Source organism: Pleomorphovibrio marinus, assembly GCF_003347495.1.
In the GTDB taxonomy this organism is placed as follows: domain Bacteria; phylum Bacteroidota; class Bacteroidia; order Cytophagales; family Cyclobacteriaceae; genus Pleomorphovibrio; species Pleomorphovibrio marinus.
On sequence record NZ_QCXY01000001.1, the window covers coordinates 519,045 to 576,715 of the forward strand.

The following is a 57,671-nucleotide window of genomic DNA, read 5'->3' on the forward strand; positions in this document are numbered from 1 at the left end:
AAGCATAACACCTGCTAACTATGGGGTTTTCCTTCTGTACCTCTGCGGGTATTTGTCCCCTATGTTCAAACTCCCAGGGGTATTTATTCGTGGTAGGGTAATCCTTGATGTGCTTTACTTCCCGGCCTCTTTCCAATATCAGGGTCTTAAGCCCTTTTTCGGTGAGTTCCTTGGCTGCCCAACCCCCACTCATGCCCGACCCAATGACGATGGCATCATACGTGTTATTTTGTCTATGCTTAGTATTAAGATTAGCCATTGGTTTTGATTATTTCAGTTTCCTCTATGTTTACCTTTCCCTTGAAGCCACCAGGAACCAACTCATAGGGACTTATTTCTGTAAGGAAATATTCGGAAGTCATATACCCTTGTATAGCAAACTTCTTGGTGGTTCCCAAAAAATGCCTGATGTTTTCGGTAGTTTTTTCCGTTGCAGTGTCCGCTGCTAATATTGCCCGAAAGGCATCCGCTCCTGTTGGTGCATCCATATCCGTGAAGACCTTCCCAAACTGCTTTTTGGTATAGTTGTCCAATTCCTTTAGCCCTTTTACAAAGCTTTTCTGTTCCTTTTCTTCCATACAGTCATTGGCCATTACCAGTACAAAGTCCTGCAGGGAGATTTCTTCCGCACCTTTTAGGTTTTTGCCGGGAAGGATCACATTGACCACTGAAGTAAGCACTTGCTTGTCTGCCTCGGTGATACCCAGGTTTTGGTAGGCCTTCAAGGCTTCTTCCTTACTGAAATCACAGGATGGTATCAATACCAATCCCCCAGTTACCATCGCCAACTGCTGAAGGGCTCGTCTTCTATTCATAACATATCAGTTTGGGCACAAGATATTGATTTTTTGATTAAGCGACGAACCTTTTTTTTATCGGCGGATTATATAAGTGTAAATGGATTACCTTTGTCGATAGCCTTTTGTTTTAAGAATTCCTGACTGCTACAATGAAAAACACCATACTTGCCTTATTTATTGCCTTGCCTCTGATGGGCATAGGACAAACTACCCTAACAGTTGTGGATAGCAAAACTGAGGAAGTTATTCCTTATGTTTCTATTAAGATCAACAATCAACCAGCCTATGTCACCGGTGAAAACGGCAAGGTTTCCCTTTCACTCGAAGGGCCAATGGAAGGGGTATTCTCTCATGTGGCTTTTGAAAAAAAGGCTATCACAATCCCTTCCTCTGGAGAGCATACCATTCGTTTAGAAAGGGCAGACAATCCCTTATCGGAAGTAGTGGTCTCCTCTTTTGAAACAGAAAGGCCGCTTTTGGTACAGGCTGCCGGAATCGCCAGAATCTCTGAAAGTGAACTTTACAGATTTAATGAAACCTCCATTGTAAACGCCTTTAACACCAAACCAGGCATAAGAATAGAAGAAAGGGCCCCGGCATCGTATCGGATATCCATAAGGGGAAGTTCACTGCGCTCCCCTTTCGGAGTAAGAAACGTGAAAGTTTATTGGAATGATATGCCTTTTACTGCCGCAGACGGCACTACCCCACTTAACATCCTGGACCTGTCTAACATCGAAAATACGGAAATTATTAAGGGTCCAGCAGGCAGTATTTATGGAGCCGGAAATGGGGGAGTAATCAGTTTTACCAGCAAGCAGGATGTGCAAGAAAACCGAATCAGCACGGATTTGAATGTGGGGGATTTTGGCTTAATGCGATACCGGCTTGGTGTGGACCAAAAGCTTGAGAATGGCAGCATCAGTGCCTCCTATGTGAGGCAAAAATCAGATGGGTTCAGGGAACATACGGCAATGGATCGGGAAGTTTTCCAAATTGCAGGGCACTTTCATCCTTCCGAAAAGCAAAGCATCACCACCCAGTTGTTGTATTCAGACTTATTCTATGAACTTCCCGGTGCACTTACAGCCGAGCAACTTGCCACCGACCCCACTATGGCAAGACCGGGCTCAGCGGATCAAAATGCCAGCATAGGCCTGAAATCCATGTATGGGACCCTGGCCCATTCCTACCAGTTCAGCCCCAAAACCTTTAACAAGACTTCTCTCTATCTCAACACGGTGGATTTTGAAAACCCTTTCAATTTGGATTATAAAAAAGAAACTCAATTCAGTTACGGGGGCAGGACCAGTTTTACACATAATAACACTTTGGGAGGCATTCCGATAAGACTGATCGGAGGAGGTGAGTACCAACTCGCCAAAGCAGCAGCTCAAAATTACGGGAATCGCGGGGGGCAGGCAGACACCATCCGATTTAGCGATGACCTGATCACAACCACTGCTTTCCTTTTTCAGCAAGTGGAAGCGGAACTAACTCAGAAAATGCTGTTTACCGTTGGACTGAGTCAAAATTTTGCCCAATACGATATCGCCAGAAATATAGATGCCGTGACTGGCAACCCGTCTTCAGCCGTTAAGAGATTTGACCCAGTCATCGTGCCAAGGGTAGCCTTATCCTACACCTTGACCGAAAACTCCGCTGTGCATGGAAGTATCAGCTCGGGATTTTCCCCTCCTACTATTGATGAAGTAAGGACCAACGAGGGCACCATCAACTTGGACCTGGAGGCGGAGCGTGGGATAAATTACGAAGTGGGTTACCGGGCAAGCTACAAACAAGGGTTGGTGAACTTTGATATAAGCGCCTTTTACTTCAATCTGGACGAAACCATCACTACTTTTACGGACCCACAAGGTGTGGTCCTCTTTAGAAATGCGGGAGCTACCGATCAAAAGGGCGTTGAAATGCTAGTGGATTATGCCTTAATAAGGAATCAGCTTGCATTTTTTCAGGAAGTGAAGCTTACCCATACATACACTGGCCATTTCTTCACCTTTAGCGACTACAGTCGGGGCGAAAATGATTTTACAGGCAATGACCTCACGGGGGTTGCCCCCAATACACTGGTTAACCAATTGGACATCAGGACAAGGCCTGGCGTATATCTCAATTTTACGCATCAGTTTGTGGATGAAATCCCCCTCAATGATGCGAATACCGTTTATCAGGATGCTTATCACCTCATAAATCTCCGCGCAGGGTGGAGAAGGAATCTAGGTGCCAAATGGGATTTTGAGGCCTTCATGGGCGTAGAGAATCTCCTTGATGAGTTGTATAGTTTAGGGAATGACTTAAACGCATTTGGGGGCAGGTTTTGGCAACCTGCGGCACCAAGAAACTATTATGGCGGAGTTAAGCTAGGAATGAGGTACTGATACATCCTTGGCTGTTGGCTTAATTTTTGAATTTTCCTACGTTGATTTAAGTTAACTTAACCAAAAAACACTTTACTAATTATGATGAACAGGCCTGTATTCAATATTGAGGAAGTAAACAAGATCATCCGTAACCGAAGGTCACTCTTCGTGGCCCAGTTTAAGGAAAATGATCCAGTGGAGGACCATATCATCCAGGAATTACTGGAAAACGCCAACTGGGCTCCCACCCACAAATTGACAGAGCCCTGGAGATTCACGGTTTTCACCGGGGAAGGTCTTCATAAATTGGCGGATTTCCAATCGCAACTATACAAGGAAAGAAGCCAAAAAAACGGGAATTTCATTGAGGCCACTTACCAAAAACTAAAAGAAAACCCCTTAAAGACCTCTCATATCATCGCCATTGGTATGAAAAGGGATTTAAAAGCCAACCTTCCCGAAATGGAGGAAGTAGCCGCTGTGGCCATGGCGGTGCAAAATATGTACCTCACAGCAAGTGCCCGAGGATTGGCCGCTTATTGGGGCACCGGAGGCCCTACGTTCTGGCCCGAGGCCAAACCCTTCTTTGGACTGGAGGAAGAGGACAAACTGATGGGCTTTTTCTATGTGGCCAAGCCCAATATGGACCGATGGCCACAAGGCAGGAGAGGCCCCATCTCAGAAAAGGTGCAATGGGTGAGGGAGTAAGAAAGACTATGGGTCTGTTTCCTTGAAATTATTCTTCTGTAGTAAACTTAACCACTTGATACCTAAAATGGTCCTCGTCGAAATCGGGGTGGTTTTCGTTATTTAGGGAAATATATAGGCCTTTGGTTCCCACCAGAAAATTCCCAGAGGGATATATCTCATTTTCTTCAAAAAGGTACTCCCCAAGAAGGTTCAGGTTGCTGTCCAATACCATTATTCCGGCAATTGGCCTGGATCTTCCTTGGGGCCTAAGTTCATCTTCTGTGGCTTCTTCATCTATTTCGATATTCGGAAGAGTTATTCTGTAAAATAGATCCCTGTATCCATCATAGATAAATGTTCCATAAAGATCATGTGCAAGTCTGGTCTTAATAGCCTCTTTTCTATCCCAGATCAGTTCATTCGCATACTGAAAACGATCAATGAACTTTGATTTATTTTGTTTCCGACCTAGAATCTCCCTATCTACCACATCATAAATAATAATCTCATGATCGTGCAGAGGGGCAATATATATCTTACCCTCCCTCATGGTCCAGGAAAAATCGGAGATTTTTTTACCTGCATCCCAAAAATCCTCCGCATAAAAAACTTCATGCCAAGTAACCTCCCTACTGTCCAAATCCATGCTAAATAGAAGATGGTGGTTGAAAATTTCTTCCTTACCCATATTTTGAAAATCCATAAAGTAAGGCTGTGGTCCGAATAGCTCTTTACCATACTTAAAAATGGGTCTGGATTCCGGTGTGTAAATGCCCATTACCTCTACCTTATGGTTTGGAATTTTCTCTCTAAATACCACTTCCCCATTGAAATTGATCAATGCTAAGGCAGGCGGAATGAAAGTTGCCCAAATGGAATCCAAACCCGTAATGGTAAACCCCATGGCCCTTGCCAAACTATTGGGGCCATCCTGCGCCAAAGGGACTTTATGAACGACCCTGCCATCTGAGAAATCGATAAAATGCAGCTTTTTCTCGACATGATTATAGGCAAAGAGAAAAGTGCCAGAATCCGTTTCCAAAAGTCGGGCGCTAGCAGGATTCATGTAAGTACAATCCCGAATGGGTATGGTAACTTCCTCCACCCTCTCCAGCACAAGTACGGGTTCGGACTGTTTTGACCCAGAATGGCAGGCCCAGCAAAGCAGGAAAAGCAGGCAGGAAGATAAGAGATAACCATGATTCATTTCATTAAAACTAAAAAATAAATATTTAATTTCATGACCGAAAATTAAAATTAAATAACCTTGGTGAATGTAAATTCATGATTTTGATAAATTATCCCTGCAATTTTAAATTTTATTTTTAAATTTGCAGGGATGATTAAGAGAATAATAGCCTCAGAGTTTTCATTTTCGGTCAAAAATTTTCCTGTCACAGGCCTAATAGGACCTCGGCAGGTAGGTAAAACCACGTTGGTAAAAAGTTTTTCGTACGAAAAACCATATATTTATTTGGATTTGGAAAGGTTTTCTGACCTAAATAAATTGAATGACCCCGAGCTCTATTTTGGATCCCTCCCTGACCATACCATCATTTTAGATGAAATTCAGCATAAACCAGAATTATTCGCCTTAATAAGGTCTTTGGTAGACGAACACCGATCTCCAGGAAGATTCGTAATTTTGGGGTCGGCCTCGCCAGAACTGTTGAAACAATCATCGGAAAGTTTGGCAGGTAGAATCAATTACCTAGAGATATACCCTTTAAACCTTTTGGAAGTAGGGGGGGATATCACTTTGGAAACCTTATGGCTAAATGGAGGTTTTCCAGAACCCGCCTTGCAACAGAATCGAAGGTTTAGGCAAACTTGGTATAGAAACTTTGTGAACAGTTATCTTCAAAGGGACCTACCCGCACTTGGGTTACCGGCAGATCCAAGCGTAAGTAGGCAACTCCTAATGATGTTGGCATCAATAAATGGAGCTACCGTAAACCATAGTATGTTGGCAAAATCCCTAGGGCTAAGCATGCCCACTGTAAAAACCTATGTGAAGTTCTTTGTCAATGCCTTTTTGATCACAGAGCTTCCCCCTTATTATTCGAATGTTAAAAAGCGCCTGGTAAAATCCCCGAAACTGTATTTCAGAGACAATGGCATGCTCCATTACCTACTCGGAATTTCTGACCGAGATGGGCTGTTTGGGAATATCGCAGTTGGAACTTCATGGGAGTCTTTTGTGCTGCATCAGGTTAAGTCCGTGCTAAGGTCTGATGATGAAATTTATTTTTACCGTACCCAGGATGGGGCAGAAATTGACCTTTTGGTAAAAAGGGAAAATCGGTGGTTGGCAGCGGTGGAAATAAAATTGAGCTTATCGCCAAAGCTGAAAAAGGGTACCTATATAGCCATGAAAGACCTGGGAATAAAAAAACTCTATGTGCTCACTCCTGGTCAGGACAGGTATATGTATGAACAAGATATTGAAGTCATTGGGCTTATGGACTTAATGAGGATGTTGCATGCGTAAGCAAAAGAAAATTTACCCTATCTCCATCAGGTCATAAAAGTTATCGGGATGGATCACCCTAAAGCTAGAAGCAGGATAGGTTTCCTGGAATACCTTAGGAAACTTGGCCTTAGACTTGAGATTAAATTTAAACTCAAAACAGGTTAATTCCCTATCCACTTCTTCAATAAAATCAATTTCCTGCTGATCATAAGTTCTCCAAAAATAGGTATTCACAAATCTCCTCCTATCTTCATTGAATTTAATCCGTTCGGCAATACAGAAGTTTTCCCAATAAAACCAATGTTTGGGATATGCTGAAGCTCACAATTAAAATAGCCTGATCGAACAGTAACTTGGGAAAGCAGCCTTTTTACTAAGGTGGTTTTGCCAGTTCTTCTTGCTCCATATAAAAGAATTACCTTCCCTTTAAAAAGCTGTTTTTCTATGCGATCCAATAAGTGTCTATGAATATGCATTCTTTGAAAGCTACTTCATAAATTTAGCTAAATTTATGAAGTTGATCAATATTGCCTTAATACTTTCGGGTGATTATCATTGTTGCTTTATGGCAATTTAACTGAAAAAAGGCATGCTATAAATAAAAAAAAGCGGTCAAATTTGACCGCTTTACAATTTGTATCTTAATCCAATCCGAGAAAGTCCACTTCAAACACTAAAACAGAATTTTCTGGTATTCCCGGAATATTTGGATTGTCCTGATAACCCAATGGAGAAGGAATGATCAGAACTGCTTTGGAACCACTTCTCAGCCTCCTGAAGCCATAACTGAAGCCTTCAATGGCACCGCCCTGATTGGTGGGCATTCCTACAAAAAAGTCAAAGATACGGTAATCCCTGTCTTCATTGTAAATATCGTGCTCAATGGCTACATCTTCAAGGTTGGTATCGAATACGACTCCATCATCCATTAAACTGCCGATATAGTTGGCATAGACTACGTTACCCGTATTGGGTCTACTTCCTTCCCCTTCTTCCTGAACGATTACAACTACTCCAGATCGGTCATGGATGCGATAGAGGCTGTCGTATTCAGCCGTCTCCAAGTATTCTGCAATTCTCAACCTATCTGTAGCCAGATTGCCTTCCCTGTCATAAACCGGGCCTCCGAAGCCAAATGGTTGCTGGTCACAGGAAGAGAAAATTGTTACCAAAAGAAGCGATATGGAAGCCAATTTATTTTTCATACTTACTCGTCAACTTCAGGTTTAGCCACTCTCACCAAATCCATTTCAAACTTCAGAATAGTATTTGGAGGAATAAGAGGACTGGGAGACTGGTTGCCATAGGCATAAATGGAAGGGATTACTGCCAATACCTTGTCTCCTTCTTTCATTTCGGATAGCGCCGCATACCAGCCTTGAATCACCCCTTGTTCTGGTGACACCCTAAATGGGCCATATTCCCTATTGGGGTTATGGATATCGTTTTCTTCAGCCACTGACTCAATGGAGGTATCGAATACTGTCCCATCAAGTAGGGAGCCTATATAATCTACGTAAAGGGTGTCAGTATTAAAATTATCCGGTCTAAGCCCTTCTTCGCTTTCCTCCAGAAACAGCAGTACCACACCTGTCTCTCCTACGTCCACCCTTCTGATGTATTCTTCATCGTAACTCTGGACAAACTCTTGGATGGTTTGCCTCTCCCTTTCAAAGTTTGCCTCTACATTTTCATCATCTGAAATACAAGATGCAAGAGCCGCCACCAATCCAAATAAGACAAACAGTTGCCATACGTGCTTTTTCATAGTTGGTTTTCTTTACTAATTAATTTTTCTTTACGTCCTTAATTTCAACGTCAAATATAAGAATAGAGTTTGGTGCAATCACCTCTCCTCGCTGAGAGGGGCCATATGCCAATGGAGAAGGAATTAACAATTTTGCCTTGGATCCTTTCCTGAGGTATTGCAACCCTTCGTCCCATCCAGGGATTACCGAACCTTGGCCCACCTGAAATTCAAATGGTTCGTAAGTTCGACCCTCTGTAAAGGTATTGTGCTCTTTGGCCTTGGACTCCACACTGGTATCAAAAACTCTCCCGTCCATCACATATCCGGTGTAGTTAACCGAGATGGTATTTCCTTGTTCCACCTCTTCCCCTGAACCCTCTTCTTCTATGACGTAAAAAAGACCTGATTCCGTCTTGGTGGCATTCAAATTATTTTCAGAAATATAGTTTTCTATGGTTTGAATATCCTCTTCCAGTTGAACACCAGCCTGGGCTTCTTCTTTACGCTGTCTTTCGGCCATTAAGTCATTAAAATAATCTTCGAAGATTTCCTCCTCAAGAACATTGACTACTCCAATATTAATGATTACATCATCCTCTGGCTGCAAGAACGGAGGAAGGTTTTCTCCAAAGATTTTTTCAGCCTTCGAATTGACCTCAATAGAGTCGCCCCGGTTTAAGCCAAGGAATATCTCATCGATGCCAGATTGAGCCTCTATGCTATCACTGTGTTGCAAATAGGGTGGTACTGGTTGGTCAAAACTGGAGATGAAAACGGAATCACTGCCAGTCTTGGCAGTAAAGTGGTAAACCACAAATTCCCCATCTTTAGTTTGGTCTTTTCCCTTGTTGATATATCGGTATTCAATACCATCAGAGGTGGTTTCTTTGCTTTCACAAGCTGCCATAAATAGGCCTGCTAGACCTATGGAAGTGGCCAACAATAAATTATTGATTCTTTTCATTGATTAATTCAAGTTGATTAAATAGAATATGTTTGTTTTCTCTTATTAAGTATTCGAATTTTTGAATAGTTTCTTTCATGTTTAAGTCCGAAACCCCTCCTGCGGCATTTTTATGTCCGCCACCCTTAAAATGGGTCGCCGCGAATTTATTGACTTCCACCTCCTCTGCCGAACGGAAGGAGATTTTCACCCCATCCTTTTTCTCTGTAAAAAGGGCGGCTATTTTTACACCATCCAAGGATAATGCGTAGTTTACCAGTCCTTCAGTATCTCCAGTCCTGGAGTCGTACTTTCTCAGGTCTTTTTTACTGATTGCAAAGTAGGCCGTTTGGCAATCTTCCAATATTTCAAGCCTTCGGGTAAGTGCAAAGCCCAGAAATTTCAGCCTGTTCAACGAGTTGGTGTCGTAGATAAGCCTAGCGATCTTAGCATTATCTGCTCCTAAGCCAATAAGCTCAGCGGTTACCAAATGAATATTCTTTGTGGTATTGGGGTGCTTAAAACCGCCTGTATCGGTCATGATTCCCGCATACAAACATTCTGCGATATCCTGATCCAAAAGGTCCTTGTCCCCCACCATGGTGATCAACTCGAAAACGAGTTCACAGGTCGCCGCCGCTTTGGTACTCCAGTAGGTAAATTCGGCAAAGTCCTCCGGGTCCTGGTGGTGGTCTATGTTCACCTTAAAAGCTTTGGAAGACTTTACGAGATCTCCCATTTCCTGGAGTCTGCTCAAGCAGGAAAAATCCAAGCAGAATATGATATCTGCATCCTGAATCTTCTCCCCTACCCATTTCTTTTTGTCCTTATCCTCAAAATTAACCACTTCATCATTTCCCTCCATCCAATTTAAAAAAGAAGGATAGTCAGATGGGGTTACCACCAAAACTTCATGTCCTTTCTTTTTCAAATAGTTTGCCATCCCTAGGGAAGACCCCAAGGCATCGGCATCAGGTTTATAATGTGTTGTAATAATGATCTTTTTGGGAGAACTGGACGAAATTTGTTCTTTAAATAGATCTAAATTATGCATGGATATCATTTAACCATTGTGCTTTCAAAAACACGCAAGCTGCAAAGTTCTGTATAATTTTCGGAAATTCCCAATATGCTACATGGACTAACAAAACGTTGAAAATTATACATTTAGCATAAAAACTTCGGACTTTGTCCTAAAACCACTAATTTTGCAACCAATTAAACCAAAATAAATTCTAATAAATGGCTACAAACCGAACATTTACCATGATCAAGCCTGATGCCTTTGGCGAAGGCAACGCGGGGGCAATTTTAAAGATGATTGAAGAGGCGGGTTTCAATATCCTTGCACTTAAACTTACGAAGCTGGATAAAGCGACGGCTGGTAAGTTTTATGCGGTGCACAAAGAGAGGCCTTTCTATATGGATCTTTGTGATTATATGTCCTCAGGCCCCATTATAGCAGCCATTTTGGAGAAAGACAATGCCGTGGCAGACTTCAGGAAATTAATTGGCGCAACCAATCCCAAGGAGGCCGAGGAAGGTACCATCCGCAAGCTTTTCGCTAAATCCATAGAAGCCAATGCGGTTCACGGATCCGATTCTGATGAGAATGCCAAAATTGAAGGCTCCTTCTTCTTCAGCGAATTAGAAATAATCAACGATTAACCCTTACCTTCAAAATACACAAACCGTGTCAGCATCCAATGCTGCACGGTTTTTTTATGAACGATTTATTTCATTAACTTTAACAAGATTTAACCCAAACCCATATTGACCTAATGAAATCGAACCTGCCTGGACGGCAGTCAGGCATGACGCAAGCGACGCACGGAGGGATGATTAAAAATGCGAGATTCCCCCGAAACAAGTTCCCCGAAGCAAGTTCGGGGCAGGCAGGGGCAGGCTATGTGGCAAATAAAAATCAATTATAAACACATGAAATGCCCATGAGAAAGTATTCTCACACAGGGGGATGATTAATCTGGGCATTCCATCTGACCGCTGAAAAACAAATTATAAACAGATGAAAAATCTTACGCTTCTTTTTACTTTAGCACCTTTTTGCATCTTTACTTTTTTCCCTGTTTTTTGCGTAAATGCCCAACTTCCCAGATTGAAGGTTTCTGATAACCAACGCTTCCTCATACAGGAAAATGAGGACCCCTTTTTCTGGTTGGCAGACACGGCGTGGGAATTAATTCACCGATGTGACAGGGAGGAGGTGATTTACTACTTAGACAAAAGGGCCGAGCAGGGCTTCAACGTGGTACAAGCAGTTGCCCTTGCGGAAATAGACGGATTAAACACCCCTAGCTCCATGGGAGAGCGCCCATTGGTAAATAATGACCCCAGCCACCCCAACGAAGCCTATTTCCAACATGTGGATTTTGTCTTGGAAGAGGCAGCGAAGAGAAATATTTACGTTGCGCTTCTGCCTACCTGGGGCGATAAGGTATTTACCAGCACTTGGGGAAAGGGTCCTGAAGTGTTTGATGAAAAGAATGCAAAAAGTTTCGGGGAGTATTTAGGCAATAGGTACAAGGATCAAACCAACCTTATTTGGGTGATTGGTGGGGACAGGAACCCTAGGGAAGAAGATATACCCATCTGGAGCAGCATGGCTGAGGGAGTACTCCTGGGAGTAGGGGCGGAGGAGAATGCCTTGATGACCTTTCACCCACAACCCGCAAAACCAGGAGGGTCTAGTAATTGGTTTCATAAGGAGGACTGGCTGGATTTTAATATGCACCAAACAGGTCATTGCCCCAATCAACCTACCTACAAATTGATTAAACATGATTACGAACTCAGCCCCACAAAACCAACATTGGACGGAGAACCCTTGTATGAGGATCACCCCAATTGTTTTAATGCAAAGGAGCTGGGGCATAGCATTCCTGAAGATATACGAAGGATAATGTATTGGAATGTGTTTGCCGGAGCATTTGGGCAGACATACGGATGTCACGCCGTATGGCAGATGTACACCAATGATAGAGAGCCCATAAATGCACCGTTGAGGCCTTGGAAGGTAGCCTTGGATCTGCCCATGGCCAACCAGGTAAGGCACCTGAAAGACCTCATGCTGTCCAGGCCATTCCTTACTCGAGAACCTGCATGGGACATGGTGAAAGGAACCCAGGAGGATGACAAGCATTTCGTGATCGCCACCAGGGATAGTGAAGGTTCTTATGCTATGGTTTATTTCCCTACGGGTAAACCTGTGGAAATCAACACCACCTCACTCAAAAGTGCGAATATAATGTTGACTTGGTTTGATCCCCGAACGGGCAACTTCATACCTACTGAAAATAGTAAAGGAGGAAGTAGCCTCAAAATCACCCCTCCCACGGAAGGCGAAATTGGGCATGACTGGGTTCTCATCATGGATGCGGAATAAAATTACCCTAGGGCTTAATTTTCAAAAATCCCGGGCTCCAACTTCATGATTTTTTCAATGTAATTGGCTACCCCATCTGCTTTGTTGCCATCGGTGATCTCATCTGCTGATGCTTTTACCTCCATATTGGCGTTATCCACTGCTACACCCATACCCGAAGCTTTTAAGAGTTCTACATCATTGTAATTGTCCCCGAATGCCAGGACTTCATGCATACTAAACCCGTATTTGTGAGAAAGAAGCTTCTCCAGGGCAGAGGCCTTACTAATGGATCTTGGTGCAATTTCGATATAGGTGTCCTTAGACCTATACAGGTGTAGTTCGTCTTTAAAACCTTCCCAGTAGGATTGATACAGCTTTTCGATTTGCCCGGCATCGCCCATGCACATCACCTTGTGCAGGGCTTTCCCTTTTTCTCCCCATCTATTCAAGGCACTATGTAATCCCATTAGGATAGGCTGAACCCTGGTAGCATTAATTTCCTTTTTTGTCCAGAAATCCACCACCGGAGCCACCCACTCATCCTCAGCATAAAGGCTGATATGAACGTCCAATCCGGCAGCCAATTCTACTAACTTAAAGCAGGTGGAAAGTGGAATGGTCACTGAATCCAATGTTTCCACTCCGTCCAGTACATATCCACCATTATAACAGATAAGGGGATGATCGGGTCTTCCAATTTTTTCCTGAATATAGGTCATAGCAGAGGGCATTCTTGAAGAAGCTAAGATAATCGGCATTCCTTGGGGTAATTTCCCTATCACTTCCCTGGTCCTTGCCGATATATCCCTGTGCTTATCCAGCAAGGTGCCATCAATATCTGTACAGATCACTTTTATCTCTCTCCTCATATCCGATTGCCGTACTCTTTCATCAATTAAAACCTTCATCCTCTTCCTCATCATCCAGACCGCCGGAGGAACCAAGGTCAAACATGCTGCTAAAAAGATCCTTAAACTGCATGCCAGTATCCACTAGCTTCTTGCTTAATTGACTATACTCCGCCAATCCATGCAGAGCAAATTCCATAAAGAATTCCAATTCCTTTTCCGGTAGGGAAGTAACATGCTCCTTGGTGATTTTTTCCAATCCTGGCACCTTGTGAAGAATTTCTTTATACTCCTTGTCGGTCTGGTTGGTCAAAAGATCCAAGGTATTACCTTCTCCAAACCAGGACAAAGGCAATACATAAGGATTGCCTTCTTTGTCCTTTTTCTTTTGTTCGGGAGAGGGGAAAAAATTAATAAACATGCTTCGGATCGCTTTTCCTATCAGGTTATAGGCCACCAAACCGGCTCCCTCTTGCTCTCCCTCATATACCAATTCTACCTTGCCGGTAATGGCGGGTATTATCCCAATCAGATCCACGATGCGAATTACAGTTTCATTTTCATCATTTAAATATAGCCTTCTTTCCGCCGTGCTGATTAGGTTTTCATAAGCAGTAATCGTCAATCTCGCCGACACTCCGCTTTTTTCATCCACGTACTCACTATTCCTGGCTTCGACGGCAATCTGCTCGATGAGGTCCTTCATGAGTTCTGGTACGTGAATCCTGGACAAAGGCTTATCCTGTAATTTTGCCTCTTGCTCCGTGATTTTCCTACCTATCTCAATGGTCTTTGGATAATGGGTGATTATTTGGCTTTCTATTCTATCTTTAAGAGGTGTGACAATACTCCCCCGATTGGTGTAATCCTCCGGGTTAGCCGTAAATACAAATTGAATATCCAGCGGTAGCCTTAATTTAAACCCACGGATTTGTATGTCACCTTCCTGCAGAATGTTAAATAGGGCTACCTGGATCCGGGCTTGCAGATCAGGAAGCTCATTGATTACGAAAATGGACCGATGGGACCTGGGCACTAGCCCAAAATGAATAACCCTTTCATCACTGTAGGAGAGCTTCATAGTTGCGGCTTTTATAGGGTCTACATCGCCGATGAGGTCTGCCACTGAAACATCGGGAGTGGCCAGTTTTTCGGTATAACGCTCCCCCCTGTGCCACCAGCCAATGGAGGTATCATCTCCCTTTTCATCCATGATATTCATTGCTTGCCTCGAAAGTGGGGCTAGAGGGTCATCATTGAGTTCCGAACCCTCCACTACGGGCACATATTCGTCCAGCAAATGTGTCATCATTCTGGCAATTCTGGTTTTGGCCTGCCCCCGAAGCCCCAGGAGGTTGATATTGTGTTTGGAAAGTATGGCTCTTTCAATGTCCGGGATTACGGTATCCTCATATCCCCATATGCCTTCAAAAACATTCTCCTTTGCTTTTATTTTTTGGATGAGATTGCGTCTGAGTTCTTCTTTTATACTAATCGGTTGGTACCCTGCCTTTTTCAATTGGCCAAGGGTTTTTATCTGCAGTAATTCCTTACTGCTAAGTTGGTGATAGTTCATGCTGTCAAAAACGTTTGGTGCGGTTTCTTCTATAATCTTCGAAAATCAAGTGGCCTAAACCTTTTAGGCTACTGTAGTAGGCGTTACCATTGTTTACGGTAGTAAACTCCTGCACGAATTCTTTCAGGTAAGGGTCGGATGCAATCATAAAAGTAGTAACTGGAACCTTGATCCTCCTGCATTGTGCGGCAAGTTTTAAAGTTTCTTTCAGGATTTTGCTGTCAATCCCGAAACTGTTTTTGTAGTATTTTATGCCTACTTTCAAGCAGGTGGGTTTTCCGTCGGTGATCATAAAAATTTGTTTGTTGGGATTTTTCCTCCTTCTTAACAAATCCATGGCTAACTGAAGGCCGGCAACAGTATTGGTATGGTAAGGCCCCACTTGTAGGTAGGGTAAATCCTTGATTTCAATCTGCCAGGCATCATTCCCAAAAACAATAACATCTAAGGTATCCTTAGGATATCTGGTTTTGATAAGTTCGGCAAGTGCCATGGCCACCTTTTTTGCAGGCGTGATTCTGTCTTCCCCGTAAAGAATCATGGAGTGCGAAATATCGATCATCAACACGGTTGAAGTCTGGGTCCTCATCTCGTTTTCCACTACTTCCAGATCATCTTCGGTAAGCAGGTAGTCCCCTGAAAACCCATGGTTCACCTGCGCATTTCGAAGGGAGTCAGTAAGCGCAATTTGGTCGAGGTTATCCCCAAATTGAAATGGCCTTCTATCTGTCCCCTTGTCCTCCCCAGGCCCGGTATGGGTGGTTTTGTGCTGCCCCCGATTCCCTTTTTTCAACTTGCCGAAGATTTCTTCCAAGGCATTTTTCCTAATAGCTTGCTCGGATTTTCCGGTGATTTTTATTTCCCCTTTTTGGCCTTTCTCATCCATGTAGCCTTTAGACTTTAAATCTTCAATAAAATCCCCTATACCATAACCCGGGTTGGTGAGATTATACCTCTTGTCCAGGTTAGTCAGCCAGCTCAAAGCCTCCGCGGCATCGCCGCCTGTCATGGTGACCAACTGCAGGAAGATATCCAATAGCTGTTCAAAAGTATTTTTGTTTGGATCCTGAACGGGAGTGAATTTGGTGAATCTAAAACCTTTCATGTGTTTTTATTTTTCTTTCAGCGGTCACATGGAATCTCACAAATGAAATTCATGCTTCTGTATGTCGCCTGCGTCATGCTCGATTTCATATTTTCTATAACAAGCCCAATGCATTACAGGTTTACTTACTTTTGTAATTTCCTCCATAAAATGCCAAAAACCCAAAATAAGCACTAATTAACTTACCATTTCCAAAGCTCTGCAGCCAACAGCACAGTACAGGTAGGATTGTAAAAAAAAATTAAATATTATTGTAACAGGCAGGAAAAGGCAATAATCATCCTTGAAACGATAATTGCCCGACAATTGTTCTTATTAATTGACAAAGTACCTTACAGAAAAATTGAAGCATAAAAATGTTAGCCAAAAAACCCAAACTATTTACATACGGTCAAAAATACTTGGTCTTCAAATTATTTGCATTTCTATTCTTGCTCACCTTCACAATTCCCGATGTCGTGGTAGCTCAAGGTGCAGGAGGTCAAGAGGAGGTGTTTTGGCTTTGGAAGTTTCTGGGCAGGCTGCATCCCTTGGCTGTTCATTTTCCCGTTAGTCTGTTGATTTTTGCAGCCTTACTTGAACTTTTCACCCTTACTTCTTTCCATTCAAAACTAAGGCCGGGAATTAACCTATTGGTTTTGGCTGGTGCTGCTTCCGCCATAATAGCGGCAATCTTGGGCTTGGTACTGGCCAATGCGGAGGATTACGGGGGGTCTGTCTTAAGTTTACATCAGTGGACAGGTATTGGAACAGCCCTATTGGGAATTATGGCCTTAACAGCGCTATGGAGAATTTCACAGAAAGAGACCAAAGGGGGCATTAAGGTCTATCGGTCTATCCTTTTTGTTACCGCGCTGGGGGTTAGTGTTGCCGGTCACTTTGGCGCTTCCTTGACCCACGGCGAAGAATACCTTACCAGTGTGCTGCCTTGGAACGAGAGGGAGCCCTTACCTGAAATCGACATCACGGCTTTCCAAACTTCCAGCGGCAGTATGAGCGAAGAGCAGGAAGTAAAGCTGGTGGGACAGGTTAGAGCGGTTTTTGCCCATAATTGCTACAATTGTCACAGTGCGGCAAAAATCAAAGGAGAACTTAGACTGGATGGAAAAGAACATGTGTTTAAGGGTGGTGAATCCGGTGAAGTAATTGTGCCCGGTGATACCAAGAACAGTGAGCTTATCCGCAGGATAAATCTTCCGGCCAGCCATAAAGATGCCATGCCCTCAAAGGGCAAAACCTTGGGTTCCGATGAAAAGGCACTCATCGCTTTTTGGGTAGAGCAAGGAGCACCTTGGCCAGAAGCAGCAGAAAGCCAATCTGTGTTTAGGGTTGCGGAATTGGCTCCCCGAAACCCTCCATTACCCACAAGCAAAAACGGACTGGAGAACCCAGTTGACCTGTGGGTGAATGACTATTTTGACAAAAATGGGTTGGATTGGGGAGACCCCGTAGATGACAAGACTTTCTTAAGGAGAATATACCTGGATGTATTAGGGGTGTTACCTTCCCCTACTGATTATGCTGACTTCCAAGATGATCCGGCACCTAATAAACGGGAGGCCTGGGTTGCCAAACTGCTATCCAGAAACGATGACTATGCCATGCATTGGCTTACCTTTTGGAACGACGCACTGAGGAATGACTATACTGGTACTGGATATATTACCAAAGGACGTTATGCCATTACAGACTGGCTCTACACCTCCATAAGGGATAACAAGAGGTACGATCAGTTTGTCAAGGAATTGCTTAACCCCGGTGAAGAATCAAAAGGCTTTATCGAGGGAATCCGCTGGAGAGGAGATGTAAATGCAAGCCAGGTCACCGAGATGCAAGCTGCCCAGAATGTGGGGCAGGTGATTTTGGGGCTTAATTTAAAATGTGCTTCCTGCCACGACAGCTTTATCAGTGATTGGAAATTGGAAGAAGCCTATGCCTTTGCGAATATCTTTGCCGATACGACCCTGGAGGTAAGCCGATGTGACAAACCGTTAGGAAAAAAAGCTAAAACAAAGATACTTTGGGAAGAACTTGGGGAAATAGACAGTGCCGCAAACAGACCAGAAAAATTGCGGCAACTGGCAGAAAACCTCGTTCAACCTTCCAACGGCAGGATGTACCGAACTCTGGTGAACCGCGTATGGAAGCAACTCATGGGCAGGGGCATGGTGGAGCCTGTAGATGAAATGGACAATGAACCCTGGAGCCAAGACCTGTTGGACTGGCTGGCCTACGACTTTGTGGAGAATGGATATAACATCAAGGACCTTATCTATAAAATAGCCACTTCCAAAGTCTATCAGCTTTCTTCAGTTGGATATGAGGATCCCTTGTTTCTGGTGGATGAGGACTTTGAATTTGAAGGGGCAATCCGAAGGAGGTTGACCGCGGAGCAGTTTTCTGATGCCATAAGCCAGGTCATTTACCCTGTATTTGATGAGGAAGCCATCAAATTCGACCCCTTTGAACTCACCAAACAGGAAGAGGGAAGGCTGGAATTCGTAAGGGCATCCTTGGTGGCCAACAATGATTTCCTCAAAGCCTTGGGACGTCCGAGTCGCGAGGTAGTCTCCACCAGCAGGGATTCCCAGGCAAATCTATTGCAGGCTCTGGAGCTTACCAATGGCGTGAAACTCAACAATGCACTCAAGAACGGCGCTGAAAAGTGGATCACCCAATATGGGGACAAGGATATACTTATTCATGAATCCTACCGGCAACTATTTGGTAGGGATCCCCTGCAAAGGGAATTTCAAGTGGCCTCAGAAGTACTTAGCGAAACACCAAAGGTAGAGGAGGTTCAGGATCTCTTTTGGGCACTTTTGCTCACTCCGGAATTCCAAATTATTTATTAAATTGAATTAAAATAGAGAAGATATGAGACTTGATTGGAAGAGAAGGGATTTTCTTAAAAAAACCAGCGCAGCAGCTATGGCCACTATGGGCATGGGTGCTCCTTTGGGAGGATTGCTTTCCTCTTGCCAAAGCGGCACCAACATCCCATCCACCGCAGACAGCGTTATCCTACTCTACATGGCTGGGGGAATGGCCCATACAGAAACTTTCGACCCCAAAAAATATACCCCTTTCCGAAAAGGCATGGAATCCAAAGAGGTATTGAGCACCTTTCCCGGAGTTCCCACCGCTTTGGATGGTATTGAGTTTTCTGAAGGTCTGGAGAATATTGGTAAGATTATCGATAGGGGAACCCTTATCCGATCCTATGTGGCTGCTGATTTAGGCCATATCTTACACACCCGGCACCAGTATCACTGGCATACTTGTTATGAACCCCCTCAATCGGTACTTGTGCCGCACATTGGTTCTTGGATAGCCAAGGAATTAGGGCCACTCAACCCAGTAATACCCCCCTTCATTAATATCAACCAGCGCTTTACGGTAGGAGAGGGTGAAGAACTGAAGGCTTTTCACAGTGCAGGCTTTTTGGGGAGCGAATACGGTCCTTTCCTTATTCCCGATCCCACTGCAGGGCTGGACAGTGTGAGACCACCTGTAGGCATGTCTTCCAAACGTTTTGAGGCAAGAAACGAACTCTATGAAAAGCTGGTACAGGAAAGCGCCATGGGGGAGTTTGGCAGTGATTATCAAAAGGAATCGTTAAAGAGATCAATGGAACAAGCCTATGCCCTTTTGAACAGCCCAGAGGCAAAAGCCTTCGATTTTAGCCAGGAACCCAAAGAAAAATACGATATTTACAATACCGGCAGATTTGGGTTGGGTTGCCTAATGGCCAAAAGGCTGGTGGATCAGGGAGCCAGGTTTATCAGTGTAACCACTGAGTACGAACCCTTTGTGGGATGGGACACCCATGAAAACGGGCATACACGACTGGTGGACATGAAAAAAATGATCGACAACCCTATTGCCCAATTGGTCAAGGATCTGGACGAAAGCGGAAGGTTGGACAGGACTATGATCATTGTGGCCAGTGAATTTAGCCGTGATATGCTTACCGAGGGAAGACCCGGGGCTCAGGTTAAAGACCAAGTGGAAGTGCCAGACATAATTGAGGACTTGAAAAACTATGGCATGCACAGGCACTTCACCGATGGCTGCTCTATACTGATGTTCGGAGGTGGGATTAAAAGGGGGCATGTATATGGAAAAACCGCCGACGAGAGGCCCTGCAAGAGTATAGAAAAACCCATTAAAATAGACAGCATACACCAAACTATCTATCATGCTTTGGGTATCGACCCGGAAACAAATTATGAAATAGAAAAAAGGCCATTCTATACCACTCCAGATGGACATGGAGTGGCAGAAATGGAACTTTTCGCATAAACCCAACTCTATCGATCCAATGAAAGAAGAAAGAAGAAATTTTATGAAAAAAGCTAGCATAGCCACCATTGTGGGTGCAGTGGGCCCCACATTGCTGATCAAAAAATCGTATGCCGCCAAAAAGGAAACTGTGATTGGTCATGGCTCCTACAAATACAAAGTAATAGAAGGCTGGGGTGAACTGGATGCCGGTAAGAACCCCGTCAATGATTGCCATGAAATGGTGGAAGATGCCAAAGGCCGGTTGATCATGCTGACCAATGAAACGAAAAACAACGTATTGATCTACGACAAATCGGGCAAACTTTTGGAATCCTGGGGCACTACCTATCCGGGTGCACATGGCTTGACCATTTCAGATGAAGGTGGTGAACAGTTTCTATTCATCACCGATACCAATAGAAACCAGGTGATCAAAACGGACCTAAAAGGCCGTGAGGTCATGAAGCTGGATTATCCCAGGGAAACCGGCAAATATGATTTCCCCAACCAGTTTATCCCCACTGAGACTGCTATCCACCCAGCCAATGGTGACATCTATGTCGTGGACGGGTATGGCAGAAACCACGTGATGCAGTATAATGCCAAGGGAGAACTTATTCGCCACTTCGGTGGTGCCGGAGATACCGATGACACCTTCAATTGCTGTCATGGCATTCTGGTGGACTCCCGTGACAAGGCCAATCCTACCTTGATGATCACCGATAGGGGGCATATGCAATACAAGCGTTTTACCCTAGACGGAAAACACATCAAGACTATTCCCATGCCCGGATCTTTCGTTTGCAGACCAGTGAACAAGGGAGAAAACATTTATGCTGCCGTGTACCGTAGCACCACACAGGAGTATCCCAATTCCGGGTATATCACCATCCTGGATAAAAACGACAAGGTTATAAGCACGCCGGGGGGCACCGCTCCCGAATACAAAGACGGCAAGCTTCAAGAGCAGCGCAAAGACCGTTCTTTTATGGGCTTTATGCATCCCCATGACGTATGCGTGGATAGCGATGAAAACCTGTATGTCCCACAATGGGCTTCCAAGAAGACCTATCCTGTAAAACTGGAAAGGGTCTAAGTTTAAAAAGGTGCCCCAATGCAGTAAGCTAAGCAAAGGCATATTTGATATTTACCGGGTGTAGGTGGTACTACACCCTTTTTTTTGGCCTGATGTTTCACTTTATAATTTGCGATTTTTGTAAACTAACGCATTTTTTAGGGGGGAATTCGTTGTGGTATATAGTGCCAAATAAATTGTAATCTGGCAGTTTTCTATGGATAAATGCCATTGCAGAATAAGCCAGCGTAGCTATTGGCCATATCGATCTATAACCACGAAAAGTCAATTGATCACCTGGCAAAATGACTTCCTTCCACTCAAGAATCAAGTTATCGAAATTGAATCCCGTTATTCGTTGGATGGCAAAGCCTATAGTGCTACTATGGTGGTGGAGGAATTAAAAAAATTGAAAACGCCCAAAGCCAAACTGCGATGCAGTCTGGCCTATTCTCGTCGGGGTGCCCTGATTTAGGTCAGGGTTCGCTCAATTTGACCATCTGACCCAAGTCAGGATACGCTACCGGACTGCTCAGGGTCAATATCTTTGCCGATTGAGTGAAGGTACCTTTTGCTTCCAAGGTTTTTGATCTGTCTCTCTTTGGCGAGAGCTGCCGCACGGTCGGTGACCTTTTCAGAATGGACCATGACCCAAGGGATGCCCCCTTTGGTGGATTTGTTCCTGCCAGAGTTGTGACGAAGGAGCCTTTCCTCGAGGCCCTTGGTTTGTCCCACATAGAAACGATTCAGTGAGGAGGAAAACAGTATGTACACATAATAGTCCATAAAAAAAGCCAGACTGTGTTTCACAGCCTGGCCTATTCTCGTCGGGGTGGCGGGATTTGAACCCAAGACCCTCCTGACCCAAGTCAGGATACGCTACCGGACTGCTCAGGGTCAATATCTTTGCCGATTGAGTGAAGGTACCTTTTGCTTCCAAGGTTTTTGATCTGTCTCTCTTTGGCAAGAGCTGCCGCACGGTCGGTGACCTTTTCAGAATGGACCATGACCCAAGGGATGCCCCCTTTGGTGGATTTGTTCCTGCCCGAGTTGTGACGAAGGAGCCTTTCCTCGAGACCCTTGGTTTGTCCCACATAGAAACGATTCAGTGAGGAGGAAAACAGTATGTACACATAATAGTCCATAAAAAAAGCCAGACTGTGTTTCACAGCCTGGCCTATTCTCGTCGGGGTGGCGGGATTTGAACCCAAGACCCTCCTGACCCAAGTCAGGATACGCTACCGGACTGCTCAGGGTCAATATCTTTGCCGATTGAGTGAAGGTACCTTTTGCTTCCAAGGTTTTTGATCTGTCTCTCTTTGGCAAGAGCTGCCGCACGGTCGGTGACCTTTTCAGAATGGACCATGACCCAAGGGATGCCCCCTTTGGTGGATTTGTTCCTGCCCGAGTTGTGACGAAGGAGCCTTTCCTCGAGACCCTTGGTTTGTCCCACATAGAAACGATTCAGTGAGGAGGAAAACAGTATGTACACATAATAGTCCATAAAAAAAGCCAGACTGTGTTTCACAGCCTGGCCTATTCTCGTCGGGGTGGCGGGATTTGAACCCACGACCCCTTGCACCCCATGCAAGTACGCTACCTGGCTGCGCTACACCCCGAGATTTATTTAATTATGCACTATTTCAATTGCAAACTTGGCATTTGAAACCAAGACCCTCCTGACCCGAGTCAGGATACGCTACCGATTCCGATAGCTATCGGGATACACCCCGAGATACGAGTTGCAAAAGTAAAATAATTTATTGAAATATCGAATTGCTGAGGCAAAAATTAAAGTCTCAGAATGGTTGTAACCTAGTTACACATGTCAAAAACCCATTGGTCTGATACCTAGGACAAAATATTTTTAGGATTAAATTATAAGCAAATTTGTCATGGCTTGTTTGGAAAACATTCAACAACCTATTAAGTTTGCATCACCAAATCCAAAAGGGGTTTGAATTATATCAAAAATTCCTCCTTAGCTCAGTTGGTTAGAGCATCTGACTGTTAATCAGAGGGTCCTTGGTTCGAGCCCAAGAGGAGGAGCGAAAAAAGAGGTCAGTCTGTCTGACCTCTTTTTTTTAGGCACTATTTTGAGGTATGCAAAATTCATCTTTTTATCGATTTAGGTCTTTATCCCATCTAGGTTTATGTCCGTCGGGTCAACCTCACTTAAATTCTCACGAGCCAAATTTATGGGGCCTATGGCTGAATTAAAAATAATTCCCCTTCAGATAATTTTGTCATAAATCAATCTTCTTGTGGCCATTGTTGTTTTTGATTACATGCTGGTGGAACTTGGTTCATTGACCCAAAGAAATAAATCTTGAGCTATTTGCATGATCAATCCTTTATTCTTTTTGTGATTCGATTGACTTCTTTGTCAAAGTCTGATTCAAAATTTTTGTCCTGAACTATCCTGAACTTGTTTTACTCCTTTTCTGCTAATTGCTTGGCGACGGTGGCCGAAATCTTTCCTGCGTCTTTCAGCACATTGTAATCGTTGAATTGCAAGAAGGCATCCAATCTAGCTACCCAATCCATCATTTTCATAGGAACTTGCCTATAAAAAGGATTACAAATACCCTATGCCTGATCAGCGATCAAATGGCCATCATAGGGCCTTCATTGCTTCCCACAACTCCTGCCCCCAGTAAAGGGAACATAAAGAACCATACCAGGGCAATGGTCTGGGCAGTAATGAAAATAAATGGACTGAGCCAATGCGCCCCCATAAAGACGGGGCAATGGCCGCATATAGGATGGCCAGTAAGATCCCGTTACTGTAATGCCCAAATACCCTGTATGGCAGGCCTAGACCAGTTTTTTCGCCCTGGAGACCGGGAATAACCCATTACTCCCCAGATAGCACCAGGCCAAACACATCAAATAATATCTTTCCGGCAATTCCTGCTATGATTGCGTTTTTCCAATTGAAAGTATGCATAACTATTTTTTTGTGACAGATGCTTTTTAAATTATTTCAGGAGCATGTTGGTAATTGCTTTTTCACCAATCGCCAATTGGATATCCACCATATTTTCCTTGGTGTAACCTGCTTCAAAATAGGTTGATGTGCAATATTTCCCGAATAAAGGTTTTTGTGCGAAAAGAGCGGCGAAAACGAAAAAATCAGCTTGATTTACCGGGACCTAGTGGATATTAGCGTGGAGACAAAGTCGATGATTTCGTTTATCATTTTTCCTGACAAACCGAATTGGTTTTTACTCAAAAGATGAGTTTATTGCACACCTGCAAATCAAGGATTTATGTGGGTTAGATGGACAGTATTGCTTTTGCTTATGGCTGGCACAGAATTAAAAGCGCAGGAATATTTTCACAGTCACTTTGCCGAGGTCTGGCAACGCAATATGAATTACTCCTTAGAAGTGGCAGAGGCCATGCCTGAGACTCACTATGGTTTTAGACCTACCGGGGAAGCAATGTCTTTTCAAGAGCAATTCCTCCATGTTGTGGATAACATCAGTTCTTTGACTGCCATTATTACAGGGGATAGAAAGTCTTTCTACAAGAAGGAGGAGTCCTCGGAATTGGAAAAGGACGCGGTCCTGGAAATACTTGACCGGGCCAATGCCTATGTGTTGGACTTGATCCGGGAGGGTTCCGATGCTCTTTTGAACGAAGAAATTGAGTTCAGGGGAGTGGCAATGACAAAGGAGAATATTTTTTATCTGCTGCGTGACCATCAGGCCCATCACAGGGCTCAATGTTTGGTTTACCTTCGGATGAAGGGGGTGAATGCCCCAGGGTACGTGGGATGGTGAAGATAGCATTTATTAAAGCCCATTTCTTTGGTTTTTACTTCTGAAATTATTCTTAGTAAATCGGTGTTTAATCCTTATGATGGCATTATCTCGACTGTTGATTTTCGTGGCTTTATGTGTATGGCAAGTGCCCTTTTCCTATGCCCAATCCCTTCCGTTCAAAACCCTCTTGAAAAGCACCTATGAGAAAGATTTTCCCTTGGTCTATCCCGAGCAGAATGACTTTTTGGATAATGCAGTGATTTTGGATACCCGTGAGAAGGAAGAATTTGCGGTTAGTCATATCAGGTCCGCCCGCTGGGTGGGTTACGAGACTTTTACCCTGGAATCGGTAACGGATATTCCCAAAGACAAAACCATAGTTGTCTATTGTTCCATAGGCGCCAGAAGTCAGGAAATAGGAAAAAAACTAATTTCCGAGGGATATCAAAATGTTTACAATCTTTACGGTGGGATTTTTCATTGGGTAAATGAGGAAAACCCCGTCTTTACTGATGAGGGAATTCAAACCAATTCCGTACACACCTATAATAAATCCTGGGGAATATGGGTGAAGAAGGGAGAGAAGGTGTATTGAACAATTTAAAAACATAGGAGGAAAACTTATCCCTAAATTCCTGGGGTGGCAGTCCCGTTTGTTTTTTAAAAAAACGGTTGAATTGAGAAGGTTCTTCAAATCCCAATTCCCAGCCGATTTCTTTGGATGACTTATCCGTGCAGAGCAGAATTCGCTTGGCTTCCTAGACTAATCGGTCATGAATAATTTCAAGGGGACTTTTTCTGAAGGACTTCCAATTCTGTATTGCCTGCAGAGGTGATACTGTACTTTACATTGAGTACCTATTTATCTATTTTTTTCCTATGGCCAATCAATTAAATAAATGGACATAAACTTTATTTTAATTATTCAGACTTTGGGAAGGGAAATCGCATTTTAAACTGGGTCTTCTTCAACAGTTACATGTCTGGTCCATAGATCAAATTGGAATTCTCATTTAATTTCCATCCAAGCAATATTTGTGAAAAAAGGATCGATTTCGATGTATTCAAACAATTCATCATAAAGAGACTTGGTAGGTTCATAATAGAGGAATTCCCTATACCATTCTGTGTTTTTGTCTGAATATGTGAGATTTAGGTTTCTTATTCTATTGGAATTAAACACCAAGTAGTACGAATAATCCTTTTCTCTCTTGGCGACATAGGACTGGAAACCAGGAATTAAATCCTGCCATTGTAGGTTCCAATAGGCTTCAATCCATTTTTCAAAGGCTTTTGGATCCACATCAGGCTTTAATCTGACCTCTCTGCTTAAAACGATCAGTCCTTTTTCTGTAGGTACGGCGTAAAATTTACGCACCTGTTCTATCTCAGTTGAAATGGATTGCCCTTGGACCAGTGATGGATATATCCATACTGATGCCATTAAGACTGTAAGGCAGACGGTTGTTCTAATTCCTGTGGTTTTCATATAAGTTTGGGTTTAGAATGGTTTGGGTTTAAAATGGATAAATGGTTATTATTTCATCAAAGCTTTGATGCATAGACCAAATTTAGAAAACGAATCAAAGGTAGGCTTGCACACCCGTTGCAAAGAATAACACCTATGGTTCACTTGGAGATCGAAAGACTTTTGTATCCCCTGTTTTGGGATCATAAGTCCAAATGATTCCCGCTTTCGTTCCTTCTGCCTGGGTAACGGTTAAATCTGTAAAATAAAGGATACCTTCAGGTGACATTGCCGGACTTTCTAACTATACGCCTTCACTACCTGAAACACCTCTATTACCGGTGAATTCGGATCAAAAATGTCCTCTACTGAAGTGTTGCTTTGGCCATAAGACAGAGACATGAAATCAAATGGTTGGTTTTCATGAAAATTTGGGTTTAGTGAAGTGTTCAAATAAAAGTGTGAGAATATTGGTTTTGGTGGGCGTAAACGTTTGTATTAGACCCGAACAAATCTAAAAATTTCCGGAGGGAAGGAATGGTCCAAATGTTCCAAAAACTGTTACAAATGTTCCATGAGTAAGAATATTCAGTTTTAGTTGTTCTTCAAACATATTCCGCAGGCGAACGACCATATTGCTTTTTGAAGCATTTGGTAAAATAACTCTGGCTATTGAACCCGACTGCATAAGCCACTTCGGATATGTTTCCGGATTTTTGTTCCAGATGGCTCATTGCCCTTTTCAGTCTAAAAACCCTTATAAATTCAGTAGCAGAAGAGTCGGTCAACGCCTTCAGTTTCCAGTGAAGGTTGGTCCTGCTCATCCCGATTTCCCTGCTGAAAATTTCCACGTCAAAATCCGAGTTCATGATATTTTCTTCTTAGGACCAAATATCGCTCCTGAATGTTTTGAGCAATGAATTGCCTTAGCTTCGGGTTGTTCTCCACTATCAGGACAACTGGCAGTGTGTCGTTGGTGGATACAGTGGATTCTCGGTTGATCAACTAAAAGCTTCATTATTTTTTTGCTTACGGAACATTAGTTTCAGTATATGAAACATATGGATAAAACCAATACCAGGCTATTCTTTAGATTTGTTCAGGTTCTATGTCAACATAAATACAAATTTCATTTGCCATTTAGTGCAGAACATTGAATCTACCGGAAATTGAATTAATAACCCTAAAACTAACGCTATGGAAACGCAGACATTTTCGAAAGTTGACCTTGCTGTTGTATTTGAAAATCATCGACGCAAAGCCCTGGAATTGAAGAATTCCACCGCTCAGGAAAGGATTGCCAAATTGCTCAAATTTAAAGAAGCAGTTATCTCCAATATTGACAATGTATATGAGGTGCTATACAAGGATTATAAGAAACCAAAGGAAGAAGCATCTGAAACGGATTCCATTATCGTGGAAATCGACCATGTCATCAAGAATCTGGAAAAATGGATGACCCCTCAGACAGTTCCTACACCTGAAGATTTGGGTGGTGAAAAAACAGTGTCAAAAATTATTTTGGAGCCCAAAGGAGTTTGTTTGTTTTTAACCCCCTGGAACTATCCTATCCTTCTAACCTTCAGACCACTGGTTTCTTGTGTGGCTGCGGGAAATACAGTCATCATAAAACCTTCTGAACTCACACCGCATTCATCCAATTTAATCAAAAAAATTGTTGAATCGGTATTTTCTGAGGATGAAGTCTTTGTAATGGAAGGAGGTGCAGAGGTTGCTTCTGAGTTATTGGAATTACCCTTTAACCATGTTTTTTATACCGGCGGCACCAGGGTTGGTAAAATTGTGATGAAAGCTGCAGCCAATCATATGGCTTCGGTAACCATGGAACTTGGCGGTAAATGTCCTTCCATAATAGACGATTCTGCTGATTTTGCTGATGCGGCAGGTAAAATCGTGTGGACAAAATTTTACAACTGCGGTCAAACCTGTATTACCACTGATTATATTTTGGTGTCGGAAAATCGAAAAGATGAATTTATTGGTCATTTAAGAGAGGCAATTGAAACTATTTACGGTGTTGACGGGCCTGGTGTTGAAAGCTCAAAATATGGACGATTGGTAAACAACAATCATTACCAACGGGTAAAGCGGCTGCTTGAAGATGCGCTGGAAAATGGCGCTACATTGGTGGCAGGAGGGAAGACAAATGATGAGGAAAACTATATCTCTCCTACTTTGCTTGATGATATTGATCCCAATCTAGCCATCATGAAAGAGGAAATATTTGGGCCTTTACTTCCTGTGTTAACCTACAAGTCGCTAGATGATGCCATTGATTTTGTAAATAGCCATGACCAACCGCTTGCGCTTTATGTGTATGGCAAAGACAAGGCGGTATGGGATAAAGTGATAAACAGCACCACGGCGGGAGGAAGTGTGATCAATCATACTTTTATGCATTATTTTTCACCTTATCTTCCATTTGGAGGAGTTGGACCCAGCGGAATGGGAAGAGGCAATGGATATTCCGGTTTTTTGGATTTTTGCAATCAGCGACCGATATTGGAGATGGCCTAACCAAAAAAAATAGAAGGAAGGTAGTATTTATTCACCTTCCTTCTTTATGGTGTTTTTTTGCTTTTAAGAAATCGGGCCTGCAGGACGGTAGTCAGGTATGACGAAATAGTCACAAACCGGGATGATTATAGGATGTGACCTGCCTGCCGCCCTTTAGCCAGGGATTCCCCCTTTGGGTGTGAAAGCCAATCTGTCTGACGGTTTTAGAACCGTCTGACAGGTGTCGCTACTAAAAGAAAATCATAAACACATGAAATGCCCATGAGAAAGCATTCTCACACAGGGGGATGATTGTCCTGGGCATTCCATCTGACCGCTGAAAAAAAATTATAAACAGATGAAATCGAGCCTGTCCTGACGGCAGTCAGGGCATGACGAGCACGTCACACACTGGGATGCCCCGATAGCTATCGGGGAGATGCGAGATTCCCCCGTAACAAGTTCCCCGAATCGAGTTCGGGGCAGGCAGGGGCAGGCTATATGGCCTTTAAAAAACAAATTATAATCATATGAAATAGATTTCCAGGGTTTTAACTTTTTAAAGCAGTGACAAAATCTGTCGGTGTCGTACCATATTGCCTTTTGAAGCACTTGTTAAAATAAGATATACTGTTAAAACCCACGCTATATGCCACCTCGCTTATATTACCTGAATTTTGTTCTAATAAATTCTTTGCTTTTTTCAATTTATAAATCCGGATAAACTCAGTTGCCGAACAATCCGTCAACGCCTTCAACTTCCGGTGCAGATTGGTCCTGCTCATTCCAACTTCCCTACTGAAAACAGCAACATCAAACTCCGAATTCATGAGATTGGCCTCCAGAATGGCCATGGTTTTGTCCAGGAATTTTTCATCTATGGAATTGACTGCGATTTCGGAGGGATCCAGTTTTAGGGAACGGCTGAATCTTTCCCTTAGCTTTTTCCTGCCTTCTATCAGATGGTGAATCCTTACCTTTAGTTCCTTCATTTCAAAGGGTTTGGTCAAGTAGGCATCCGCACCGGTTTCCAATCCGGTAATTTTGCTATCCGAATCTGCCCTAGCAGTAAGCAGGATAACAGGAATATGGCTTGTCCGTTCGTCATTTTTTACCATGTCACTTAGACTTACCCCATCCATTACAGGCATCATCACATCGGAAAGGATGAGGTCAGGAATGGTTTGGGTAGCCAATTTAAATCCCTCTATTCCATTTTCAGCTTTTTGGATACGGTAATCCCCCTGAAGGTTTTGAGCGATGAATTGTCCTAACTCCTGGTTATCCTCTACTATAAGGACAAGTGGCAAAGTGCTGTTGGTGGATGAGAGGGGTTCTATGGAGTGGATTGTTGGAGTATTTAATTTTGATGTGGTTAAAACAGTTGACTTGAAATTTTCATTTACCTTAGCATCGACCACAATAGCTTCACTCGCTCTTTCCAGGTTCAGTTCAATGGTAAATTCAGTTCCTGACCCAGGGCTGCTCTCCACGGATATGGTTCCACCGTGCATACTTGTAAGCTCTTTTACCAAGGCCAGTCCGATTCCTGTGCCCTCATAAGTCCTAGTGGCAGAGGCTTCTCCCTGATAAAACCTTTCAAAAATATGGGGAAGCCTTTCCGTTGGAATACCCACCCCATTGTCCTTAACCTTGAATTCCACTAATACATCAGTATCTTTTTCCTCCAAAATATCCATACTGAAATCGACTTTGCCACCCGTCGGGGTAAATTTATAGGCGTTAATCAGCAGGTTAGTGAATACCTTTTCCAGCTTGTCCGGGTCAAAATTGAGGTATAAAGGGTTTTTGGGGAGGTTATTTTCAAAAGCGATCTGCTTGCTTTCAAAGGTGGAAGCAAATGTTCCGACGAGTCTGTGGACGAAAGCAGAGATATCCCCAGGCTGCATTTTCAAGGTCATTTTGCCAGCTTCCAGTTTGGAAAGGTCAAGCAACTGATTTACCAATTGCAGCAAGCGGTCTGCATTCCTTTTGATCAGCTCATGTGCCTCCCTAAGCATAGAGGGAATATTTTTCTCTGTCTCCATTTGCTCAATTGTGCCGGAAATCAGGGTAAGGGGCGTCCTAAACTCGTGCGAGATATTGGCAAAGAAGTTGGACTTGGTCTGGTCGAGTTCCTGCATTTTCTCTGCTTCTAGCCGCTTCACTTCCATATCCAAAAGACTGGATTGAAGGGATCTTTTTGTCTGGGCATATTCTATGGCCAACAAAACTGAAAAAGAAATGGATGCACAAAATATGGCTAAATCCAAGGTGATAGCCACATCATATGGGATTCTTGGCAGGATATCTCCAAGAAATAAGCAAAATAGTGACCAAAAAATAAAATTCCCAGACCAACCTAGTAAGATCACCCAGGCTCCTTTTATTTTTTTCTTAACGGCCCTCCAGCTCACCAGGATAGCAATAAACGGCCCCATGGTCAGGAAATAGGGCCAATAATAATTGGCCGCCTCGTAAGGCCATTTCCAGGAAGGGATCCATAGCAGTGCCGAAACCACCCCAAACCAAAACAAGCCATCCAATTTCTCCTTGGCAAAAGAATAAACCGCAAGTATTCCCCAAATGATGAATGTGCTAAAAAACAAACTACTGATCAACCCTACGATGAAATAAGAGTCTCCTTCCCTGGGCATGAAACGGAACCCATGTTCCAAAAAATAGCCGAGTGCCAAACTGATCGTAAAAAGGCTGTAATAAAGGTTAGTCCTATTACTCGGATAAGTAATGAAAAAGAATAAATGGAGCAAGAAAAGGAAAAACAGAAAAGTTGCTTTGCCCACCAATCTTGAGGTCACCTTGGCTTTTGTTTCTATCAAATTTTGTACAGCTTGATCCATTTTATTCATCTGAATCACCAAGGTTGGATTGCCACCCCAGAGCCCCAGAAAATTCATATAGGGATTTCTTTTTGTAAATGAAAAACGCACGGCCATAACCTGATTGTGTTGACCTTCAAACTGAAAACTGTAAGGCTTATGGTTCGGATTGAAGATAAGTTCTTCATCAGGGTTCTGACTGACTACTCCCAATCGGTGAATCAACACGCCGTTCAGGTAGATCTCAGAAGCTCCCCGCTGGAATATGGTCATGCCCAGCGGAATGTTCAATAAAGATTCATCCACATCCAAATGCAAGCGAAACCATCCTATTTCAGCTTCTCGTAATTCAGTCAAATAGTGGATATCGGTGGTTGGGTCGATGGGAGTCCAGTGTTCGTCCTCCAAGTCGGGATCCGCCCAGGATGGATTGTCTCCAGGTTGAAACTTCCATCCGTCTTTAAGAAGCAAAGGTTCACTTAAATCCTTAACATGAAAAATGGGCTCTGTATTTGAATAAGTTGCTGCGATGGGCAGAATGAGCAATAGCAGGAGAGAAAACCTAGCTATAAAAATAACATCATATTTGAGCCTTGATGATTGCATAAGTTTCCTTAAAGCTAAAAAATGAATGCAATAGGCATTGGAACATATGTTCCAAATTTTAGTACATATGTTTCATGAATTCAATTTAAGAAATGTGAACACCGGTACTTGGGAAAAATCCCTTTTTAGCTCATAAGACATTATTCAAATCTTGCCTTACTATAATGGCCATTATTCGGCAATGTCTCCATTCATTTTGAAATAAATACTATCTGAGCCACATACACATCGTCTATAGCCTTTTTTTATATAATCCACTGATTCAAACGAATAAGGCCGTTGAGCAATAACTTTAAAACAATTAAAAAAGGAATCAAAATATTTGTCAGCTTGAGCCAGACCGAATTTTTCAGCTCCATAATGATGAATTCGTATCAAATCATCCTTTGCTTCATTACTCAGCCGGTACTTAGCCATTAAGTAAAGATTTCGCCTGATTTAGAATCTGTTCCTTACTGTCAATGGTAAATCCGCTTGCTTCGGCTTTCTCCAATTTAGTTCTTACCCAGTCGATTTGGGCTTGCTGTTTCCTTGCTTGCCTGATTAAATCATTGACTAGTTCACTCTTACTGGAGTATTCTTTTTTGTCCACCTGAGCTTTTAGCCATTCATCGTTTGGCTGGGTTAAGGATATACTTTGTCTTGCCATTGATTTTACTTTTGATGTAAATTTACACCAATAATGAATCAGTCACAAGCTTTTTCGATAATGTCACTATAAATTCACCTATTTGATAGGTAAACCTCCGAAATGCTTCTTAAAACACTTTTCTACATTGATGCTTTGCCTCCCAACCTTTTATTGCCAAACCTTTAATTGTAATTCAGGTAAAATGAAACAATAGTCTTAAAATTTGAAACATCTCTACTAACACTTGCAACCGGTTGAATCGTAGTTTTAGAATATAAATTTAGTGATCTTCAACCATTATAACCCTACTATGAATACACTATCTATCAAACCAAGTGCCCTCGATATAACGCTTAAAATAACATTTGCTGTTATTTTGATTTATTTGGGATATAAAGCTTTGAATTATGGCATTCAGGGATTGGGTTATTTTAAAAATAACCCCAATACTGTTACCCATCCTTTTGTACTACTAACGCATATAGGTACCGGGTTTATAGCTTTGGTATTGGGCCCCCTGCAATTTTTTAAAGGACTGAGAAACAGATTTGTAAAATTACATCGACTAATGGGTAAAACCTATTTACTGGCAATTTTGCTGAGTGGGACTTTTGGACTTGGCATAGGAATAAACAAACTGTTTTTCCTTCAACAATTAGTATTCGGTTCAGGAATCATTGTACTCGCATTAGCATGGCTTTTCACGGGATTCACAGCCTATTGGTTTATTCGAGATGGCCAAGTAAAAAAGCATCAGGAATGGATGATCCGCAACTATGTGCTCACATTTGCCTTTGTAACTTATCGAATAGGTTTAGAATGGTTGATGAATCTTGGGTTCAGTTTTGAAGAAACAGGAATCATGGCCTGGCTTTGTTGGGTGCCACAGTTAATGGTGGTGGATTATTGGTTACAGCTTCGAAATCAAAAAATGGCAAATTCGGACACTTATGCCAAAATAAAAGCATAATCAAATCAATTGAAATAGATAAATCTGTATATTTTGATTTTTGACTAATATTATTCGAAATAGCTCAGGTATCTAGGTAGAAATTATATAAATTGTAATACAAACCACTGTTTATCAGATGGGAAGGATTATTTTCATATGGTTTTTTGGAGTCACAACATCCATGGTGCCATCCGCCCTAATTGCCCAAAATGAAGACCTGATTTTTCAGCGTTTCTCTATACAGGAAGGATTGAGCCATAACAGTGTACTCAGCATAATTCAAGATCGGAGAGGATTTATCTGGATTGCTACCTATGATGGCCTGAACCGTTTTGATGGGTATCAGTTCAAAGAATATAATCATGATTATCAGGATACTACTTCCATCTCCCAAAATCTATCCATGGCTTTGCATGAAGACAGTGAGGGTCGGATTTGGGTAGGTACAGCTGGTTTGGGTCTGTGCCATTTTGATCCCCAAACGGATAAATTTACCAGGTACTCCACCACATTTGAAGAAAATGGGGAGTATAAGGAAGTACCCACTATAAGTACAATTCAGGAAGATTTAGACGGGAATATATGGTTTGGTTCCGTAAATGGCTTGTTTAAAATAGGGCCGGATAGTAAAAGGCCATTGCTGTTTTCTTTGGGGTCAAATAGGCCCGTAATTAACAGTTTAACATTGGACGCTTCAGGAAATGTTTGGGTAGGAACCTTTGGAGAGGGTCTATTCAAAATTCCTTATGGTGACAACTCATCCTATATTCAATGGAAACATGACCTCGAAGTCCAGGAAAGCATAGCAAGTGACAATGTAATGGCTGTATTTGAAGATCATCAAGGGACATTTTGGATTGGATACATAGGTGGGATGGATAGTTTAGACCGAAATACCGGTGATTTTATACATTTCAGGCATAACCCGGATGATCCCAATTCACTAAGTTCAGATATCCTAAATACCAGAGCCATTACTGAAGACAAATGGGGGAACCTGTGGATTGGGACCGCCAATGGGCTCAATAAACTGAATAAGGAAAGAACGGTTTTTACCCGTTATCATTCAGATCCCAATAATCCTCATTCTATAGGAAGTAACGACATCCACGCAGTTTTGCTTGACAATATGGGGAACCTGTGGCTGGGGACGGTCAATGGGGGTGTAAGTTTATCCAATCTGCAACCAAGGGAGTTTTACCTGCTTCAAAACGAGCCGGATAACCCCAATTCTTTAAGCAGTAATATGGTAAGGGCGATTTTTGAAGACAAGGATGAAATGCTTTGGATTGGTACGGAGGGAGGAGGGTTGAATAAATATAATCGGAAAGATGGAACTTTTACCCATTATAAACATGAACCTGATAATCCGAAAAGTCTTTTAAATAATCTCGTCAGCTCGGTTTTGGAAGACAGTAAGGGGAATTTTTGGATAGGTTACGGGGGAAATAATTTTTACGTTAATAATGGAGGGGTGACCAAAATAGATAGCTCATCAAATAGTTTTATTCATTTTGACATTCAAGCTTCAAAAATTTCCGGAGAAGGAGATAGGGATGTGGTTTCAATTTTTGAAGATAAAAGCGGTACCATTTGGCTCATTACACAAAATGGACTAAAAAGATTTTCACCGGGGACAGAATCTTGGGATCATTTTTTACACAGCACATCAAATCCGGAGGGAATCAGTGATTTTTGGTGTTACGCTATTTTTGAAGACAGTAGGGATGATTTATGGATAGGGACAGGGGCCAAGGCTTTGAATAGAATGGATAAAAAAAGAGAAGGTATTTTCCATCATTTCATCGCCGACCAAAATCTTTCTAATGGTCTGAGCAGTCATTCGATCAGGCATATTGTTGAAGACCGTCAGGGTTATTTATGGTTTGCTACGAGTGGAGGCGGATTATGCCAATATGATCCAAAAACTGAATATTTCACACCATATACCCAAAATGATGGGCTCCCTAGTAATACCATCAACCGGATTGAAATAGATGAATTGGGTAAATTTTGGATGAGTACTAATAAAGGAATTTGCCGGTTTGACCCTATCAGCAAGGAAGTGCAAAGTTTTGACCTTGGATATGGTTCTTTAAAACACCACTTCACAACGGGCTATTTTAACGCGGGATCTAGTACAAAAGGGAAGGACGGCACCTTGTATTTCGGGGGAAGTGATGGTGTGGTTTATTTCCATCCTCAGAAAATCAAGGCTGCTCCAAATCCAGCCCCTGTGGTGCTGACCCAGTTCAATATATTTGACAAGCCAGTTTCAGAATGGGATGAATCAATGAATATCATTCTTCCGCACCATCAAAATTTTATTTCCATGGAATTTGCAGCTTTGAGTTTTGTCAATGCCCATAACAACAAGTATGCATACTTTTTGGAAAATTTTGATCAGGATTGGATTTACTCCGATGACCGCAGATTTGTCAGCTACACCAACCTGAGTCCCGGTGAGTATACTTTCAGGGTAAAAGCAGCTAACTATGACGGGGTTTGGAGCGAGTCAGGAATCAACTTGAATCTAACCATACTCCCCCCCTGGTGGAGGACATGGTGGGCTTATCTTCTTTTTATGCTGCTGGCTGTTACGGCCTTTTATTGGATGAGGCGAAGCATCATACATTGGGAAAGGCTAAACTCCGACCTGAAATTGCAACGGATTGAAGCAGAGAAAATGCATGAACTGGACCAGGCAAAGTCTGCCTTCTTTGCCAATATCTCCCATGAGTTTAGAACACCGCTGACCTTGATATCAGGCACAGTGGATACCCTAAAAAAAAAGGAGGGGAAATCAAGCAGCAGAACTGAGGCCTATGAACTTATCGAAAGGAATGCCTCCAAACTGTTGCACCTGATCCATCAGTTACTGGACTTTTCCAAACTGGAATCCGGCAAGCTCAAAGTTGAGGCTATGCCCGGGAGCATCACGGATTTTCTCGAGCATTTGACAGGATCCTTTGTTTCATTGTTTGAGAGGAGGAAAATTTATTTCCAATCCGAGTTGCCGGAGGATGAGGTATTCGCCTATTTCGATGCTTCAAAACTGGAAATGATCTTTTCCAACCTCTTGTCTAATGCCTATAAATTCACTCCTGAAGGAGGGGAAGTTGTTTTCATGGCCGATTTGGAGTCAGAAGGGGACAGCCACCTAAAATTAACAGTTAGGGTAAAGGATACCGGAATTGGAATCCCAAAAGACAAACTGGATCATATTTTTGATCGCTTTTATCAGGAGGAATCTTCTACTACCAGAACCTACGAGGGAACTGGAATCGGCCTTTCCCTTGTAAAGGAAGTTGTCGGTCTGATGGGTGGGGAAGTATCGCTAATTAGCACTAAGGGCAAAGGGTCAATTTTTAAGGTGGAACTGCCTTTGAAAAGAATAGCTCTAAATGAACTGAATCAGAAACAGTACAAGCGTGTAGTTAAGCGTTCATTCAGCATGGACCATCCTCAGCATTTGGACCGCAAAACCCCAAACCAATCTGTAACAACTGTATCGGACAAGCCCAAGATTTTGTTGGTGGAGGATAATATGGATCTGAAGAATTTTATAAAGGGTCATTTACAGGATGATTATTTGGTAGCAGAAGCAGATAATGGTTTAACAGGATATGATACTGCCCTCGACACCATCCCTGATTTGATCGTCAGTGATGTAATGATGCCCATAATGGATGGGATATGCTTATGTGAGAAGCTTAAGCATGAAGACCGAACCAGCCATATTCCAATCATCCTGCTTACGGCTAGGGCAGACATGGAAAGTAGGTTAGAGGGATTGGGTTTAGGGGCGGATGATTACCTGACCAAACCTTTTAAAATAGAGGAATTAATGGCCAGGATCAGCAACTTGCTAGAGTCAAGAAGGAAATTAAGGGAAAAATACAGCAATGCGATTTCCCTGGATCCTAAAGAACTTTCGGTGACATCTGTGGAGGAGAGATTTGTTCAGAAGCTGTTGGACATTATGGAAAAACACTATACTGACCCCAAGTTTGATGTGGAGACCTTAGGGAAAGAATTAGGTATGAGCAGAACCAACCTCTACCGTAAGCTCAAGGCCATCATCAACCAGCATCCTACGGAATTTATTCAGACGTTTAGGCTCAAAAAAGCTGTGTTGCTGTTAAAAAACAATTATGGAAATATCAGTGATGTGGCCTATGGTATAGGCTTTAACAGTCTCACCTATTTTACAAGGCTATTTAAAAAATATTATGGCATGACACCATCAGATTACATTCAGCAATTTTCAGAAAACAAATTTCCAACCCAATCAAAACTCCAAAACTATGAAAAAGGGAATGATTAAACTCAGCGTATTATACCCAAACGGAGAGGGTAAAACATTTGATATGGATTATTATCGAGACAAGCATATTCAGTTGGTAGGACGATTATTGGGCGACCACCTCAAAGGGGTTGCTGTGGAGACTGGACTGGCGGGTTTGGGTGAACCAGATACCCCCGCACCTTATATTGTTTGTGGTCATTTATACTTTGACTCCATGTCGGATTTGCAGAAGTCTGTAAGCGCAAATCTTGATCAGATGGTTGGTGATATCCCGAATTTCACCAATATCCAGCCAGTGGTCCAGGTTGCTGAGGTGGTGATGTGAAAAAACAGCGGTTTATTCAGATTTCAAAATTATCAATTCGTTTCAAGACGTCTTTGCAGTTCTTCAGATCCGGATTTTATCTTCACGCCACGTAGTTTTTTGTTGCCAAAACTCCGGGTATAATTTAGCCGAATAGCTTGCATATGCCAGTCTGCCACAAATGAGTTCGTTACATTATATTCAGGAATAGAGGTATTAAAACGCCAAATATTGTTATAAAAAATGTCATCAAAGGTCAATCTTAATGTGCCCTTATTCTGGTTGAGTGTTTTTTGAAAACCGATATTCAGGTTGCCGATGGGCTCAAAAAGCCACATTCCCCAGTTCATTTTTGATTGATACATGCCTGTAATTTCGGTGGAAAAATTATGGGGTAACTTAATGTTACTTGTCACATTTGCCGTAAAGTTGAAAAAATCATTACTTTCATTCACTTTGAGATGAGCCGTCCTTAATTTGTTATAAAAACCACCTGAATTCAATTGGACATCCCACCAATCGTTTATGATCCATGGAATATTGAGATTGATGCTGTAGATCTTGTGATAATCCAAATTCTGGGACCGGAAAAACTGCCTCTTGTTAATAGAATCGAGTTCTGGTTGCAAAGCACCAATGGGGTTTTTCGTATGGCTGTATTCTAAAGATATATTGGCTCTTCTAAAATTAATGTCGGTTTTTATACCATCAATAAAGGCAGGCAATAGGGCAGGATTCCCTGAAATAAATGTATTGGGATCCACGAAAAACACAAAGGGTGCCAGGTCATTGAAAGTCGGTCTTTGAATTCTTTTGGAGAAGCCCAAATTGAGGTTCAGGTTATCATTAATAGTCTTTCTATAAAAAAGGCTGGGGAAAAAGTTGCCGAAATCCCGATTTACAACCATTCCTTGAGCCGCTGTCCTTACAAAAGTGCGGGTATTTTCAAATCTAATCCCCCCGTTAACCTGATTGCTTTCGTTGATCATCCATTCTGCAGCCATATATCCGGCCAATATATCTTCTTCCAAAAATGCCAAAACAGATAGTTCTTCATTTCTGAACGTAGATCCGTTTTGGGTAAAAAGGACTTCCACATCATTTTCGAAATTTGAGAATGTCCCCTTAACGCCAGCCTCAAATTTGAATGCATCAGAGGGTTGAAAGCTGTAATCCAATCCTGCCACTTTCATATGGATAGGCGTTGTTTTGATCATATCGATCATTTCAGCAGTAGAGAGGTTGTTTTCGGGGTAATGGAAGTCAAGCTGATAATCTGATGGATTGTGGTGTTTGGACAGATTATAATCCAGGTCCAGCCTTAGGGTGCTTTTGTTATTGACTCTATGGATAAAATGGATATTTGAAGTAAAATGGTTCCAAAGATTCAGCTCCTCAATTTTGATCGTACCATACCTTGAAGAATCCGCTGTAATTTTATTGTCAAAAACTGAGGAAGCAAACATGTGATGTTTTCTCTGAAAGCCTGATACAATCGTCCCTATCCTGGTATTGCTGCTTAGATCCCATTCCAAACCTGTCCGAAAGCTTTGTGTGGTCAGTTGGTAGGGCCTGTCCATAATGGAAGCAAAGCTGGATGTAAAATCAGGGTTGTCAATTCTAAAACTGTTCTCAAATACCTGAATGTTGTGGTCATGGAGGATTTGATAATCCACAAAAAACGAGAATTTGTTTTTCCGGTGGTTGAGATTAAAGTTGGTTCCCAAGGTTTCCCTGGCGTTCATCCCTGCGGTTAATCCAAAGTTTCCATTCGTTCCAAAATCTTCACTTTCTGCCATGATTAAATGAATAATTCCACCTATACCTTCGGCATCGTATTTGGCAGGGGGATTAGTGATCAGTTCAATTTTTTCTATATTGGCCGCGCTCATGCCATCCAACATCTGGAAAACCACCCCTATAGGCAATCTTTGGATCCTGTTGTTAATCATGATGGTCACGCCTTCTTTGCCGTTCAGCAGAATGGCGTTGCTTTGCCTGTTGACCATTACCCCCGGTGATTTCTGAAGCACTTCCAATACCGTATTGCCTGCTGATGTGATGCTCGATTGTACATTGATGACCATTCGATCAATCTTCATTTCATAAAGCGGAAGTTGGGCCGTCACTTGGATTTCCTCCAGTTCATCCTCTGATTCTACAAGGCTGATCGGTGGCAGGTTAATTAGAGCATTGGCTTCAATACTTAAGTGTCCCCAGTATTTTTTATACCCGATCATGGCTACGCTAAGCATATATCCTGCTTTGTCCAATTCATCAAAATAAAAGCTCCCATTTTCATCTGAAACTGCTCCTTTTATCAACAAGGAATCGGTGGGAGACAACAACACTACATTGGCATAAGCAATAGGATTTCCTGAAAAATCTTCGATTTTTCCTTTGATGCCACCCTGGCCGTTCACTTCAATAATGGAGGACAACGCTGTAATTATCAGTAAAAACCCCACTTTAGATACTCCATAGAAAGTCGCAAAGATTTCAAAAAAACCATTTTCCAAGGAGAAATTATTGAATGTGCTCTTCTTACATAGTAATTGTTTGGAAAAGTCTAATTTAGATTTGTTGGATTCAAGCTGTTTCATAGCCAATCAATTAAATAAATGGACAAAAACTTTAATTTAATTTTTCAGACTTTGTGAAAGGGAAGCGGGTTTTAAACGAGGTCTAATTCGACAGTTGGATGTCTGGGTCCTAAGATCAAGTTTAAACGCCCATTTAGCTTTGTGGCATAAGCCAAATTTAGAAAACGAATCATAGGTAGGCTTACACACCCGTTCCAAAAAATAGTACATTTGATTCATGTTCATTTCTAAGGAACAATGGTTTCAATTTTTGAGAAATACGTACCAATAGGTGCGGTTTGAGAAGGTATCTTTATGACAATAATATCAAAGAAAAAGGGATAAAATCCACTTGGTACTTTTAATACACTATTTATACATCCAAAATCAAAACTATGAAAAAGGGAATGGTTTAAATCTTACAAGACCTGTTTTGCTTTTTGAAAATGGTGTTGATTTTTGAAACCTTGTAAAACTTCCACGGCAATAAAATCCCCGGTCGCAATTATTTCAATGCCCAACCAGTAATATAAATTTACAATATGAGTCCTGTTCTCACCATTGGAAAAATCAATCCAAACGGATACTTCAGGTTGTCACCATTGTACGATAATTTGAAACATATGTACTAACTGTCTCATGGGTAAATTTAATAAGTTTACTAGATAAGACTTTTTGCAGTTTTCAAACCATTTCCGACATAACTTTAAATCCCATGGTCACTACAACAAAAAAATCCCAAGTTACCAACCCATTATTAACCTGGAAAAAATTGAGAAGCACATTGACTGGTACGCTAATATTGCCCGATTCAGAAAAGTATGATGAATCAAGGGCGATTTGGAATGGCATGATTGACCGGAAGCCTGCCTGTATTGTCCAATGTGCTGATGTCAATGATGTTGTAACCGCTGTAAAATTTGCCAGAAAGCAGGGATTATTGGTTGCCGTAAAAGGCGGGGGACATAATGCTGCTGGATTCGCAATGTGTGATGACGGTATAGTCATAGACCTTTCCAATATGAAAACCCTTGAAGTAGATCCTAAAACAAAAACCGCGATTGCCCAACCCGGGGTGCTGTGGGGAGAGTTTGATGCTGCTACTCAACAACATGGCTTGGCTGTCACCGGTGGAGCAGTTTCCACCACGGGAATCGCAGGTCTTACATTGGGAGGGGGAGTTGGCTGGTTGATGGGAAAATATGGAGCAACCTGTGATAATTTACGCTCTGCTGAAATTGTAACTGCAGAAGGTAAGATTTTGAAGGCTAGCCCCGAGGAAAACCCCGATCTTTTTTGGGCTATTAGGGGTGGCGGGGGAAATTTCGGGATTGTGACCTCCTTTGAATTTCAGTTGCATACGGTAGGAACAATCATTGGAGGCATGGTACTTCACCCTATGGAGAAAATCGAAGAAGTGCTGAAATTTTTCCGCACCTTCACACAAAATGCCCCGGATGAATTAACGGCTTATGCTTTCACTATGACAAGTCCTGAAGGTATGCAAATGGCCGGCATAGCTTTGTGCTATTGTGGAGAAGACCTTAACGAGGGTGAAAAACTGATAGCGCCTCTGCGTGAATTTGGCCCGCCTTTGGCTGACCTGATCGGACCCATGCCCTATCTTCAACAGCAGTCCATGCTCGACGCAACGGTTCCCCACGGGCAATTCAGCTATTGGAAGGCAAACCAACTTACTTCTTTGTCTGATGAAGCCATAGAAATTTTCAAAACCCAGGCTCCATCGGCTACTTCTCCCCGGACCATGGTGCTTATTGAACACCACCATGGAGCGATCAATAATGTAACTCCTGATGCAACTGCTTTTAGCCAAAGAAGATCTCCTTATGACTTTGTAATCATCTCCTTATGGGATCAACCTGAGGAATCAGAAATTCATATCAAATGGACCAGGGATTTCTTTGAGGCAATGAAACCATTCTTCAGTGCTGGTGTGTATGTAAACACACTTTTTAATGACGAGGGGTCGGATAGGGTCAAGTCCGCTTACGGTGACAATTACAATCGGTTAAGAGAATTGAAACGAAAATATGATCCCAATAACTTCTTCAGATGGAATAACAACATTGTCCCTTAGCAAGGGATACCTGAATGGAACATTACATTTAATTTTAAATAAAATTACTATAACCCAAACTTAGAATAACCATGAAAACTGTATTGATTACCGGAACAAACAGGGGAATAGGAATGGAAGCTGCTCTAGCCGTAGGCAGAGCGGGACACAAAGTATTCGCAACTACTCGGAACCCGGAAAAAGCTTTCAACCTTAAGCAACAAATCAAGGATGAATCCTTGGACATCCACCTTTATAAAATGGACGTTGATTCTGATGAGTCGGTCAGTCAGTGCATCAATACCATTATACGGGACCATGGTAGTATTGATGTACTTGTAAACAATGCTGGAATTGTTCGGCATGGGTCTATTGAGGAATTACCACTGGCTAAATTTAAAGCTGTAATGGATACTAATTATTTTGGTGCGATCCGGTGTATAAAGGCTGTTCTGCCTTCCATGCGGAAAAATAAAAGTGGCTGTATTATAAACGTAAGCTCCATGGCTGGTAAAATTTCCTTAAGCCCACTTGGCCCCTATTGTGCAAGTAAATTTGCACTAGAAGCCATGACCGAGGCTTTGGCACAAGAGTTAAAACCATTTAATGTACGGGTATCTTTAATAGAGCCAGGTATCATCAACACTGATATGGCTCATGAAATTGGTCAAAATGAGCAATCATTGTACCCCCAGGTTAGGCGTATAGGGCATTTTTGGGACACATCCCTACAATCCCCCGTGCCACCCTCATTGGTCGCTGACAAAATTTTGGAGGCAATTGAAAGCAGTTCCTGGCAACTCAGGTATCCTGTGGGGCCGGATGCGGAACCCTTCTGGAGTTGGAGGACATCCATGGACGATGAGCAATGGGTGGATTGGAACGCCCAGGAGGATAAAGAATGGTATAGTGCCGTAGAATCCACATTTGGGATGAATTGCAGACCCGGGGAATTGGAAAAGGAAAAGTAAATTGAACCAGACCCTTGAGGTTTCCAAAACCTCGAGGGTCTTTCCTGAGTCGAGAACGGAAAACCTTCGGGGATCCATAAACCCCAAAGGTTATTGACCTTTAAGATCTCCCAAACCTCGTCTTTATATATCGTGAGCATAAAAAACCGAGGAGGCAAAATTTCCAAATGAATTTTTGTGGTATACCTTAAGCATTAATAATTCCCCGTATTGAGTTGTTCTAAAAGCTGATTGCCGGCTTCTGTCAACCCAATTATCTCCGTTGCCACACCTATTTCTTTGTATGTATCAAAATAAGCAACTCTAGCAACAGGTAAAACCAGGCTCTGAATTATCCTGTAACCTTTGTTCTTCAACTGAGAAACGGCATCATCAAATTCCGCAACTTGCACCATATAGGCGATATGCTGTATACCACCATGCTTATGTTGGTCCAGAAAATCGGTATAAATACTTTTGCCCGAAACCGGCTGGATCAACTCCAGCATGGTACCTCCGGACATGGTCAAGTAAAGGTGAAACTCAAAATCGGCAGGTTGTCCATTAGTCCAATATAAGTACCTTCCAATTCCTGGGATCGTAAATTTTCCATTTTCAGGAAAGGGGGAACGCCCATTGTCTCCTGAAAAAATTTTGCTGATTCCTCAATATCCGGAACCACCCAGGCCACTTGACCAAAACGCTTTCCGAATAAGGTGGTATGCGGTTCTGTCTTTGTTACTGTTTCTTCTTTCATGGCTATTTGGATTAATAATGTGCGTTAAAGCTAAAAAAATAGCTTCATGTGTAGTTAGTACTTAGGTTTCAATTGTTGAAACAGAGGTTACAATGCCTTGTTAAGTTTCATCCTTATGCAATGCCTTTGTCAGAATGGAGTCTGTATTTATGATTTGCGGTGAGTCCGCTGGCAATGCCGCAGCCTAGGCCGTCAACGAATACTTCCTCCCATTCCTCAAGTCGCTTGACAGGAAATACAGAAACAGGAAACTTCATATGATCGTGGATAATTATTCTGACCAAAAGGATAAGAGTGTCAAAAAGAGGTTTGAGAAAAAGCGGAAAATACAGGTACATTATATGCCGACCTACTCATCGTGGCTAAACCAAGGTTAAGGAAAAACGAAGCGTTGCGGGTTCCCTCTCCCTAACCACCCGGCAATCCCAATTCATGAAATCAATTAGGTCTTGACGCTTACCTGGTTTAACTACCACTCGAAATAATATAGCATACATCCTCTAACAAAAGAAGATAACCTTAACAACTTCCCCCCAAGGCAGGCCATTACTTTTTAACTTTTGCTTTTTTAGATCCTTTTGGATTTACCTTTTGAAAAACATCGTCAAAAGTTAAAGTTTGTTTCTCTTTGGTATTGGTGGCATACCCGTTCCAGTACATTTTATCACCGTCTACCTTTTGGTCAATGACCACTTCATTGAACTGAATAGCGGGATTAGATGAAAATTCAATTTTTGAATATATTTTATTCCCATTGATCTTATAGGTTCCGCCTATGAAATTTTCAAACTTGCCATCCCTATGACTCATGCGCACCCAATGTGTTGGAGTGATGATTTGAAACCTGGTTGCAGTAGCATTGGTATGGGATTCTTTGGTGCCATCGGGGAGGATGTAAGAAGAAGATAACTGATCCCAGGTTCCCACAGAGGGATTGCTTTCGTAGGAATTGCCGCTATTGACTTTGAACCAAATTTCGTCGATGGGCACTATGGTACCATCTGCTAAGGTTAATGTTCCTTTTTGATGAAATTTATCCCCATCAATCTTACATGTGAAATTTGTCTTTACATTCTCATTATCCTCCCAGGAAGCTGTCTCAATATATTCCACATATTTGTTTCCGCTTAAGGTATATGTTCCACCATGAGAATGCATAAACTCAGATCCATTTTGATTTTGACTTTCGGCATACACCATCCAATACGTTGGCGTGATAATTTTTACTGACCTGATCGAGTCATTCTTGTATTCCCAAGTACCAATTAAGTCATGTTGGGCAAACAGTTGAAAATTCGAAAATGCAAAGAGTGCGAAAACAGAAATCCACGTTTTCATAATGTTTTATTTTAGGTTGAAAATAATTCCAGTATATCAAACCTCGTGATTTTAAAGAAATTTCAGTCGCACATATGTTCCCTAGGAAAATAAAGAAGGCGCTTTAACTATCCATTGAACAAAATGAAACAATTGTATGATGATTTGGGACAAGTGTACTAACTGGTATATGAGTTTATTGGAGAGCTTTAGAGGTGAGTTATTCTGTCATTTAAAATCATTTATCCATAACCAAAAAGTAATGTGTTGAGGACTGTGAGGGAAAATCATTCTTGGTATTTTAATACCTTGATGTGCAGTTAAAAATGCAATATTTCAGGTTTAGGTAATTGAATCTGGATTTTTATTGGGTATAGAAATAGGTGGTAGCGTTCAGTCCCATATTGTTGGATCAACATCAAATGAAGGATATATGTGTGGATCTTTTATTAATTTAAGGATTTTAGTGGTTCGGGCAGTAGCCAAGCACTATAGGACACTCACCTTGGCCTTGGCGGTGGTGGTTAGTGCTACCTTGGTCACTTATGGCCAAGGGCTACCGGTTGCTCCGCCGCAGGATCTCGATCTCTCACCGATGGCACTGGCTCGCATCACACCAGCAATGCAAGCCTATCTTGACTCTGGGAAATATGCGGGTGCTGTGCTGGTTATCGCCCGCCATGGCAAGATAGGATACAGTCAGTCGATAGGTTTCATGAATCTCGAAAAGAAGATCCCTATGCGAACCGATGCAGTGTTCCGCATTGCCTCAATGACAAAACCAATTATTGCCGCTGCTATTCTGAAACTGGTAGACAAAGGCAAGGTTCGTCTTGATAGTCCAGTGGCTAAATATATCCCGGCCTTTGCTGACTTGCAAGTGGGCAGTGGTGGCGAATCAATGAGAGCTTCTCATAGGCTAATGAATGTTGAGGACTTGCTCACGCACACCTCGGGGCTCCTAGGTTTCGGTACACCTGGCCATCGTAAAGCCTTAGACACCCTAAGTCACCCTGAACGAACGCTAAATGAATATGTAGACATCATTGCAAAGATGCCATTGACATCTTCCCCCGGAGAAAAATGGGATTACAGCAACATAGGCTACGAAGTACTCGGACGGATAATTGAAATTGCTTCAGGCTTGCCGCTGGACCGTTATCTTAATGAGGAGATTTTTACCCCACTGGGTATGCAGGAAACATCCTTTCATTTCAAGCCTACGATGGAGGGGCGAATTCCCCTGGTATACTCCCAAGAAATGAACGGCACGATCCTTCCCCTTCCACAGTTCGGGTTGGACAACTACCTGCCAACAAATCAATTCTTGTCGGGAGGGGGAGGACTCCTTTCTACAGCTGCTGACTACATACGCTTCTCACAAATGTTGCTGAACGGTGGCCAGCTAGATGGCAAGCGCATACTCTCACATGAAAGCGTAACCTCTATGATGCGTAATCATCTTGAACCTTCGTTGACACCTATTATTACACCGATATTTGATCATCAAGGATATGGTTATGGACTTGGAGGGGCGGTTCTTGTTGATCCCACGCTCTCCGGTGAGTTAGGCTCAACAGGTATCTTCCGCTGGGTGGGAAGTGTGAGCACGTTCTTCTGGATTGATCAAAAGGAGGATCTAATAGCTCTGTTGTTAACACAATCTCGTACGGGCGGCTACCAGATGGAGCGTTCCTTTCAGCAACTTGTGTATGAGGCAATCTTGCGGTAACAACCCACTCAAAAGCTGGTTTTTGAAAGCCGAATCTTTACAAATCTGGGACGGAAATGGCTAGAAACAACTCTATCTCAGATGTAAATTTGACGTGGGCATTTAAACAGGTGTTAAGGGTGATGCCTCCCTAAATTTATTATTTAATTGCAATGGATGTAAGATTTTGCATAGCGTATCATTTCGGTTTTTGGTTTGTATTTCCATTTTTAGCTAAAGTTACCCTGTGGGGAGAAGAAAGTATTGTAAAAATGCGCACAAATTGATTTACCTTTCCAGATACCCGATGAGTTGCTTGGGTTGCAATAGGTTGGCCATTATTTTACACCCACCCTGGTCCTGTCTTCTTCAGATCCGGATTTGATATTCACAGCCTTTAACTTCCTGTTTCCAAAATTCCGGGTATAGGTCAGCCGTATCGCCCTTATGTTCAATCTTAATATTAAATCCAAATCAACCCTCGGATCTCCCATACTGGATCCAATTATCACGTGATTGGTACTAAGGATATCTGTGGCGTTTAGCCGGAATGTGCCTTTTTCCCCGTCGAGTTTTTTCTGAATACCCACATTGAGGGAGCCGAAGGGCCGCCTCTTCCACATTCCCATTAGTTGGGTGGATTGATAATTTCCCGACACTTCCACTGCATAGCCTCTGTTTAGGTTGAAGTTTGAGGCCATGTCCAGGTTAAGGACATACAAACCCTGGGTGTTCTCCCCGGGTGCTACCCAAATCTTCTGATGCATAATGGTCGTGTTCGACTGTATATCCCACCAGTCTGTAATGATCCAGGGAACGGATAGGATCAGACTGGAAATCCGCATATGGTCCATGTTCTGGGAACGGATTACCTGAAGGTTGTTTATAGGATCAAATTCAGGTTGAAAATTTGCAATATGGTTTTTAATTTGGCTGTAATCCAATGTAATGATGGCTCTTCGTAACGTAAAATCCACTTTTACACCTTCCGAAATGGCAGGCCAGAGCGCCGGGTTTCCGGAAAAATAGGTATTGGGATCGACAATTAGCACAAAGGGTGCCAGGTCATTGTAGGTGGGACGGGTAATCCGTTTTGAATACCCAAAATAAACTTCCTTTTCCTCACCAAGTTTTCTTTTTACAAATAAACTGGGAAAAAAATTGCCGTAATTCCTGTATATTTTTTCGTTATCCAACTCCGATTCTATGTCGGTCACGGTATGCTCATACCTGATCCCTGCATTAATTTGGGTTTTTTCGTTCATTTCCCAATTCGCTGTGGCATATCCGGCTGAAATGTTTTCCCTCATAGTGGCCTCCATGGACAAGTGGGGGACCATTTTTCGGCTACCGTTTTCCGTTTCGAAAACCTCTACATTATTATTGAATTGGGAAGCCGTATATTTTAAACCCGTTTCCAGTTCCAAACGCTCCGATTGAACAATCGAATAATCAATCTTGCTAATCTTCATCCCAATTGGGGTAGATTTGTTGACCTCAATTGTGCTGGAACTGGAAAAACCCAGCCCTAAAAAGTGAAAATCATTGAAATAATCGGCCGGGTTCATGTTATCATACCATAGCCAATCGAAGTCCATACGAAGCTGACTGTTTGGATTGGGACGGTGGATGAAATGGATATTGGAAGTAAGGCTCCTCCATCTATCGAACCTGATGGAACTGATGTTCAACTTCATACTGGAGTCGGCGGTGAACGTGTTTCTTCCCTCTACGGTGGAATGCGTATCAAACAATCTTTCATACAATGTCACCAAGGCGCCGATTTCCGATTTCTCACCCAATGTATACCCCATGCCCGCCCTAAGGTTTTGAACAGTCAATTGGAAGGGTCTGTCTGAAAATGAATGGAAACTGGAAACAAAACCCGGTTGATAAACATCCATCGAATTAATGAGTTTTTGCCGGTTTTGATCCTGTAAAATGGAATAGCTGGCAAAAAAAGAGGATTTTTGGGTTCTTCTGTTGAAGTCAAGATTGGCTCCCAGGATCTTTCCCTGGTTGCTTCCCGCTGCCAACCCAAAGTTTCCATTGCTGCCAAAATCCGGATGCTCGGCCATCACGATATGGATGATGCCGCCTGTTCCCTCAGCATCATATTTGGCAGGTGGATTGGAGATAAGTTCTATTTTTTCAACGTTGGCAGCACTCAATCCGTCCAGCATCTGCAAGGCCGCATCTATGGGCAACCGGATAAGGTTATCGTTGATCATCACCATTACACCGCTTTTCCCATTCAGTGTCACCGTGTAGTTATGCTGATTGACCATCACGCCCGGAGACCTGGAAAGGACTTCAAGAACCGTACCTCCTGCGGCCGTGATGGTTTCCTGTACATTCACCACCAAACGGTCGATCTGTTTTTCATATAATGGCTTTTTGGCCGTTACAGTGATTTCATCCAGTTCATCTTCTGTTTCCATCAGGGTGATGGCTTGCAGATCAATAGGAGTATTGGCTTTAACCGTTAAATGGTCCCAGTACTTTCTATAGCCGATCATGGCTACGCTAAGCATATAGTCGGCGTTGTCCAGTTCATCAAAATAAAAGCTACCATCCTCTTCAGAAACAGCCCCTTTTACCATCAAAGAATCCATAGGGGATAATAATAGCACATTAGCATAGGGAAGGGGGTTTCCCAGATTATCTAAAATTTTCCCATTGACCCGGGATTGGGCAGCAATTTCTGAATGGGCAAATACCCCGACTAATAAAAATAAGTGTGCAGCCAGGATCTTTTTGAAAAACCAGGGGGCAACTACTTCCAACAAATTTTTCAGTTTCTTTTCCATTAGTCCTGTAAGGTAAGAGGCAGGTGTTTCTTAAAAACTCCTGTTCATCAAAGTCCGGGTATAGGGTAAGTACCTGGCATTCATTTCAAAATTAAAAAATGAATCAAAGAAGTACTGGCACAGATGTTCCAAAAAATTGAACATTTGATACATGCCAATTACCTTAGTGAACCACCATTGTCTGTCGTTCCTCTTCCGAAGCAGACTCAATCTTCACTGCCTTCGGCTTTTTATTCCCGGAAGGCCTTGTATAATTTAGCATAATTGTTCTTAGTCTAAAAAAAATCAATATATGTATGCAATGGTGGTTCCAGAAAATGGGTTTCCACCAAAAGATTATTGGTATTGAGTAAGACGGTGACCGCCAACCTTAAAGTTCCCTTTTTATCCTTCAGTTTCCTTTGTAATCCCAGGTTCAAGGAACCAACGGGTCGATATCTCCAGAGTCCAATATTCCTGTTGGACTGGAAAAAGCCTTCCTATCACAAACTTAGTAGTACCTCCATCTGGATTAAGTGTGTTGTTATAGGTTGAGGGAATCGGAATCAAAATTTTATATTTTAATTTTCACCTACTGTCAAAACAGTCAAAAAAAATTAAAGAGCCAAGGAGAAAACCCGGTGGCTGTTGTGAAAAAATAGATTTTTCCCTCCAGCAGACCAGGTAAGCCTAGAGCCTTTAATACTTTGGAAATCCTCCCCAAGAGGGGTTCCTGTCATCTGCTTAGTGCTTCCATCGGATAGATCAGCAAGCCATACTTCGGATATACCGCTTTTCTCTCCCAAAAAGGCCAGCTTATTTTCCATGTCATGAGGTGTAAAGGACGGCATAGCACCCTGGAAAGAAAAAGGAAGAGCATGCAAATCTGCCGATCCATTTTGGCCTAATTCATACACTTTAATGGTTTCTATTTGACTACCAAAGGAACTAAATGAGATGGCCAACTTTTCTCCGGAACCATTTAAGCTCAAACGAATTGGGGGAGATTCAAAAGATTCAGAAAGAACCTTTTGGGATCTTGATTCAAAATCCATCTCTACAAGCCCCCTTGGTTCACCTACACCCCTACTAAATAAAGCCAAAAAACCAGTATTTTCCCTATTGAAAACAGGGGACTGGTAGTTTTCATCCTCAGCACCGAAATAAACAATTTCACCATTATCAATATCCAATAAACCTACCTGTACAGGCCGTTCATGAAATGGAAGTTCCAAATAATTTATGTCGGAAACAAATAACAGCTTCCTCCCTTCTTTGTCCCATTGGGGGGATCGACCTCGCAATAGGATGAATTTTGGAGCTGTATTCGATAACTCGTCATCCTCCGGTCGAAAAACTAAGATGGACCTATAGCTATTATGGTAGGCTTCCACTGCCAAAAATTGCTGATTCGGGTCAAAAACTGCCGAAAAAAAATTCTCGTGATGCTTATATACTTCCTGTACTAGGGGCGGTTCACCCACCATAATCTGTGCTTCAAGGATATTGATCCTCACATTTCCCGAGAAAATCTCTAGCCGGAAGAGATAAGCTTGTCCATTAATTAAGTTTCTTATTTCATGGTTGAAGGTTCGTTGTTGGAAATATCCCATTAATGTTTTTTCCTCATCCTCTACTAGATAAAGCTCAAATCGGGTGGGTTGGACTACATGGGTGGGGCAAAAATTACAAATGTACATCTGTTCAGCCCAAAACAAGCTTACTGATGCATCCTGGGGAATTCCATAAAAATAGTATGGGGCAACAAATTGATTTGCAGTCATTATTTCCTCCTTATCCCCACAAGCAGAAATAAAAGTCAGCCAAACTAAAAGTAAAACCCACCTTCTAATAATCTTCACCATTACTCCTTATTTTTGAGAATAATAAGTTTCGTCTAATACCTAGACGTAAATATCCTTATTTCTGCTACATTTTCCTCAAAATACACATGCAACACATCCCAGCCATTTTGTAGTACAAATCACAAAAAGGAATGGTGAAATGGGTGCTTTTGATGGAAAGGAAAGGCACCTGGAATCAATGCCTATTATTTCAGGTCTTTTAAGGATATCGGCAGCCTTGATAGGGGAAAACGGACTAACTTGGTGTGGATTTGCCAAAACCCCATTTAGGAATATCGCCAATCCCTATTTATGAATAGGGAATAAAAATCGGAAAAGTGTGTAAAAAAATAATATTTTCTTATGGCCTTATCAGGCAGTTGACAAACAATTTTGGATGCAATAAAGTTATAAAATTTATTTAAATTGTAAAATTCAAATATAACCATATTTAATTTGTTTTGTAGTGAATTTTTTTTGTTACATTAAAATATATTTTGTTACATGATTTTAATATTTGATATAAGTTGGTATAGGTATTGCAATTAAACCTATTGAAAATATTGATCAAATAATGAGAATAACGATCTCATTTTCAAAAACTAAACCAACTATTACAATGAAAAAGTTAGCGTATTTAATGATGGCCTCCGGCTTGATTTTCTTTGGAGCATGTGAACCTAACCGAGATCGTGCCACAGCAGATGAAAATGTGCTGAACGAAAGAAGGGATGATACTAGAGGTGCCCCAGGAGACACCCTTGATCAGCCTCAAAGACAAAACCCCGCAGTGGGTGAGGATTTGAGAGAAGGTAACGTCCCGGATGTAAACGAAGGACAAAGAGCAGAAGGTCATGCCATGGAGGGAATTCCTTCCAATCTCAGGCAAAAAATCGACAGGGATGCGTCTGAAAATGACAGGAAAATCCTGAACAGTAGGCCAATTACCCATGGTGGGGTAAAGCACTATGAACTTACCTACCTAGAAAAAGACGGCAACCAAACCAAAATCACCTATGACGAGAAGGGTGATGAAGTGGACGATAATGAAGAATAAAATCAAATCCTAAATAAATTTTCTAACAAAAACCAACTATTATTATGAAAAAGCTAATGTTATCTTTGGCCGTATGCGGAATGTTCGGATTCACAGCCATACAAGCAAATGCGCTGGTATTGCCAGCCAACACAGATTCAATTTATCAGGATGATGAAAAAATCGATCCTGATGATTTGCCAGAGCAAGTAAAGGAGTCCATTAAAAAGGACGACAAAATGAATAAGAAGAAGATTTCTGAAGCTAGGACGGAGCGCAAAGACAATCAAATGTACTATGTAGTGAAGTTTGAAAAAGATGATGACGGCGAGGAAGTAACCAAAAAATTTGATGCAATGGGAAAAGAAGCCAAAGAAGGCGCCCAACATCAACAACAGAGGCCCGCAGGCCAACAAACCAGCCCTGCGCAGGGTACCCCGCAACAACAACCTCAACAACAGGGAACACCTGGAACCAACAGGCCAAACCTATAATTTAAAATCGAATTAATTGGGTTTAAATAGATTAGATGTTAATCGTAAAAAGCAGTGGCTGAATAGCCACTGCTTTTATTTTTTCCACTTCCCTTTTTGTTTTAATTGGTTTCGATTTTTCTTGGCTTTTCTTTTCCCTTTACTAAAATTTGTCTTCGGAATGGGTTTAGTCTTGGGTTTTGGTTTCTTTTCGTGAAAACCTCCTTTGAAATCCGGATTCTCTTTTTTCTTCTGTTCGTCTATCTCCCTTTCGTAACCTTGTTGTTCCTCGAAAGGGGTCTTTGTAGATGGAACTTCAAGGGGTATGTCTACCATAGGCACCTGCATACGGATGATTTTTTGGATATGGTCAAAATGGTAGACTTCAGCAGGGTTTACAAAAGTAATGGCCTCCCCCTTGCTATGGGCCCTCCCTGTACGGCCGATACGGTGTACGTAATCCTCGTAGATCAGGGGGACGTCAAAATTCACAACATGGCTGACATCTGTAATATCCAGCCCCCTGGAGGCCACATCTGTAGCTACCAGAATCCGAACCTTACCCTGCTTAAATTGATCCATGGCATTGATGCGGGTGTTTTGCCCTTTGTTCGCATGAATCACTCGGATTTCCTCACTTTCGGTCCTTTCCAAAAACTTGAAAATGGCTTCCGCATTTTTCCGAGACCTTGTAAAGACAATTAGGCGCTGCATTCTTTCGTCTTTAAGCAGGTATGCAAGCAAGTTTATTTTTGTCTTTATGTTAGGAACGAGATAATAAACCTGAGAAACCGTATCTGCAGTGGAAGCCTGGGGGGCGATCTCTACACGCTCCGGAAATTCCAAGAATTCCGAAGAAAGCATTTCCACCTTTTCACTAAAAGTGGCAGAAAAAAGCAGGTTTTGCTTTTTGACGGGTATAACCTCAAGTATGGCTCTAATTTGAGGCAAAAACCCCATATCTAACATTTTGTCAGCTTCGTCAAGAACCATGGTTTTTATGTCCCTTGGGAATATCTCTCCCCTCTTATAGAGATCCATAAAGCGGCCGGGTGTTGCGATGATTAGATCTACACCATTTTGGATACTTTCGATCTGGGTTTTGGGCCCTATTCCACCATAAAGACTCACTATTCGCAAGTCGGTATATCTGCCAAATTTTATTGCTTCCTCTGCAATTTGCATCACCAGCTCCCTGGTAGGTGCCAAAATAAGACCCCTGGGGTGGGTGCCCTGGGCGTATTTCAGTTTAAAGAGTGCGGGCAGAAGATAAGCAGCAGTTTTGCCAGTCCCTGTTTGGGCGATTCCCAAAAGATCATGGCCAGCTAAAACGATGGGAATTGCCTTTTCTTGAATAGGAGTAGGGGTCTGGTAGCCCGCTTCCTTGACAGCCTCCAAAAGTTGTTTGTTGAGTTTAAAATTTTCGAAAGACTGTGTGGTATCGGACATGTTTTTTTAATTTTAGGAGCTGATGAAAAACGAACCAACCCAAGCTGATATGCAGAAAATACTAATCAGGAATGCAAATATAGTGAATGAAGGCAAGATAAACGCCGGAGATGTCTTTATTGAGGATGGGCTGATTTTTGTCGTGGGCGGTAAGTTATCCGGCTACTCTGCCGATATAGAGATTGATGGCACGGGAAAATACCTACTTCCGGGACTAATCGACGACCAAGTGCATTTCAGGGAACCGGGACTTACCCACAAAGCGGACATTTATACCGAAAGCAAAGCCGCCGTGGCCGGGGGGATTACCTCCTATATGGAAATGCCCAATACTGATCCGCAATCCATCACCCTTGACCTTCTAGAAGATAAATATAAACTGGCCTCGGAAAAGAGCTTGGCCAACTACTCCTTTTATATGGGGGCCACCAATGACAATATAGATGAATTGTTGGCGGTAAACCCCAATGAGGTGTGTGGGATCAAGGTATTTCAGGGATCATCCACCGGCAATATGTTGGTGGACAACCCCGAGAGCTTAAAGCGAATCTTCCGGGATTGTGAGTTGTTGATTGCCACTCACAGCGAAAATGATGACATTATTAAGGAAAACCTGGAGAAGTACAAGGCGGAATATGGGGAAGACATCCCTATCCAATTTCATCCCAGAATCAGGTCTGCTGAGGCATGCTATGACGCATCCAAAAAGGTGGTGGACCTTGCCAGGATGTATGGGAGTAAACTGCATGTTCTCCATATCAGCACCAAGGATGAAGTGAAGCTCTTTGACAACACCTTGCCTTTGGAGGAAAAACGGATAACGGCAGAAGCTTGTATCCACCACCTTTGGTTTTCGGACGAGGACTACGAAAGTAAAGGCACCTTGATTAAATGGAACCCAGCCGTGAAAAGCAAATCCGATAGAGAAGGGGTGATGCAAGGTGTGTTGGACAATTTCATTGATGTGATTGCAACCGACCACGCTCCCCACACTTTAAAAGAAAAAGACCAGCCTTATACAAAAGCTCCTTCAGGTGGGCCACTGGTACAGCATGCTTTGGTGGCTTTGCTGGAGCTATATCACGAAAAAAAAATTTCCTTGGAGGAGATCGTACAGAAAACCAGCCACAACGTGTCCACGCTTTTCGAAATCGAAAACAGGGGGTTTATCCGTCCAAGTTACTATGCAGACCTTGTTTTGGTTGACCTGGATGACACATGGGAGGTAAACAGGGAGAATATTTTATATAAGTGCGGATGGTCTCCTTTTGAGCACCAAAGATTTAGGTCTAAGGTAACCCACACTATTGTTTCCGGACACTTAGTGTACGAAAACGGCACATTTGATGAAAGCCAAAAAGGAAGCAGGCTAAAATTTTCAAGAAAACAATAGGGACTATTGCCTGATAAGAAAATGCATACTACCTTTGCAAACCATTAGCAAGGGTACATCCCCTTGACTGTTAAAACGGTGATTGTAGCTCAGTTGGTTAGAGCGCTGGTTTGTGGCACCAGAGGTCGCCGGTTCGAGCCCGGTCTTTCACCCACAGCCCTTTCATTTCCAGGTTTTGAAAGGGTTTTTTTTTGCCTCGCCTAGTCTGCTGTGGCATACTATTTGACATTGAGTTTCAAACTAATTCGACAAACATGTTTACTTTATTTAGTAATTCAAGGAGGTTCCCAACTATCAAGCATGTGAATATCAGGGATGTACATCTATATAAGATGAAATTCGAAGAATCTATTAAGAATTTTGAAGTCTTACAAAAGGAATCCACGAATATTGGCTCCTATTAACTGGATTTGGAGAACAAAATATTGTTCTCCTTTTTTTTTTGCCAAAACCACAACCTTTTTTGTCCGATTATTTTTCTTTCCAATGCTTTCGAGTATTTTTATAAAAACCACAAACTTTTACCTAGATGAGCTATATACATTTCGATAAGACTCAACTGATAAACCTAAATTATTCCCTA

General features: G+C 42.3%; 51 protein-coding genes, 3 tRNA genes and 1 pseudogene (2 of these 55 cut by a window edge). 24 read left to right on the forward strand and 31 right to left on the reverse strand.

All coding sequences use genetic code 11. From position 1 onward, the window contains the following. Nucleotides 1-259 carry the 5' end (the start) of a GMC oxidoreductase gene (locus tag DB520_RS02235; protein WP_114748027.1) on the reverse strand. It extends 1,445 nt beyond the left edge of the window, so the window shows 259 of its 1,704 coding nt (coding positions 1-259); its start codon is at nt 257-259; its stop codon lies off the left edge, out of view. Further along, nucleotides 252-815: a gluconate 2-dehydrogenase subunit 3 family protein gene (locus DB520_RS02240; protein ID WP_114748028.1), complete on the reverse strand. Its 564-nt coding sequence runs from the start codon at nt 813-815 to the stop codon at nt 252-254. Before DB520_RS02240 ends, DB520_RS02235 begins: the two co-directional genes overlap by 8 nt. A gap of 134 nt (nt 816-949) precedes the next feature. On the opposite strand from DB520_RS02240, the gene DB520_RS02245 reads away from it, so the two are divergent. Together DB520_RS02245 and DB520_RS02250 are read left to right on the forward strand one after the other, a co-directional pair. Further along, nucleotides 950-3,199 carry a TonB-dependent receptor family protein gene (locus tag DB520_RS02245; RefSeq protein WP_114748029.1) on the forward strand — a complete coding sequence of 750 codons (2,250 nt, stop codon included), beginning with the start codon at nt 950-952 and terminating at the stop codon, nt 3,197-3,199. An 84-nt stretch (nt 3,200-3,283) separates the two neighbouring features. Beyond that, complete coding sequence (locus DB520_RS02250; protein ID WP_114748743.1) at nt 3,284-3,889, forward strand: nitroreductase family protein; 606 nt, start codon at nt 3,284-3,286, stop codon at nt 3,887-3,889. Nucleotides 3,890-3,917: 28 nt separating this feature from the next. On the opposite strand, the gene DB520_RS02255 is transcribed toward DB520_RS02250, so the two are convergent. After that, nucleotides 3,918-5,078 carry a DUF4221 family protein gene (locus DB520_RS02255; RefSeq protein WP_114748030.1) on the reverse strand — a complete coding sequence of 387 codons (1,161 nt, stop codon included), beginning with the start codon at nt 5,076-5,078 and terminating at the stop codon, nt 3,918-3,920. 132 nt (nt 5,079-5,210) lie between these two features. On the opposite strand from DB520_RS02255, the gene DB520_RS02260 reads away from it, so the two are divergent. Beyond that, on the forward strand, nt 5,211-6,362 hold the full coding sequence (locus tag DB520_RS02260; RefSeq protein ID WP_114748031.1) for an ATP-binding protein: 1,152 nt from the start codon (nt 5,211-5,213) through the stop codon (nt 6,360-6,362). A gap of 12 nt (nt 6,363-6,374) precedes the next feature. On the opposite strand, the pseudogene DB520_RS02265 reads toward DB520_RS02260, so the two are convergent. From DB520_RS02265 to DB520_RS02290, 6 genes and pseudogenes are all read right to left on the reverse strand, one after another. Then, a pseudogene (locus DB520_RS02265) lies at nt 6,375-6,626 on the reverse strand (DUF4143 domain-containing protein); the annotation flags it as partial. After that, on the reverse strand, nt 6,575-6,820 hold the full coding sequence (locus DB520_RS27585; protein WP_114748033.1) for an AAA family ATPase: 246 nt from the start codon (nt 6,818-6,820) through the stop codon (nt 6,575-6,577). The pseudogene DB520_RS02265 and the gene DB520_RS27585, both read right to left, overlap by 52 nt. Before the next feature lie 165 nt (nt 6,821-6,985). Further along, entirely contained in the window at nt 6,986-7,549 is a 564-nt protein-coding gene (locus DB520_RS02275) for an FKBP-type peptidyl-prolyl cis-trans isomerase (RefSeq protein WP_114748034.1), read from the reverse strand. Nucleotides 7,550-7,551: 2 nt separating this feature from the next. After that, nucleotides 7,552-8,112 (reverse strand): FKBP-type peptidyl-prolyl cis-trans isomerase, encoded by a 561-nt coding sequence (locus tag DB520_RS02280; protein WP_114748035.1) that lies wholly within the window; start codon nt 8,110-8,112, stop codon nt 7,552-7,554. 19 nt (nt 8,113-8,131) lie between these two features. After that, a complete protein-coding gene (locus DB520_RS02285) occupies nt 8,132-9,058 on the reverse strand; it encodes an FKBP-type peptidyl-prolyl cis-trans isomerase (RefSeq protein ID WP_114748036.1) in 927 nt (308 codons plus the stop codon). After that, the gene (locus DB520_RS02290) at nt 9,042-10,091 is read right to left on the reverse strand and encodes a DHH family phosphoesterase (protein ID WP_114748744.1); all 1,050 of its coding nucleotides are present in this window, start codon (nt 10,089-10,091) and stop codon (nt 9,042-9,044) included. Before DB520_RS02290 ends, DB520_RS02285 begins: the two co-directional genes overlap by 17 nt. A 188-nt stretch (nt 10,092-10,279) precedes the next feature. Here DB520_RS02290 and DB520_RS02295 point away from each other — a divergent pair, with 188 nt between their 5' ends. After that, on the forward strand, nt 10,280-10,705 hold the full coding sequence (locus tag DB520_RS02295) for a nucleoside-diphosphate kinase (protein ID WP_114748037.1): 426 nt from the start codon (nt 10,280-10,282) through the stop codon (nt 10,703-10,705). Between the two features lie 358 nt (nt 10,706-11,063). Beyond that, nucleotides 11,064-12,440, forward strand: coding sequence for a glycoside hydrolase family 140 protein (locus DB520_RS02300; protein ID WP_114748038.1), 1,377 nt, complete (start codon nt 11,064-11,066; stop codon nt 12,438-12,440). 14 nt (nt 12,441-12,454) lie between these two features. On the opposite strand, the gene DB520_RS02305 is transcribed toward DB520_RS02300, so the two are convergent. From DB520_RS02305 to DB520_RS02315, 3 genes are read right to left on the reverse strand one after another with little or no spacing between them, the layout of a single operon-like run. Further along, the gene (locus tag DB520_RS02305) at nt 12,455-13,330 is read right to left on the reverse strand and encodes an HAD family hydrolase (protein ID WP_232834798.1); all 876 of its coding nucleotides are present in this window, start codon (nt 13,328-13,330) and stop codon (nt 12,455-12,457) included. Continuing rightward, nucleotides 13,314-14,846, reverse strand: a complete 1,533-nt coding sequence (locus tag DB520_RS02310; protein ID WP_114748039.1) for a P-loop NTPase family protein — start codon at nt 14,844-14,846, stop codon at nt 13,314-13,316. The genes DB520_RS02305 and DB520_RS02310 overlap by 17 nt, the downstream gene beginning before the upstream one ends. Nucleotides 14,847-14,850: 4 nt before the next feature. Further along, entirely contained in the window at nt 14,851-15,951 is a 1,101-nt protein-coding gene (locus DB520_RS02315) for a vWA domain-containing protein (RefSeq protein ID WP_114748040.1), read from the reverse strand. Between the two features lie 356 nt (nt 15,952-16,307). Between DB520_RS02315 and DB520_RS02320 the strand changes: the two genes are divergently transcribed. The 3 genes from DB520_RS02320 to DB520_RS02330 are packed head-to-tail and all read left to right on the forward strand — an operon-like array spanning nt 16,308 to nt 21,334. After that, the gene (locus tag DB520_RS02320; protein WP_114748041.1) at nt 16,308-18,806 is read left to right on the forward strand and encodes a PSD1 and planctomycete cytochrome C domain-containing protein; all 2,499 of its coding nucleotides are present in this window, start codon (nt 16,308-16,310) and stop codon (nt 18,804-18,806) included. A gap of 22 nt (nt 18,807-18,828) precedes the next feature. Next, nucleotides 18,829-20,256 (forward strand): DUF1501 domain-containing protein, encoded by a 1,428-nt coding sequence (locus DB520_RS02325; RefSeq protein WP_114748042.1) that lies wholly within the window; start codon nt 18,829-18,831, stop codon nt 20,254-20,256. Between the two features lie 19 nt (nt 20,257-20,275). Next, nucleotides 20,276-21,334: a twin-arginine translocation signal domain-containing protein gene (locus DB520_RS02330; RefSeq protein ID WP_114748043.1), complete on the forward strand. Its 1,059-nt coding sequence runs from the start codon at nt 20,276-20,278 to the stop codon at nt 21,332-21,334. A 489-nt stretch (nt 21,335-21,823) separates the two neighbouring features. Here DB520_RS02330 and DB520_RS02340 read toward each other — a convergent pair whose 3' ends face one another. The 4 genes from DB520_RS02340 to DB520_RS02355 form a co-directional block, all read right to left on the reverse strand. Continuing rightward, the gene (locus DB520_RS02340; RefSeq protein ID WP_114748045.1) at nt 21,824-22,099 is read right to left on the reverse strand and encodes a GIY-YIG nuclease family protein; all 276 of its coding nucleotides are present in this window, start codon (nt 22,097-22,099) and stop codon (nt 21,824-21,826) included. 83 nt (nt 22,100-22,182) lie between these two features. Further along, nucleotides 22,183-22,458: a GIY-YIG nuclease family protein gene (locus DB520_RS02345; protein ID WP_114748045.1), complete on the reverse strand. Its 276-nt coding sequence runs from the start codon at nt 22,456-22,458 to the stop codon at nt 22,183-22,185. 83 nt (nt 22,459-22,541) lie between these two features. Then, complete coding sequence (locus tag DB520_RS02350) at nt 22,542-22,817, reverse strand: GIY-YIG nuclease family protein (protein ID WP_114748045.1); 276 nt, start codon at nt 22,815-22,817, stop codon at nt 22,542-22,544. 41 nt (nt 22,818-22,858) lie between these two features. Further along, a tRNA-Pro gene (locus DB520_RS02355) sits at nt 22,859-22,932 on the reverse strand. Between the two features lie 356 nt (nt 22,933-23,288). Here DB520_RS02355 and DB520_RS02360 point away from each other — a divergent pair. Beyond that, a tRNA-Asn gene (locus DB520_RS02360) sits at nt 23,289-23,362 on the forward strand. A 384-nt stretch (nt 23,363-23,746) separates the two neighbouring features. On the opposite strand, the gene rhuM is transcribed toward DB520_RS02360, so the two are convergent. Continuing rightward, a complete protein-coding gene (rhuM, locus tag DB520_RS27140; protein ID WP_114748046.1) occupies nt 23,747-23,869 on the reverse strand; it encodes a RhuM family protein in 123 nt (40 codons plus the stop codon). A gap of 716 nt (nt 23,870-24,585) precedes the next feature. On the opposite strand from rhuM, the gene DB520_RS02370 reads away from it, so the two are divergent. Continuing rightward, nucleotides 24,586-25,101 (forward strand): DinB family protein, encoded by a 516-nt coding sequence (locus DB520_RS02370; protein ID WP_114748047.1) that lies wholly within the window; start codon nt 24,586-24,588, stop codon nt 25,099-25,101. Nucleotides 25,102-25,177: 76 nt separating this feature from the next. Further along, nucleotides 25,178-25,678, forward strand: a complete 501-nt coding sequence (locus tag DB520_RS02375; protein ID WP_317047733.1) for a rhodanese-like domain-containing protein — start codon at nt 25,178-25,180, stop codon at nt 25,676-25,678. Here DB520_RS02375 and DB520_RS27145 read toward each other — a convergent pair. The 3 genes from DB520_RS27145 to DB520_RS02390 form a co-directional block, all read right to left on the reverse strand. Continuing rightward, nucleotides 25,590-25,829 carry a helix-turn-helix domain-containing protein gene (locus DB520_RS27145; protein WP_317047749.1) on the reverse strand — a complete coding sequence of 80 codons (240 nt, stop codon included), beginning with the start codon at nt 25,827-25,829 and terminating at the stop codon, nt 25,590-25,592. The two genes, DB520_RS02375 and DB520_RS27145, sit on opposite strands and share 89 nt — an antisense overlap. Before the next feature lie 263 nt (nt 25,830-26,092). Then, nucleotides 26,093-26,572 (reverse strand): hypothetical protein, encoded by a 480-nt coding sequence (locus DB520_RS02385; RefSeq protein ID WP_157971903.1) that lies wholly within the window; start codon nt 26,570-26,572, stop codon nt 26,093-26,095. Between the two features lie 584 nt (nt 26,573-27,156). Then, nucleotides 27,157-27,420: a helix-turn-helix domain-containing protein gene (locus DB520_RS02390; RefSeq protein WP_114748049.1), complete on the reverse strand. Its 264-nt coding sequence runs from the start codon at nt 27,418-27,420 to the stop codon at nt 27,157-27,159. Between the two features lie 328 nt (nt 27,421-27,748). On the opposite strand from DB520_RS02390, the gene DB520_RS02395 reads away from it, so the two are divergent. Beyond that, nucleotides 27,749-29,089, forward strand: coding sequence for an aldehyde dehydrogenase family protein (locus DB520_RS02395; protein ID WP_114748050.1), 1,341 nt, complete (start codon nt 27,749-27,751; stop codon nt 29,087-29,089). Nucleotides 29,090-29,619: 530 nt separating this feature from the next. On the opposite strand, the gene DB520_RS02400 is transcribed toward DB520_RS02395, so the two are convergent. From DB520_RS02400 to DB520_RS02410, 3 genes are all read right to left on the reverse strand, one after another. Next, on the reverse strand, nt 29,620-32,514 hold the full coding sequence (locus tag DB520_RS02400; protein WP_114748051.1) for an ATP-binding protein: 2,895 nt from the start codon (nt 32,512-32,514) through the stop codon (nt 29,620-29,622). 171 nt (nt 32,515-32,685) lie between these two features. Further along, a complete protein-coding gene (locus tag DB520_RS02405) occupies nt 32,686-32,931 on the reverse strand; it encodes a type II toxin-antitoxin system RelE/ParE family toxin (RefSeq protein ID WP_198675219.1) in 246 nt (81 codons plus the stop codon). After that, the gene (locus DB520_RS02410; protein ID WP_114748052.1) at nt 32,924-33,163 is read right to left on the reverse strand and encodes a ribbon-helix-helix domain-containing protein; all 240 of its coding nucleotides are present in this window, start codon (nt 33,161-33,163) and stop codon (nt 32,924-32,926) included. The genes DB520_RS02405 and DB520_RS02410 overlap by 8 nt, the downstream gene beginning before the upstream one ends. Before the next feature lie 292 nt (nt 33,164-33,455). Between DB520_RS02410 and DB520_RS02415 the strand changes: the two genes are divergently transcribed. The 3 genes from DB520_RS02415 (at nt 33,456) to DB520_RS02425 (ending at nt 38,731) form a co-directional block, all read left to right on the forward strand. Next, on the forward strand, nt 33,456-34,115 hold the full coding sequence (locus tag DB520_RS02415) for a DUF2306 domain-containing protein (RefSeq protein WP_114748053.1): 660 nt from the start codon (nt 33,456-33,458) through the stop codon (nt 34,113-34,115). A 118-nt stretch (nt 34,116-34,233) separates the two neighbouring features. Then, nucleotides 34,234-38,424: a hybrid sensor histidine kinase/response regulator transcription factor gene (locus tag DB520_RS02420; protein WP_114748054.1), complete on the forward strand. Its 4,191-nt coding sequence runs from the start codon at nt 34,234-34,236 to the stop codon at nt 38,422-38,424. After that, nucleotides 38,405-38,731: an EthD family reductase gene (locus DB520_RS02425; RefSeq protein ID WP_198675220.1), complete on the forward strand. Its 327-nt coding sequence runs from the start codon at nt 38,405-38,407 to the stop codon at nt 38,729-38,731. The genes DB520_RS02420 and DB520_RS02425 overlap by 20 nt, the downstream gene beginning before the upstream one ends. A 32-nt stretch (nt 38,732-38,763) precedes the next feature. Here DB520_RS02425 and DB520_RS02430 read toward each other — a convergent pair whose 3' ends face one another. Beyond that, nucleotides 38,764-41,313 carry a TonB-dependent receptor gene (locus DB520_RS02430; RefSeq protein WP_114748055.1) on the reverse strand — a complete coding sequence of 850 codons (2,550 nt, stop codon included), beginning with the start codon at nt 41,311-41,313 and terminating at the stop codon, nt 38,764-38,766. Between the two features lie 694 nt (nt 41,314-42,007). On the opposite strand from DB520_RS02430, the gene DB520_RS02435 reads away from it, so the two are divergent. Continuing rightward, a complete protein-coding gene (locus DB520_RS02435) occupies nt 42,008-43,390 on the forward strand; it encodes an FAD-binding oxidoreductase (protein WP_114748056.1) in 1,383 nt (460 codons plus the stop codon). 71 nt (nt 43,391-43,461) lie between these two features. Then, nucleotides 43,462-44,340 (forward strand): SDR family oxidoreductase, encoded by an 879-nt coding sequence (locus tag DB520_RS02440; RefSeq protein WP_114748057.1) that lies wholly within the window; start codon nt 43,462-43,464, stop codon nt 44,338-44,340. Between the two features lie 194 nt (nt 44,341-44,534). On the opposite strand, the gene DB520_RS02445 is transcribed toward DB520_RS02440, so the two are convergent. The 3 genes from DB520_RS02445 to DB520_RS26455 all read right to left on the reverse strand — a co-directional run bounded on the left by DB520_RS02445 (nt 44,535) and on the right by DB520_RS26455 (nt 45,333). After that, nucleotides 44,535-44,843: a VOC family protein gene (locus DB520_RS02445; RefSeq protein WP_232834802.1), complete on the reverse strand. Its 309-nt coding sequence runs from the start codon at nt 44,841-44,843 to the stop codon at nt 44,535-44,537. A 2-nt stretch (nt 44,844-44,845) separates the two neighbouring features. Then, complete coding sequence (locus tag DB520_RS27150) at nt 44,846-45,076, reverse strand: hypothetical protein (protein WP_232834803.1); 231 nt, start codon at nt 45,074-45,076, stop codon at nt 44,846-44,848. A gap of 113 nt (nt 45,077-45,189) precedes the next feature. After that, nucleotides 45,190-45,333 carry a hypothetical protein gene (locus DB520_RS26455; RefSeq protein WP_157971904.1) on the reverse strand — a complete coding sequence of 48 codons (144 nt, stop codon included), beginning with the start codon at nt 45,331-45,333 and terminating at the stop codon, nt 45,190-45,192. On the opposite strand from DB520_RS26455, the gene DB520_RS27590 reads away from it, so the two are divergent. Continuing rightward, nucleotides 45,334-45,453, forward strand: a complete 120-nt coding sequence (locus tag DB520_RS27590) for a hypothetical protein (RefSeq protein ID WP_114748059.1) — start codon at nt 45,334-45,336, stop codon at nt 45,451-45,453. Between the two features lie 169 nt (nt 45,454-45,622). Here the strand turns inward: DB520_RS27590 and DB520_RS02455 are convergent, their stop codons facing one another. Then, nucleotides 45,623-46,414 (reverse strand): hypothetical protein, encoded by a 792-nt coding sequence (locus DB520_RS02455; RefSeq protein ID WP_114748060.1) that lies wholly within the window; start codon nt 46,412-46,414, stop codon nt 45,623-45,625. A gap of 346 nt (nt 46,415-46,760) precedes the next feature. Between DB520_RS02455 and DB520_RS02460 the strand changes: the two genes are divergently transcribed. Beyond that, the gene (locus DB520_RS02460; RefSeq protein WP_157971905.1) at nt 46,761-48,125 is read left to right on the forward strand and encodes a serine hydrolase domain-containing protein; all 1,365 of its coding nucleotides are present in this window, start codon (nt 46,761-46,763) and stop codon (nt 48,123-48,125) included. Nucleotides 48,126-48,442: 317 nt separating this feature from the next. On the opposite strand, the gene DB520_RS02465 is transcribed toward DB520_RS02460, so the two are convergent. Then, nucleotides 48,443-50,914: an outer membrane beta-barrel family protein gene (locus DB520_RS02465; RefSeq protein ID WP_114748062.1), complete on the reverse strand. Its 2,472-nt coding sequence runs from the start codon at nt 50,912-50,914 to the stop codon at nt 48,443-48,445. Between the two features lie 596 nt (nt 50,915-51,510). Then, entirely contained in the window at nt 51,511-52,758 is a 1,248-nt protein-coding gene (locus DB520_RS02470) for a TolB-like translocation protein (protein ID WP_114748063.1), read from the reverse strand. A 598-nt stretch (nt 52,759-53,356) separates the two neighbouring features. On the opposite strand from DB520_RS02470, the gene DB520_RS02475 reads away from it, so the two are divergent. Further along, on the forward strand, nt 53,357-53,794 hold the full coding sequence (locus tag DB520_RS02475; RefSeq protein ID WP_114748064.1) for a hypothetical protein: 438 nt from the start codon (nt 53,357-53,359) through the stop codon (nt 53,792-53,794). 44 nt (nt 53,795-53,838) lie between these two features. Continuing rightward, nucleotides 53,839-54,267 carry a hypothetical protein gene (locus DB520_RS02480; RefSeq protein ID WP_114748065.1) on the forward strand — a complete coding sequence of 143 codons (429 nt, stop codon included), beginning with the start codon at nt 53,839-53,841 and terminating at the stop codon, nt 54,265-54,267. A gap of 75 nt (nt 54,268-54,342) precedes the next feature. Here the strand turns inward: DB520_RS02480 and DB520_RS02485 are convergent, their stop codons facing one another. Next, on the reverse strand, nt 54,343-55,695 hold the full coding sequence (locus DB520_RS02485) for a DEAD/DEAH box helicase (RefSeq protein ID WP_114748066.1): 1,353 nt from the start codon (nt 55,693-55,695) through the stop codon (nt 54,343-54,345). 49 nt (nt 55,696-55,744) lie between these two features. Here DB520_RS02485 and DB520_RS02490 point away from each other — a divergent pair, with 49 nt between their 5' ends. The 3 genes from DB520_RS02490 to DB520_RS02500 all read left to right on the forward strand — a co-directional run. Then, nucleotides 55,745-57,088: a dihydroorotase gene (locus DB520_RS02490; protein WP_114748748.1), complete on the forward strand. Its 1,344-nt coding sequence runs from the start codon at nt 55,745-55,747 to the stop codon at nt 57,086-57,088. A 77-nt stretch (nt 57,089-57,165) separates the two neighbouring features. After that, nucleotides 57,166-57,241: transfer RNA gene (locus DB520_RS02495), tRNA-His, on the forward strand. 376 nt (nt 57,242-57,617) lie between these two features. Further along, nucleotides 57,618-57,671, forward strand: partial view of an amylo-alpha-1,6-glucosidase gene (locus tag DB520_RS02500; RefSeq protein ID WP_114748067.1) — the 5' end (the start) only. The gene runs 1,863 nt beyond the window's last position; the window shows 54 of its 1,917 coding nt (coding positions 1-54); its start codon is at nt 57,618-57,620; its stop codon lies beyond the right edge, outside the window.

Bases quoted from the DNA above. Each gene is read 5' to 3' on its own strand.
- DB520_RS02240 (WP_114748028.1), bottom strand. From the start codon at position 815: ATGAATAGAAGACGAGCCCTTCAGCAGTTGGCGATGGTAACTGGGGGA.
- DB520_RS02245 (WP_114748029.1), top strand. From the start codon at position 950: ATGAAAAACACCATACTTGCCTTATTTATTGCCTTGCCTCTGATGGGC.
- DB520_RS02250 (WP_114748743.1), top strand. From the start codon at position 3,284: ATGAACAGGCCTGTATTCAATATTGAGGAAGTAAACAAGATCATCCGT.
- DB520_RS02255 (WP_114748030.1), bottom strand. From the start codon at position 5,078: ATGAATCATGGTTATCTCTTATCTTCCTGCCTGCTTTTCCTGCTTTGC.
- DB520_RS02260 (WP_114748031.1), top strand. From the start codon at position 5,211: ATGATTAAGAGAATAATAGCCTCAGAGTTTTCATTTTCGGTCAAAAAT.
- DB520_RS27585 (WP_114748033.1), bottom strand. From the start codon at position 6,820: ATGCATATTCATAGACACTTATTGGATCGCATAGAAAAACAGCTTTTT.
- DB520_RS02275 (WP_114748034.1), bottom strand. From the start codon at position 7,549: ATGAAAAATAAATTGGCTTCCATATCGCTTCTTTTGGTAACAATTTTC.
- DB520_RS02280 (WP_114748035.1), bottom strand. From the start codon at position 8,112: ATGAAAAAGCACGTATGGCAACTGTTTGTCTTATTTGGATTGGTGGCG.
- DB520_RS02285 (WP_114748036.1), bottom strand. From the start codon at position 9,058: ATGAAAAGAATCAATAATTTATTGTTGGCCACTTCCATAGGTCTAGCA.
- DB520_RS02290 (WP_114748744.1), bottom strand. From the start codon at position 10,091: ATGCATAATTTAGATCTATTTAAAGAACAAATTTCGTCCAGTTCTCCC.
- DB520_RS02295 (WP_114748037.1), top strand. From the start codon at position 10,280: ATGGCTACAAACCGAACATTTACCATGATCAAGCCTGATGCCTTTGGC.
- DB520_RS02300 (WP_114748038.1), top strand. From the start codon at position 11,064: ATGAAAAATCTTACGCTTCTTTTTACTTTAGCACCTTTTTGCATCTTT.
- DB520_RS02305 (WP_232834798.1), bottom strand. From the start codon at position 13,330: ATGAAGGTTTTAATTGATGAAAGAGTACGGCAATCGGATATGAGGAGA.
- DB520_RS02310 (WP_114748039.1), bottom strand. From the start codon at position 14,846: ATGAACTATCACCAACTTAGCAGTAAGGAATTACTGCAGATAAAAACC.
- DB520_RS02315 (WP_114748040.1), bottom strand. From the start codon at position 15,951: ATGAAAGGTTTTAGATTCACCAAATTCACTCCCGTTCAGGATCCAAAC.
- DB520_RS02320 (WP_114748041.1), top strand. From the start codon at position 16,308: ATGTTAGCCAAAAAACCCAAACTATTTACATACGGTCAAAAATACTTG.
- DB520_RS02325 (WP_114748042.1), top strand. From the start codon at position 18,829: ATGAGACTTGATTGGAAGAGAAGGGATTTTCTTAAAAAAACCAGCGCA.
- DB520_RS02330 (WP_114748043.1), top strand. From the start codon at position 20,276: ATGAAAGAAGAAAGAAGAAATTTTATGAAAAAAGCTAGCATAGCCACC.
- DB520_RS02340 (WP_114748045.1), bottom strand. From the start codon at position 22,099: ATGGACTATTATGTGTACATACTGTTTTCCTCCTCACTGAATCGTTTC.
- DB520_RS02345 (WP_114748045.1), bottom strand. From the start codon at position 22,458: ATGGACTATTATGTGTACATACTGTTTTCCTCCTCACTGAATCGTTTC.
- DB520_RS02350 (WP_114748045.1), bottom strand. From the start codon at position 22,817: ATGGACTATTATGTGTACATACTGTTTTCCTCCTCACTGAATCGTTTC.
- rhuM (WP_114748046.1), bottom strand. From the start codon at position 23,869: ATGAAAATGATGGATTGGGTAGCTAGATTGGATGCCTTCTTGCAATTC.
- DB520_RS02370 (WP_114748047.1), top strand. From the start codon at position 24,586: ATGTGGGTTAGATGGACAGTATTGCTTTTGCTTATGGCTGGCACAGAA.
- DB520_RS02375 (WP_317047733.1), top strand. From the start codon at position 25,178: ATGATGGCATTATCTCGACTGTTGATTTTCGTGGCTTTATGTGTATGG.
- DB520_RS02385 (WP_157971903.1), bottom strand. From the start codon at position 26,572: ATGAAAACCACAGGAATTAGAACAACCGTCTGCCTTACAGTCTTAATG.
- DB520_RS02390 (WP_114748049.1), bottom strand. From the start codon at position 27,420: ATGAACTCGGATTTTGACGTGGAAATTTTCAGCAGGGAAATCGGGATG.
- DB520_RS02395 (WP_114748050.1), top strand. From the start codon at position 27,749: ATGGAAACGCAGACATTTTCGAAAGTTGACCTTGCTGTTGTATTTGAA.
- DB520_RS02400 (WP_114748051.1), bottom strand. From the start codon at position 32,514: ATGCAATCATCAAGGCTCAAATATGATGTTATTTTTATAGCTAGGTTT.
- DB520_RS02405 (WP_198675219.1), bottom strand. From the start codon at position 32,931: ATGGCTAAGTACCGGCTGAGTAATGAAGCAAAGGATGATTTGATACGA.
- DB520_RS02410 (WP_114748052.1), bottom strand. From the start codon at position 33,163: ATGGCAAGACAAAGTATATCCTTAACCCAGCCAAACGATGAATGGCTA.
- DB520_RS02415 (WP_114748053.1), top strand. From the start codon at position 33,456: ATGAATACACTATCTATCAAACCAAGTGCCCTCGATATAACGCTTAAA.
- DB520_RS02420 (WP_114748054.1), top strand. From the start codon at position 34,234: ATGGGAAGGATTATTTTCATATGGTTTTTTGGAGTCACAACATCCATG.
- DB520_RS02425 (WP_198675220.1), top strand. From the start codon at position 38,405: ATGAAAAAGGGAATGATTAAACTCAGCGTATTATACCCAAACGGAGAG.
- DB520_RS02430 (WP_114748055.1), bottom strand. From the start codon at position 41,313: ATGAAACAGCTTGAATCCAACAAATCTAAATTAGACTTTTCCAAACAA.
- DB520_RS02435 (WP_114748056.1), top strand. From the start codon at position 42,008: ATGGTCACTACAACAAAAAAATCCCAAGTTACCAACCCATTATTAACC.
- DB520_RS02440 (WP_114748057.1), top strand. From the start codon at position 43,462: ATGAAAACTGTATTGATTACCGGAACAAACAGGGGAATAGGAATGGAA.
- DB520_RS02445 (WP_232834802.1), bottom strand. From the start codon at position 44,843: ATGTCCGGAGGTACCATGCTGGAGTTGATCCAGCCGGTTTCGGGCAAA.
- DB520_RS27150 (WP_232834803.1), bottom strand. From the start codon at position 45,076: ATGAAAGAAGAAACAGTAACAAAGACAGAACCGCATACCACCTTATTC.
- DB520_RS26455 (WP_157971904.1), bottom strand. From the start codon at position 45,333: ATGAAGTTTCCTGTTTCTGTATTTCCTGTCAAGCGACTTGAGGAATGG.
- DB520_RS27590 (WP_114748059.1), top strand. From the start codon at position 45,334: ATGATCGTGGATAATTATTCTGACCAAAAGGATAAGAGTGTCAAAAAG.
- DB520_RS02455 (WP_114748060.1), bottom strand. From the start codon at position 46,414: ATGAAAACGTGGATTTCTGTTTTCGCACTCTTTGCATTTTCGAATTTT.
- DB520_RS02465 (WP_114748062.1), bottom strand. From the start codon at position 50,914: ATGGAAAAGAAACTGAAAAATTTGTTGGAAGTAGTTGCCCCCTGGTTT.
- DB520_RS02470 (WP_114748063.1), bottom strand. From the start codon at position 52,758: ATGGTGAAGATTATTAGAAGGTGGGTTTTACTTTTAGTTTGGCTGACT.
- DB520_RS02475 (WP_114748064.1), top strand. From the start codon at position 53,357: ATGAAAAAGTTAGCGTATTTAATGATGGCCTCCGGCTTGATTTTCTTT.
- DB520_RS02480 (WP_114748065.1), top strand. From the start codon at position 53,839: ATGAAAAAGCTAATGTTATCTTTGGCCGTATGCGGAATGTTCGGATTC.
- DB520_RS02485 (WP_114748066.1), bottom strand. From the start codon at position 55,695: ATGTCCGATACCACACAGTCTTTCGAAAATTTTAAACTCAACAAACAA.
- DB520_RS02490 (WP_114748748.1), top strand. From the start codon at position 55,745: ATGCAGAAAATACTAATCAGGAATGCAAATATAGTGAATGAAGGCAAG.